A 57,671-nucleotide genomic window follows, 5' to 3' on the forward strand; every position below is an offset into this window, starting at 1 on the left:
GCAGCTCGCGGAAGCCCTGCTCCGGGCCGGCCGGGTCGCGGACTGTGCTGCTCTTGCGGAGGAGGCTATTCAGCGGCCGCACGTCACGAGATCCACCGCCGCACTGCGGCTCCTGCTCGTCGAGGCGCTGTCCCTGCAGAATCGGGGCCCCGAGCTGGTTGCGCAGGCTGAAGCGGCTCTCGCGACTCCCGATCTGTCGGATGCCGGGCGGGCGCTCGTGCTGGCCCAGGCCGCCTACGGCCGCGCGTTCTCGGGCGACCTGCCGGGAGGCGAGCACAGTGCCCGGGCGGCCGTGACATCCGCGGACCGCGCCGGGGACGACGGGATGCGGGTGTGGAGCCGGACCACGTTGTCGTTCGCGGTGAAGACGCAGGGCAGGTACGCCGAGGCGGTCGATCTCACACGGCAGGCGCTCGACATCGCCCGAGACTCGGCTGAGGGTCGGCTCCGGCACCCGTGTTTCTTCTTCGGCATGGCGCTGGCTGACGCCGACGACCTCGTCTCGGCCAGGGAGGCGTACAAGGACGCGGTCGCGGAGTGCACAGTTCTCGGATCGTCGTGGATTCTGCCCGACATCCAGCAGCTCACCGGCGAGCTGCTCTTCGACCTGGGTGAGTGGGACGACGCACTCGTGGAGCTCGAAGCCGGCCTCCACTCCGCGGCTGAACGAGGCAACCAGGTGCCGGTCACCCAGTCGACGGGCTACCAGGCGCTCATCCTCGCCGGCCGTGGAGACCTGCCTGCCGCTGAGGCCCTGCTCGGCGGTCTTCCCGAGGCAAGGACCTACGGAGTGGAGGTCGCGGCGCTCGCTCGGGCATGTGCAGCCGAGGGACGGGGTGACCCAGCGGCCGCGTTCCGGCACGTGATGACGGCTTGGCGCGACGACCTCGACGGCCAGGTTCTGCGCTTCCTGCGGCTGCTCGGTCCACCTCTGAGCCGACTGGCGCTGGCCGTACGTCGGCCCGACGTCGCGGCGGCTGTCGCCGACAGCGTCGAGCAAGCGGCCGCGCTGGCCGGCGACGTGGTGGGGGTCCAGGCTGCCGCCGTCCGGTGTCGCGGTCTTGCCGACCGGGACCAGGACGCACTCCTGCATGCCGTCGAGCTGGCGCGGTCCTCCCCGCGGATTCTGGACCGGGCGGGGACCCTGGAGGACGCCGCAGCGCTGGTCGGGCCCGCGGGAGCACAGTTGCTACTGGTCGAGGCTCTCGACATCTACGAGCAGGTGGGCGCCTCCGCCTGGGCGGGGCGCGTTCGGGCCTCCCTGCGGGCGATGGGCGTGCGCGTCGGCGTACGTGGTGAGCGGCAGCGACCGGCCTCCGGCTGGGCGAGCCTGACCGACACCGAGCTCGCCGTGGTCCGGCTCGTCGCCGAAGGGCTGACCAACCGCGAGGCGGCCGGTCGCCTGTTCGTCTCGCCGCACACCGTCAACACGCACCTGCGGCACGTCTTCGCCAAGCTCGGGGTCTCCTCGCGCAGTGCCCTCACCGCCGAAGTGGTGCGGCAGGATCACACGATCGAGTGATGTCTCCGCTCGGTCGCCGAGCCAGGCTCAGGTGTACCAACACTCTGAGGAGACCGACATGCCTGCTTTGGGTTTCGTACTTCCGATCCTGCCCGGTAAGACCGACGACGACCGGGAGGCCATGACGTCCTGCTGGCGCGGGCACCGCAAGGAGGCGTTCGAGGCATCCCGGGATCGGCTGGGGATCACCCGCGAGGCGGTGTGGATCCAGCCGACGCCGACCGGTGACGTGGCGGTCGTCTACGTCGAGGCCGAGGACCTGCCGTCGGTGTTCAAGGGACTCGCGACGTCCCAAGAGCCGTTCGACCGGTGGTTCCGCGCCTACGTCCGCGAAGTTCACGGGGTCGCGCTCGAGGACGAGACGCCTCCGCCCGAGCAGGTGCTGGACTTCGGTGCCTGACAGGACCACAGGTTCCCGCTCGAACGCGGCGTCGAAAGGTCAGCCGCTCACGGCGGCGTCGGCCAGGTTGATGCCCCACGCGTCGCGGACGAGCCGGCGTCCGGAATCTGTGACGTCCAGCCCGCGACCGGACCGGTGCCGGACCACCCACCCCGCGTCGAGGAACCGCGCGCCGACCGCAGCGCCGAGAGCTCCGGCCAGGTGCGGCCGGCGCTCCGTCCAGTCCAGGCAGGCCCGGGTCGTGGCCCGGCGGGAGGTGACGGCGCCGTCGACGTCCACCCCGATCGCGCCCAGGCCGACGGCGCCGGCGTCGCTGAGGCTGAGCTCGTCGCGGCCGGCGAGCCACCCGCACCGGACCCAGGCGTCCGTGAGGCCGGTGCCGAGCCGGCCCGCGAGGTGGTCGTAGCAGAACCGGGCCGCCGCCAGGTACTCGGCCTGCCGGCTGCGGCGGTAACCCGAGACGGGGGCGGCGTCGGCGAGCGTGCCGAGGGTCTCCAGCGCGGTGGCGACCTCCCTGTCCGCGAGGGCGTAGTAACGGTGGCGCCCCTGGCTCTGGTAGGTGACCAGCCCGGCGTCGACCAGGACGCTCAGGTGCTCCGACGCCGTCGACGCGCTCACCTCGGCCGCCCGCGCTAGCTCGCCCGCGGGGCGGCGGGTGCCATCCATGAGCAGGTTCAGGAACGTCGAGCGCGCCGGGGTGGACAGCGCCCTGCCTACGGCGGTGAAGTCCCGGTCGCGTCCCATGCGCCGACCGTACGGCCGGGACATTTCGGCGTCCACCGAAGCGTTCCCGACCTACGGTCCCCGCATGACCAGTCAGCACACGACCAGTCAGCACACGACCGGTCCTGACACGACCAGCCCGCAGGCGACCCGCCCCGACACGCCCGGACCCAGCATGCCTACGCACCCCTACGTCGCACGCGTCCACTGGGCCGGCTCGACGGGCGCCGGCATCCGCTCCTACTCGCGCGACCACGCCGCCGTCGCGGCGCCCGCAACCCCCGTGGTGGAGCTCAGCGCGGACTCCGCCTTCCGCGGCGACCCCGACCGGTTCAACCCGGAGCAGCTCGTGGTCATGGCAGCCTCCTCCTGTCAGCTGCTGTCGTTCCTCGGGGCCGCCGCGCGCGCCGGCATCGACGTGCTGTCCTACGACGACGAGGCCACCAGCTACCTGGACCTCGACGCGTCGCCGGCCCGCCTCGGGGCGATCCGCCTGGCCGCGACCGTCACGGTGGCCGCCGGGACCGACGAAGCCCTGGTCCGGGAGCTGGCCGAGCAGGCCCACCACGGCTGCTACGTCGCGAACTCGCTGGCGGTGCCGGTCGAGGTCGGCATGACCGTGCGGTTCGCATGAGCGCCGGCACGCAGGACCTCGAGGTCCACCTGCCCGACCGCCCCGGCGCCCTGGCCGACCTCGGCCAGGCGCTCGGCGAGGCGGGGGTGAGCCTGGAGGGTGGCGGCGTGTTCACCCACGACGGCCACACCGTGGCGCACTACCTCGTGCACGACGGTGCCCGAGCGCTCGCGGCGGTCACGGCGGCCGGGCTCGGCCCCGCGGCGGTGCGCGACGTCGTCCTGGCGCGCCTGGAGCAGGAGGTGCCGGGCCAGCTCGGCACGCTCGCGCGGCGCCTGGGCGACGCCGGGGTGAACGTGCTGGTCCAGTACAGCGACCACGTCGGCAATCTGGTGCTCTTGGTCGACGAGGCCGACGAGCCGGCCGCGCGGGAGGTCGTGGCGCGCTGGGCGCGCCGGGTCACCTCGCGCGACGGGCGCGCAGCCGTCCGATGACGGTCCACGCGACCATGCGCGCCATGCGCCGCGGCCCTCAGCGGCTGCTGCAGTTGCCACGTGCGTCGGGCGGCAGTTCCTGACGGATTCTCGGCGGCAGTCCGATCCCCTGACCTGCGTGTTTTATGCCGACTGAATGCATATGAATCAGGAATGCGCGACATTTTCGTAGCGTGACGCCTTCAGTGTGATCACACTCGTTGTCGAGCGACTGTTCAGGAAACACCAACGCGGGGGTTGGCGATGTCCGAGGCACGTGCGCACCACCTTGTGATCGCCCGGCTGGAGCGCCGTTGGCTCGGCTCAGCGGTCGCCGTCGGCTTCGCGGCGTCGCTGCTGATCGCCGTGGCACCGCAGGAGCCGGCCGTGGCAGTAGGCCCGGTGCCACAGGCCATGGCGGGCGAAGGTCCGGCCGACCGGCCCATGCCGGACGGGGTGCGGCGCTCCACCGCCCTGCCGGAGGACGAACGGCCGCCTGTGGTCCCGGAGGCCGTGCCGGCCGGCGGCGATCCCACCGAGGTCGACGCGAGCGAGTGGCGGACCCTCACCTCCCCGGTGCGGCAGCTCGCCGCCGGCGGCTTCTCCGGCATCGACCTGCGCCCGGGCTTCCTGCTCGGCGACACGTCCTTGGTGCTGTATTTCGACGATGACGACGTCGATCCGAACTGGACCGACGCCGTCGTGCGCCTGTACGAGGGGGACGACCAGACCGAGCAGGAGTCGGTGCGGCTCTCGCGAGCCGAGCTGGAGGGCCCGCGGTTCTGCGGCAGTGCGGACTTCTGCCGCTCGTTCGGGCGTGAGGACGGCTGGGAGCTCGACCCGGACAAGCGCTACTTCGTCACCGTCGCCGCCGTGCTGCCGGGCGGCGACGAGGTCGTCTCGGAGCCCTCTGGTTCGTCCCAGCCGCGCGCGACGATCCTGCCGCCGAGCATCCCGGACGACCAGGCCGCCGGCTGCGGGTGCGAGAACGCGCTGGCGCCGACCGCCGTCGGACAGGCGCAGCGGGGCGTTGGCGTCAACACGGGGACCGGCGCGTTCGTGCGCGTCGAGCGCGACATGCAGATGGCGTCGTTCGGGATCCCGTTCGCGAGCGCGCGCACCTACTCGTCGGCGAACAACCGCCAGGGCCCGCTCGGCGTCGGCTGGGCGTGGTCCTACGACATGCGCGTCACGCAGACGGACGACGGCGTCATCGTGCGCGCCGAGGACGGCGCCGAGGCGGTCTACACGCCGGACGGCGACGCGTACACGCGGCCGCCGGGCGTGCGCTCGAACCTGAGGCGGGACGGCGACGGCTGGGAGCTGGTCACCCCGCAGCAGGTGAGGTACCAGTTCGGGGCGACGGGCCGGCTCAGCGCCGTGCTCAGCCCGCGCGACGACGGCGTCCGCCTCGCCTATGTCGAGGTCGATGACAAGGGTAGGGACGAGGACCGCGACGAGGTCACGATCACGGACGCCTCTGGGCGCACGGCCGTGGCCCACCTCGAGGACGGCGTGATCACGCGGATGGTGCTCCCGGACCGCCGCCAGGTCCGCTTCGAGTACACCGACGGCCTGCTCACGAAGGTCAAGGACGCGCGCGGGAACGTCTGGGAGTACCGGTACGACGCCGAGGGCAGGCTTGCCCAGGTGATCGACCCGCACGATGTCGTCGCCGTGCACAACGAGTACGGCACCGGCGGCCGCGTGATCACGCAGCGGGACGGCGTCGGCGCGCAGATGTCGTTCGAGTGGGACGCCGAGAAGCAGGAGGCGCGCACCACCGACGCGGACGACATCTCGATCTATGACGGCTACCGCGGCAACGTGCTGCTCTACAGCCAGCGCAGCACGGGCGACGCCGACAACCACCGCTACAACCAGCGCCTCGACCGCAACCTCGTGGTCAACGGGAACCAGTACCAGCACGTGGTGCGGTTCGACGCGCAGGGCAACCCGACGCAGGCGGTGGCGCCGCAGGGCTTCGACGAGAAGACGAAGTACGACGACCGGAACAACCCCATCGAGTACACCGACGCCAACGGGAACGTCTGGAAGAACACGTACAACGAGTTCAACGAGCTGGTGCGGAGTGTCGACGCCGAGGGCAACGACATCACGCACGCCTACGACGACCGCGGCCTGCGCACCTCCACCACCGACCAGCGGGACAAGGTCACGCGGTACGAGTACCTGCCGGACGGCGAGGAGAACGCGGGGCTGCTGTCCGCCGTCGTCTCGCCAGAGGGGCGCCGGAGCGAGTACTTCTACGACCGGACGGGTCGCCAGGTCGCGCAGACCGACCCGCGCGGGACGGCGGACCCGCGCCAGCGGCGGCACTACACGACCAAGACGCACTACGACGAGCAAGACCGTGTGGTCAGTGTCGAGGAGCCCGGCAAGCACCGCGGCTGGCGCAGCGTGTACGACGACGTCGGGCGGCTCTCCCACGAGGTCACGCCCGAGGGCGTCGTCACCACGACGAGCTACCTCGACAACGGCCTGCAGTCGCGGGTCGAGGGTGGCGGCCGGGTGATGACCTTCGCCTACACGGATGCCGGGCGGCGCGAGTCCGAGAGCGTGCGGATGCGCGGCGACGACCTGACGACGTCGTACACGTACGACGCGAAGGGCCTGGTCAAGACGGTGACCTCGCCCGGCGGCAACGTGCCTGGCGCGAACAGGGCCGACTTCACCACCGAGTACTTCTACGACGCGAACGACAACCCGATCCGGATGCGGATGCCGTACCCGGGCGGCGGGCACACGGACCGGGACATCAAGGTCGACGCTCTGGACCGCACCACGGCGTCGATCAACGAGCTGAACAAGACCTCCAGCTTCGAGCGAAGCAACACCGGCCAGGTCGACTCGGTCACGGACGCCAACGGCCGCACAACCAGGATGGGGTACGACAAGAACGGGCGGCAGACCGAACGCACGGACGCGGGCAACAAGACCACGCGCACCGAGTACGACGCGGCGGGCAACAAGATCAAGGAGACGTCACCGACCGGCGCGATCACGACGTACTCGTACACCGACGACGGCCTGCTCGCCTCGGTGACGGAGCCCCGTGGCAATGTCGAGGGCGCCGACAAGGACCGGTTCACCACGCGGTACGAGTACGACCTCGCGGGCAACCGGGTCCGGGAGATCGACCCGCTCGGCAACACGATGTCGACCACGTACGACGCGAACAGCCGGCCCACCGAGCTCACCGACGCGCGCGGCGGCACCACCTTCTACGCGTACCGCGACGACGACCAGATCAGCCATGTGCGGCAGCCGGACGCACCGGAGCTGCCGCTGTTCAGCAAGGCCTTCGCGACGGTGCTCAGCTACGACGACGACGGCCGCGTGGTGGGCGTGCGCGACCCGCAGGGCGGGCGCACGCACGTCACCTACGACGACGCCGGTCGTCCGGTGACCACCACCGATCCGCTGGGCCGGACCTCGCACATCGGGTACGACGCCGAGTCGAACGCCGTCTCGAGCATCACCACCGACCGGCGCGAGGACCTGTCCGACCTCACGGACGAGGAGCGGGCGCAGCGCACCATCACCTCGGTGTACGACCTGCGCAGCCGCCTGACCAGCCAGCAGGTCGGGTCCACGGGTCCGAGGTACACGTACGGCTACGACGCCAAGGACCGGACGACGTCGTACGGGGACCCGCTGGGCGTGCGCACGATGACGTACGACGACGAGGACCAGATCACGAAGGTGGTCCGCGAGGAAGCGAACCAGGCCGCCGAGACCTTCACCTACGGGTACGACCAGCGCGGCAACATCAGCGCGCGGACGTACCCGGACGGCACGGAGATCACCTCGACCTACGACGACGACTCTCGGCTCACCTCCACGACGGCGTCGGGCGGCTCCATGGGCGCAGGCAGCGCCCGGTGGGAGTACGAGTACGACGTCGCCGGGCGCCGGACGGCAACCACGTTGCCGGCGGCCACGGGCCTGACCGAGGAGCGGGAGTACGACGACGCGGGCCGGCTCACCTCGATCGGCACCGAGCGCACCGGTGAGCCCGTCGAGGGCGTGCAGGACCCGGTCTCCGCATTCGACCTGACGCTCGACGAGGTGGGCAACCCCACCCAGGTGATGACCACACGCGGCGGCGTCACCGAGGGAGTCGCCTACGCGTACGACGAGGCGAACCGGGTGACAGAAGCCTGCTACGCGGCGCACGACTGCGACCGGTCGACCAAGGCCGCGGGCCGGATCTCCTACGAGTACGACCTGCTCGGCAACCGGACGCAGCAGAAGCGTTCGGGCTCGGCGGGTGAGGACCTGACGCGGTACTCCTACGACGACGCGAGCCAGCTGATCAAGGAGCTCACGGTCGGCAAGGACGGGGTGGAGCGCAAGGACTACGAGTACGACGTGCTCGGCAACCAGACGCGCGCGGGCGACGACCGGCTGAAGTACAACCTCGACAACACGCTGGCCGAGGCGAACGTCGACGGGATCACCACCCGCTACACCTACGACGCGACCCGCATGCGGCTCGACGCCATCTCGGGGATCGGGGCCGGCGCCAAGACCCGGCACTGGGCCTGGGACACGAACGGGTCGCTGGAGAACATCGCCGTCGACACGGTGACCGGAGCGAGCGGGGCGGTGGTCAGCCGGCAGGCGTTCGCCTACGGGCCGACCGACGAGCCGCTGGCGCTGCTGGAGACGCAGGGCGGCGCGCACGCGTACACCCACGACTGGCTGGGCGGCGTGGCGAACATGCTGTCGCCCGACGGCCAGGTCGAGGACGGCTACGACTACGACCCGTTCGGCAACCCGCGGCAGGGGACGACGCTCGCTGCGGCCTTTGAGGATGCGGATCCGGCCGCCGAGCTGAGCAACCCCATGCGGTTCGCCGGCGCGTACCTCGACCCGACCACGGGCGAGGGCAACTACGCCATGCGGGCCCGGAACTACGACCCGGGCACCGGGCGGTTCTCGTCGAGGGACCCGGCCGGAGCCATACCGGCGGGCTCGTCGCCGTACGCGTACGCGGGGAACAACCCGTTGGTCTACACGGACCCGACGGGCGAGATGGAGGAGGCCGGGCCGACCGGCGGTGGCACGTCCTCCAACCCGAACGACCCCGGCGTGGAGGTGGAGGGCCCGAGCGCCGAGGACGTGGCGAAGGCGCAGCAGCTCGAGTCGAAGTCGATGCTCGACGTCATCCTGGAGGCCGGCGGGCAGGTCCTCATGGAGTTCCTGGGGATCACCGACCTCATGGACTGCCTCGACGGCGACCTCGGTGCCTGCGTGATGCTCGTGGTCGGCGCGCTGCCCTGGGGCAAGATCTTCAAGGCGGCGAAGATCGGCGAGGCCATCTACAAGGCCGGCAAGGCCGTGATGACCTTCTCCAGCGAGCTGAAGTGGGCCAAGCAGATCCTGTCCGGCGCCAAGAAGGCGAAACAGGCGGCGGAGGCGGCGAAGGCCGCCGCGGCCAAGGCCGCTCGGGAGGCGGCCGCGAAGGCGGCCAAGGCAAAGGCAGCGGCGGACGCCAAGATCAAGAAGCTGGCGGCTGAGGCGAAGGAGCGGGCGAGAGCTGACGCCGCCAAGAAGAAGGCCGACACTTCAGGGGGAGGCGACTCGGCGAAGGCGGACGAGCCACTGACCTGCAAGACCGGTAACAGCTTCGTGTCAGGCACCCTGGTGCTGCTGGCGAACGGCACTCGAAAGCCGATCGAGGACCTCGAGCCCGGCGACGAGGTCCTTGCCGGTGATGAGGAGACCGGCGACCGCTCAGGCGGGCAGCTCGTCACCGCGCGCATCACGGGTAGCGGTCCCAAGACTCTGGTCACGGTGACCGTGCGGGACGACGACGGTGGTCAGCAGAAGATCGTCGCAACCGACGGGCACCCGTTCTGGAACCCCGAGAAGGACACCTGGGTCGATGCGATCGATCTCCGCTCGGGCGACTGGCTCAAGACGAGCGCCGGCACCTGGGTACAGGTCGCGGACGTCGATGTGGAGCACGAGCGCGCCGTGGTGCACAACCTCACCGTCGACCGTGATCACACGTTCTACGCCAGCGCCGGCGACGCCTCGGCCGACGCGGTACTGGTCCACAACTGCCCCACGGGCGAGAACGGCGCCCTGCGCAACCCGACGACCGGCCGGTTCGAGACGAACCCCGCGACGCCGCCGCGCCCCGCACCCTCGTCAACCCACGGCAACTCGCGAGCGAGCACCGCGACGAACTGGTTGTACCGGCGGGTGAGCGCTGACGGGACGTTCCAGAAGTGGGGAATCACCAACGACCTCAAGGGACGTTATGGTTCTTCGGAGCTGGGTACCGACCGCCTGATCCCGATGACCAGTGGCACGCGGGACCAGATGCTCAACCTCGAGCGGTGGATCGTCGAGCGCGATCCAGGTCCGCTAAACCACGAACCATGGGCAGGGAGTGTGCCGTGACGGACGACGCAGGGCCCCCGGCGCTCGCCGTGGGCGCGGTCATGGGGGACATCGACGGCGAGCGAGCGTGGGGCGCCGAGATCGGCGCACTCTCGATGCGTGTGGCGGAGCTGGGTGCCGGCGTGCGCAGCCCTGTCCGGCTGAGCGTGGTCTTTCACGTCGACGGGAGGGTGGCACCCAATACGTTCGTCGGTGTCCGCACGGGCCGGTTCCGCACCAAGGACAGCCACCTCACGGTCCAGGCGGCGGTCGGGCCGGGGCCGGTCGAGGACCAGCGAGCGGTCTTGGTCGCGCTGCTGTCCGATGCGGTGGCGGAGGCTGAGTCGTACGTCAGGAAGCGACGGATCGCGGACGACCTCCTGCCGATCCGCGCGCTTGTCGACCAGCTCTCGGCGAGCTGACGGCGCGTGGGGGAGCCGTCCCGATCCCGCTCTACGCCAGGTCGACGTGCTTCCTGGCCGACTCCATGAAGGCGAAAACACTCTGCCGGGACGTGTCGCGGAGGCGCGCGAACTCCTCTCGCTCGAGGTTCGGCTTGATCCGGTCCACATCGTCCAGCGCTTGCCTGCCGAGCTCGATCAGCTCCCCGGACTCCGTGATCAGCTGGACCCGGAACAATGCCTCCAGCGCAGTCGTGTACAGCCGGTAGGTCTCGTAGCGGAGCATCTCGGGGTCGGCGCCGTCGCGCTGGTCGTGGATGGCGTACCAGCGGTCCTTGGAGGTGCGGCGCAAGTTGCCGAGCGCGCCGCCGAACGCCGTGTACGCGCTCACGCGTTCCTGGCGCAAGCGCTCGTTGCGTTGGAAGCGCTCGGCGTCCGCCCGGTTCCGCCGTTGGAAGTAGTGGGTCGCCAGCGACCCGAGCAGTGTTCCGACGACGGCGACGACGCTGGTCACGATGATTTCCACGAGCCGAAGCCAACCATGCCGCGAGGCTCCGGGGGAACATGTACACGGCCGGTGAGGTAACGGACGAGTAGCACTGCTACGGCTCCGTTACCTACCTGGCTGAGACAGCCTTTCCCCGGGAGGCGCCACACCTCGACCGCAACCGCGTAACGACCGCCCGGGTCCTGAGGACCGGGAATGAGCACCCCGCGGCGCGAGTTCGGTCAGGCATGGAACTTCAAGTGGTGCTGCCCAACGAGTTTCCGACGATGCCGGCCCGGACGCTCACCGAGCTGACGCAGGCAGCCGAGGATCTCGGTTACACCACGGCGTGGTTGCCCGACCATGTCCTGCCGCCGGGTGAGTTCGGGGAGAGGTTCGGCGGCGTCTACGAGCCGCTGGTGACGATCGGGCACCTGACGGCGGTCACCGAGCACCTGCGGTTCGGCACGTCGGTGCTGGTCGCACCGCTGCGGGACCCGTTCGTGCTCGCCAAGCAGGTCGCCACTCTGCACGAGCTCTCCGGCGGTCGGGTGATCCTCGGCGTCGGCGTCGGCTGGAGCGTGCCGGAGTTCGACGCCGTCGGGGCGGACTACGCGCACCGCGGCGCCGTCACCGACGACATGCTCGCGCTGCTCGGGCACCTGTTCTCCGGTGGGGCCGCGCCGTACCAGGGCCGACGGTTCTCGTTCGAGCAGGGCGTGTTCGCGCCCGCGCCCGACGGGAGCGTGCCGATCATGGTCGGCGGGAACAGCGACGCCGCACTCCGCCGCGCCGCCCGCTACGGCGACGTGTGGCAGGGCATCCCCGCCGACCCCGGCACCTTCGCCGAGCGCGTGCAGGTCCTTGCTGAGCTGGCGAACGGTCGCGACGTCGTACCCGCGCTGCGGATCGGCTGGGACGGCAGCACGCCGGTCGAACGGGTGGCGGACGCCGCCGTCGCCTACCGCGAGGCCGGGGCCGCCCAGCTCGCCGTCCACTTCGGGGAGCACGAGGGCACCGCCGAGCGCATGACTGCCCTGGCGAACGCGGTGGCCGGCCGCTGAGCAGGGCCGCCCCGCTCGGCGTCGGGCGAGTCAACCGACAGTCGGCGCCGCCAGGCGGTCCAGGGCCGCGACGACGAGCGCCTCGACGCCCGTCTCCAGGGTCGGGTGGGGCACCGGCGCGAACCGCGGCGAGTGGTTGGACGGGATGTCCTGGTCCGTCGTGCCCGCGGCGAACGCCGCCTGATAGGCGCCCGGGTCCCAGCCGCCGAGCAGCCAGTAGACGATCGGGACGTTCGCCGCGGTGGCGAGCACGCCGACGTCCTCGCTGCCCGACACGGGGCCGGGATCGATGACCCGCCCCGTCCCGAAGTGGGCGGCGAAGACGCCGCGCGTGCGCTCGGTCTCGGCCGGGTCGTTGACGACCGGCGGGAACGAGTCGCGCGTCGTGACCGTTGGCGGCTGCGGTGCGCCCGCCGCGGCCGCCTCGCCCTCCACGATGCGGTGGATGGCACGCAGGACCCGCGCCCGCACGGCGTCGTCGAAGTAGCGGACGTTCACCCCGAGGTACGCGTCCTCGGGAATGATGTTCTCCTTGGTCCCTGCCTGCAGCGTGCCCACGGTGACGACGGCGGCGTCGCCCGCCGCTACCTCGCGCGAGACGATGGTCTGCAGGCGCATCACTGTCGAGGCGGCCATCACCACCGGGTCGACGGTGGCCTCCGGCCGGGAACCGTGGCCGCCCCGCCCGACGAGGCGGACGTTCACGACGTCGGTGCCCGCGAATGCCGGGCCGGCGTGCACACCGAGCAGACCCGCCGAGACCGGCGCGACGTGCTGCCCCAGCACGATGTCCGGGCGCGGCACGAGGTCGTACAGGCCGTCGTCGACCATGGCGCGGGCCCCGCGGCCCAGCTCCTCCGCCGGCTGGAAGACGACGACGAGGGTTCCCGACCACGCGGACCGGCCCTGCGCCAGCACGTCGGCGGCGCCGAGCAGTGCGGTCACGTGCACGTCGTGCCCGCACGCGTGCATGACGCCCGACTCGAGCCCGTCGGGCGTGGTGGCGCGCACCCTGCTGGCGTACGGCAGGCCGGTCTCCTCGGTGACGGGGAGCGCGTCCATGTCGGCGCGGAGCAGCACGCACGGGCCGTCGCCGTTGCTGAGCACGCCTGCCACCCCGGTCCCGCCGACGCCGGCATGGACCACGTACCCGAGGGCCGCGAGCCGTTCGGCGACGACGGCCGCCGTGCGGTTCTCCTGGAACGACAGCTCCGGATGCTCGTGCAGGTCGACGTAGGTCTCGCGAAGGCCGGGCAGCATCGAGGCCAGCGGCGCCAGCACGGCTTCGACGTCGGGCCCCACGGGAACCGTCATGCCTCCCACCATGCCACCGGAGCCCGAGCCGGGCCCGGCTCAGCGGCCACCGTGACCTTCACCGCGAACGGCTCCAGGGGGGCGCACCGAGGCCGGCGCCTCGATCCGCGTGGTCGTCGCTGCGGGCAGCAGGTCGGCCGGCACGAGCGCGGAGACCGCCGTGCGGTGCACACCGCCCTCGTCCGTCCCCGCGTAGACCCACCCGCCGTCCGGGCTCACGGCCAGGGACCGCACCGACATCGCCGTCAGGCCGCCCGACGCCGACACCCACGTGACGCCGCCGTCGGCCGAGACGAGGACCCCGGCACCGTTGGCCGCCAGCCCGTACGGCCGCCACCGCGCGGCGCCTGCGACCAGGAGGTCCATGCCGGCGGCCGGACCGTCCGGCACCTCGACGGACACGAACGAGCCGACGGCGGCCGACGTGTTCGGCACCTCGGCGGCCCGGAAAGTCGCGCCGCCGTCCATGCTGACCCGGACGCCCGGCGCCTCGCCGACCACCACGTGGTCGGTGTCCTCCGGATCGACCCACACGGACCGCACCTCGTCCCGCGTCAGGCGGGTGAGCGTCTTGCCGAGGTCGTCCGACCGGTACAGGCCCGACGACGTCGCCAGCCACAGCCGCCGCTCGTCGATCGGGTCCATCACGACCTGCCGGACATACATCCCGTGGGCGTAGCTGGTCCACGTGTCGAACCCGTCGCGCGACACCATGAGGCCGGTGTCGACCAGCGAGGTGTACCCGACGGCGACTGTGTCCTCCTCGTGCGGAGACACGGCGAGCGCGGTCGCGTCGAAGCCCCCGGCCGGTCCCACCTGCGCCAGGTCGGCGTCCATCTCCCCGGCGCTCGCGGTGAGGATCCGGCCGCTGCCCCAGGCGTTGGCGCCGACCGCCCAGACGTCCCGGTCGCCGAGCGGGGACTGGGTCACCTGGGAGACCTGGCGGCCGATGACGCCCTCGGCGCCGATGGAGCCCCAGTCCTGCGTGTCCGGGCCCAGGTCGGCCTGGGCCCGCTGGTGCAGGCCCTCGAAGTCGACGGCCCGCAGCACCGGGTCGCCCTCGGCATCGACCCCGGCGTGCACGCCGGAGACGTCGCTGCCGGAGACGCCGGTCCTGGTCCACTCCTCGCCGTCGTCGGTCGTGTAGTAGCCGGCCCCCTCCATCGCGATGACGACCTGTTCCGCGGGGGTCCCCGGCCAGTGGTCGACGTCGGTGGCGAGCGGACCCTGGACGGGCAGCGGATGGGTCTGCCACGTCGCGCCCTGGTCGGAGCTCGTGCTGTACGACGACAGGCCCGAGGCGTACACGGTGCCGTCGGTCAGCGTGGTGACCGTGACATAGGACTGCCCGGTGTCGGCGCCCTCCGTCCACGTGACGCCGCCGTCCGTCGAGGTCAGCGAGATACCGTCGCCGCGGACGGTGACCGCCGTCGGACCGTCGGCGACGACGCCCTGGGGGCGGTCGGTGTAGTCGGTGGTGACGTACGGCTGGGTGACCTCGCTGCCGCCGGTGAGCGCCCCGGCGATGCGGTAGACGCCGTCGTAGGTGGCGAACAGCAGGTCGTCGCCAGCGAAGGCGGCGCCGGACACGAGGCCGTCCCAGGTCGGGGCGACGCGGCGCCACCGCTGGCCGCCGTCCCGGCTGAGGTAGACACCGTCGTCGGTGATGGCCGCCAGGGCGTCCCCGTGGGCGACGAGGTCGCGGATCGCGACGTCCGGGAACGGCAGGACGGTCCACGTGGCCCCGGCGTCCGGGGTGTGCAGGATGCGGCCGGCGTAGCTGGGGTCGAGGACGACCCGGCCGGAGGCGCCGTTGAGCGCGACGTAGAACCCGCCGGGCGTCGCGGTGTCCGCCACGGGAATGCCCCAGCCGTCGGCGACGGGCATGCTCCGCACGCGCTCCCAGGTCTCGCCGTGGTCGGTGGTCACGAACGGGTGCACACCGCTCCCCGCCATGGCGAGGCCGGTCCCGGGGCTGGTGGGCGATGTCGCCAGCGCGCGGGCCGCACCCGACAGGCCGACCTGCTCCCACGCGCCCGGCTGTTCGGCGCCCTCGGACTGGACGCCGCCGGTTCCGGTCAGGGTGCGCCCGGTGATGGTCGCGCGGGCGTCGAGCCGGTAGGTGCCGGGCTCGTCGAGCGGCACGGTGCCGCGGTACCAGCCGGGGCTGGTGCCGACGGCGGCGAGGGCAGCGGTGTACACGTCGCCCGACGGCGCGGTGGCGCGCACGGTCGGCGCCGCCTCGGGTGGCATGGGCGTGTTGACGAAGACCTCGGTGCTGCCGGTGGCCAGCGATGGTGAGGCCTGGACCTGCAGCGGTCGCACGTAGGCCGCGTACGGGACCCGCACGGTGCTGCCGTCCGAGACCTTGCCGAGGACCACGCCGGAGGTCTCGCCGTCGACCGCGCCGGAGCTCGGGGTGACGGTGAGGTCGACCGACGCGTCCCGGCCGGCCTTGATCCTCAGCGTCCGGGCGGACAGCTCGGCCTTGCCGGTGCTGCCGACGGCCTCCTCGACGGACAGCCGGACGGTCACCGCCCGGTGGCCCGAGTTGTGCAGCACCACGGTGCGTGTGCGGGCCGGGTCCTCGCCCATGTCGGCCAGCCCCAGGGAGACGGCGTCGGGGGAGGCGGTGACCCGCTGGTCGACGGCGGCCGCGACATCCAGCTTGCCGGCACCCTGGGCCGACGGTGAGAGGCCGGCGTCGTCGGACTCCAGCGGCTGCGCTGCGCCGATGAGCGAGGCCCGGAGCTGGGCGGCCGTCTGCTCGGGCCGGGCCTGGGCCAGCAGCGCGGCGGCCCCGGCGGCGTGCGGCGCGGCCATGGACGTGCCGGACATCCGGTACTGGTCGCCGTCCACTCCGAACTCAGCCGGGATGTCGGACATGATCTCGAAGCCGGGCGCCACGATCTCGGGCTTGAGCGTCATGGCATCGCTCGGGCCGCGGGAGCTGAAGCCGGCGACGGTGTCGGTCCGGTCGACCAACCCGATCGTGCCGCTCACCGTGCCGGCCAGCACCTCGGACTTGAACGTCCGGTACTCGGCCGAGCTCAGGTTCATCATCACCAGGCTCTCGCGGCGCAGGTCGATGCCGCCGCCGGCCAGCACGTTCGCGGATCCCTGCGGGCCGGCGCCGTCGTCACCGGGCGGGTCGGTCGGGCTCGGCGAGTACAGCAGCGCGCCGATCGCGCCGTGCTCCTCGGCGAGCTCGGCCTGCAGCAGGTGCAGGCCCTGGACCTGGCCCAGCGAGGTCGTGGTCAGGCTCTCCATCACCACGATCGCGCCGCGCACGTCGCCGGCCCGCTCGTAGTCCGCCGCGTCGAAGCCGTCGCCGACGTCGACCAGGCGGCCGGTGAGGCCCTCCGCGGGCGGGTTGGCCGACAGCGGGAACCGGGTGACGTCCAGCGGACGGGGCTTGTCGCGCTCCTCGGCGCCGTCGAGCGTGATCGTCGGGTCGGCGACGCCGGTGACCTGCGCGCCGACGGCGATGACGCCCTCGGCGGCGGCCGGCGAGCCGATGCTCTGGTCGTAGGGCCCGGAGTTGCCCGCGGCGGCCACGACCACGACGCCCTGCCGCACGGCCGCGGTGGACGCGCGCCCCAGTGGATCGGTGCCGTCGCCGGGCGTGCCGATGCTCATGTTCACGACGTCGGCGGGGGCGTCGCCCAGCGGGTCGATCGCGGCGTCCAGGGCGAGCAGCAGGTCGGACGTCGTCCCGCCGCCGTTGGCGTCCATCGCCTTCCACGCGGTGAGCGTGACGTCGGGCGCCATGCCGGTGAGGTTGTCCCCGCCCGCGCCGACGATGCCGGCCACGTGGGTGCCGTGCGCGTGGTCGTCCATCGGGTCGGCGTCGTCGTTGACGAAGTCGTAGCCGTCCACCACGCGGTGGCCCGGGCCGAACCCGGCTCCCAGGTCGGGCAGTGTGTAGTCGATGCCGGTGTCGATGACCGCGACGGTGCGGCCCTCGCCCGTGACTGGCCTGCCGGCGGGGTCGGTGCGCTCCCAGACCCGCGGCGCGCCCGTGGCCGGGATGTTCGCCTCGCCGAGGATGCGCACCGGCGCGTCCTCGGTGACGCGCGCGACGCCGGGCGCGGAGCGCAGCTCGGACAGGTCCGCGGGGTCGATCGTCGCGACCAGCGCGTCGAGCACGCCGGTGACGGACTCGGTGTCGTCGAGGCCCACGTCGTGGCGGACGGCCCAGGAGGTGACGCCGCCCTGGGCGTCCTCGACGGTGTCGACGGCGGCCCGGTACTCGGCGGCGAAAGCGCTGCGCGCAGTCGCCTGGTCCGAGCGCGCGGCGGCGACCTCCTCGTTGCCGACGACGTCGGCGGCGGACGGGGCGTCGAGCTCGATGACGACCCGCACCGGGGCACGGTCGGCGGCAGGATCGGAGGCAGGTTCCGGGGCGGCGACGGCGGCGCCCGGAGGCAGGATCACGGAGGCTGCGACGAGAGTGCCCGTGATGAGGGCACCCCAGCGGCGGCCGGAGGGCTGAGGTTGCATGAGGGGTTGTCTAGCCGCCGTCGGCCCGGTTGGGCAACGGTTTCATTGGCCGGTCGAGGCCACTGGCCGGTACCGGCCGCAAGTGTTTACACGCCTGTCACGCGGGAGGCGCCTTTTCACCCGCCCGAAGGTTCGTCAGAGCCAGCCGCGGCGGACCGCCTGGACGCCCGCCTGGAAGCGGTTGGCCGCGCCCAGCCGGCGCAGCAGGTCCGCGCTGCGGCGCCGCAGCGTCCGCTCGGAGAGGCCTAGCTCGCGGGCGATGGTCTCGTCCTTCGCGCCGGAGCCGAGCAGGGCGAGCAGCGCCCGGTCATCCTTGCCGGGGCCGCGGTCCGGGGGAGCGGCGTCGTCCAGGCTGTCGGACGCCGGCACCTCGACCGAGCCGGCCCACACCGCCTCGAAGGCGGCGCACAACAGGTCGACGAGCGGCCCGCCCTCGACGACCACCGCCGTCGGCCGGTGGGGGTCGAGCGTCGCGCTGACCAGTGCCGTCCGCCGGTCGGCGATGGCGAGCTTCGTGGGCAGGGTCCGGGCGATCCGGGCCTGCTCGCCGACGGCGGCCGCGTGGCGGATCTCCGCCCAGGCACCCGGCCGCTCGAGCACCTCGGCGGCGTAGACGGCCCGCCACAGCACGCCGCGCTCGAGCACGAGCGGCTCGACCGGGTTCTCGCCGGCCAGGACGTAGGGCGGGCGGTCGAACGCCATGAACTCCGTGGTCACCTCGTGCTCGAGGCGGGTGTACCAGGCGCCGATGAGCGCGGGGTCGTCGAGCACGTGGACGCCCCCGCCGGACTCGCTCGTGTCGGCGGTCTGCTCGAACAGCTCGGCCAGGTCCGGGATCGCCGCGCGGATGCGGTCGAGGTGCGCCTCGGTCCGCTCGGTCAGCGCGCGTAACGCGATCCGGGGGTCCACCGCGGTGTACTCGCCCTCGCTGCCGCTCGTGCGGTTGATGAGCCCGGCGGCTCGCAGCCGCGCCAGCATCCCGCCGGCGTCGGTCCCTTCCAGCGGCACGTCCTGGGCGACGTCCTCCACCCGGACCGTGCCCTGGGCGAGCACGTACCGGTAGACCAGCCGGGTGTCGTCGTTGATGCCGACGGCGTCGAAGCTGCCGCTGGTGTCGACGCCGTTGGGTGCGATGTCGTCGGATGCTGGATCCCGGTCCGCTGCCATGCCGGTCAGCGTAGGCCGGGTGTCGCCGGGCGGAGCTGTCGGCGGCGTCTCGCGGAGGCCGCACGGGCTCCGGGGGAAAGCTATGTCGGTCAGGTAGGTAACGCAGACGTAGCAGCGCTACATCTCCGTTAGCTACCTGGCCGGCATGGTCCTTTCCCGGAACGGCGCCGCAGATGGACGGCGTCAATCAGGGAGCCGGATCCGCATGCCCAGGCTCGGGGCGACGTCCGTGAAGCCGAGGCTCTCGTAGAGCCGGCGCCCCGGAGGGTCCGCGATGAGGGTCACGTACGGGTCCGCGGGAGCCTTGGCGCGGATCTCGTCGAGCAGGCGGTTCATCACCGTCCGGCCGAGGCCCTGGCGCTGGAACTCCGGCCGCGTGGCGATGTCGGCGATGTGGAAGTACCAGCCGCCGTCGGAGATGATCCGGCCCATCGCGACGGCCCGGCCGGCGTCAGCACGCTCAGGGTCTGCGGCGGCGTCACCGCCGGTCCGCACGTGGCAGAAGTACCAGCTCCCGGTCAGGGCCGGCGCACCCTGCTCGGGCGTCTTGGGCGACAGCCCGGAGGACCGGCGCAGGTCGAGGTACTCATCCAGGCTGGGCGGCTCGTCCACGAGGCGATACATGCGGCGATCATGACACGCCCCGCTCGCTCACAACCGAGGTGTGGTCTGGTGGACGGGGTCAGCCCTTGACCGAGCCCGACATCAGGCCGCCGATGAAGTACTTGCCGAGGATGATGTACACCACCAGGGTCGGCAGGGAGGCGAACAGCGCGCCCGCCATGGAGACGCCGTAGTTCTGCAACAGCGCGCCGTTGGCGAGGTTGTTCAGCGCCACGGTGACTGGACCGTTCTGGGACGACGAGAAGAACACCGCGAACAGGAAGTCGTTCCAGGCCGAGGTGAACTGCCAGATCAGCACCACGACGAAGCTCGGGATCGAGAGCGGCAGCACGATCGACCAGTAGGTGCGCAGCATGCCGGCGCCGTCGACCCGCCCGGCCTCGATGAGCTCGTGCGGCACCGTCGTGTAGTAGTTCCGGAAGATCAGCGTGGTGATCGGGATGCCGTAGACGACGTGCAGCATGATCAGCGTCGGCACGCCGGTCGGTATGCCGACGTCCAGGACGAGCTGGTTGAGCGGGATCATCACGGCCTGGTACGGGATGAACATCCCGAACAGGATCACCGTGAAGACGATGTCCGCGCCGCGGAAGCTCCACCGGGCCAGCACGAACCCGTTCAGCGACCCGAGGAACGCCGAGATGATGGAGCTCGGCACCACGATCGCGAGGGTGCGCCCGATCGCGGGCGACAGGGTGGTCCAGGCCGTGGCCCAGTTCTCCAGCGTCCAGAGCTGGGGCAGGGCCCAGGCGCGGCTCGGGTCGGCGTCGCCGGTGCCCTTGAAGCTGGTCACCAGCAGCACGTAGACCGGGATGAGCACGACGATCAGGAAGAAGATCAGCGCCGCGTACTTGAGGGTGCGGGTCAGGGAGTAGCGCCCCGGCCGCACCCGCGGCGCGGTGGTCACCGGGCGGGCTGCGGTGAGCTGTTCGGCTTCGGCGGTCATCGCTTCTCCTCGCGGTTCGTGCGGATCAGGTACGGCACGATGACGAGCGCGACGATGATCAGCAGGATCGAGCCGACGGCGGCCGCGTTCGCGTAGTCGAAGCTCGACTTGAACACGAACATGTCGACGGCGGGGACCTTGGTCTGGTAGTTGGCCGGCTTGGAGATCGACATGATGAGGTCGAACGCCTTGAGCGACATGTGGCCGATGATGATCAGCGCGGAGAGCGCGACCGGCGAGAGCTGGGGGAACAAGACGTGCCGGTACAGCTTCCACTCGCTGGCGCCGTCCATCCGGGCGGCCTCGCGCAGCTCGTGGGGGATGCCGCGGAACCCGGCGAGGAACAACGCCATCACGTAGCCCGACAGCTGCCAGATCGCGGGGATGGCGATGGCGATGATGCCGAAGGTGACGTTGTTCCACCAGTTGTTCTGCAGGGCGTCGAGGCCGACGATCTGGAACAGGCGGTTCAGGCCGGAGGCCTGCTCGTCCTGGTTGGAGTTGAGGAGCCAGCGCCACACCACACCGGAGGCGATGAACGAGACCGCCATCGGGAAGAGGTAGACCGAGCGGAAGATCCCTTCGCCCTTGACGGGCTTGTCGAGCATCCACGCCCACAGGAAACCCATGACCATCGTCCCGGCCAGGAACACGACGGTGTACAGGACGAGGTTCATCAGCGAGTGCTGGAAGTCCTCGCTGGCCAGCAGGTCGAAGTAGTTGGTGAACCACACCATCGCCGAGGGTTCCTGCTCGGTCGCCTGTGCGGCCGTGTGGTTGTCCGTCAGCGACGTGGTGAAGTTGGCGACGATCAGCCCGTAGACGAAGACGCCGACGAGAATCAGGGACGGGGCGAGCAGGAGGAGGGGTGGTCCGACTCGCCGCAGTTTCTTGAGCATGTGGGTACCTCGGTGGTGGTCCTGGTGACTGGCGCTTGACTGGCACGGCCGCGCGCCGTCGGGATGAACCCGACGGCGCGCGACCTACGGCGGCGTGCGTCGCCCGGGAGCGGTCAGCCCCCGGACGGCGTCAGCCCTGCGCGGCGGCAGCGAGCTCGCCCTGGAACCCGGCGAGGTCGGACGCGCCGGTCGTGAACTTGCTCGTGGCGTCCGAGATCGCGTTGAGCGTCGCCACCGGGGTAGCCGCACCGTGCGCCAGCGAGGACACGATCGTGTCGTTCGCGAACGAGTCGATGGCGGTCTGCTGGTACTCGGAGAAGTCGGCCGGGTCGGCGTCGGTACGGGCGGGGATGGAGCCCTTCGCCTTGTTGAACGCGACCTGGCCCTCCAGCGAGCCCACGGTCTCGAGCCACGCCTTGGCACCCTCGGGGTCGGGAGCGCCGACCGGCAGCGTGAACGAGTCGGCGAGGAAGTCGAACGTCCCGTCGGTGCCGGCGACCGGAGCGGCGGTGAAGTCGGTGCCGAGCTCCTTGTCCTGCTCCTCGAACGCCGCGACGGCCCAGTCACCCATGACGTTGAACGCCGCGCTGCCGTCGATGACCAGCTGGGTCGCCTCCGGCCAGTCGAGTCCGTCACGGTCGTCGTTCGTGTAGCCCATGAGCGTCTCGAAGTCCTCGAGCGCCGCGGTCACCTCGGGGCCCTCCCAGTCGGTGGAACCGTCCCACAGGCCGGTGTACCCCTCGGGGCCGAGGTCCGCGAGCAGCACGGTCTCCAGCAGGTGCACCTGGGTCCAGGTGGTGCCGACCGACAGCGGCGTGACGCCGGCCTTGTCGAGCTTGTCCAGGTCGGCGATCCAGGCGTCGAGGTCCGCGTACTCGGCCTCGGGGTCGATGTCGTTCTCCTCGAGCACCGTCGGGTTGGCCCAGACGACGTTCGCGCGGTGGATGTTCGACGGGATCGAGTAGATCGCGCCGTCGTCCGACGAGAGCCGGTCGACCAGGTCAGCCGGGAACGCGTCCGTCAGGCCGAACTCGTCGTAGAGGTCGGAGACGTCCTCGATCTGCGCGGCGTCGATGTAGTCCTGCAGCTCCATGCCTGCGTGCGCCTGGAACGTGTCCGGCGGGTCCTGTGCCTGCAGACGGGTCTGCAGCAGGTCCTTCGCCGCGGAACCCGCGCCACCGGCGACCGCGCCGTTCACGAACTCGATGTCGGGGTGCTGCTTCTCGAACTCGCCGACGAGGGCGTCGAGGCCCGCCTTCTCGGAGCCCGCGGCCCACCAGGTGAACACCTCGACCTGCTCGCCACCGCCCTCGGCGCCGTTGTCGCCACCCGTGTCGCCGCCGCCGCACGCGGCCAGCGTGAGACCGAGCACAGCGGCTGTCGCCACCGTCGCGGTCATCCTCCGGTTCACTCGCATCTGGGGTCCCTCAACCTTCCTCGGTCGCTGGAGCACCGGCCCGGGACGTCGTCGTACGTGCCGGAGGTGTGACCCTCACCGCGCTCGGAGACGACGTCGTTCCTTGTGACCGGCCGGGCGCGCCTGTACGCCCGTGAACCCGGCTCCCATCGAACGTCCGCCGATCTTTGGTGTCAAGAAATGAACGCAAGCGTCGCTCGATCGTGACCTGAAGGTTCAGTTCGTGTATCCAAAACCGTCATTCCCGGCCGGAAGGCGGTTACCCTGGGCGCTGTGCGCGCGGATCGGGTAACACCGGGTTCGCAGACCTCACTGCGTGAGGCCAACCGAGCTCGGATCGTGAGCGCCGTCCAGCAGCGTGGCTCGCTCACGCAGATCGAGCTGGCCGGCGTCACAGGGCTGTCCCCAGCCACGATCTCGAACATCGTCAAGGAGCTCACCACCGCGGGCGTGCTGCACACCTCGCAGTCGGTGCGCAACGGCCGCCGCGCGCTGCAGGTCACCCTCGCGCGCAACCTCGGCCTGGTCGCCGGCATCCGGTTCGGCATGCGCTCGCTGAGCGTCGCGCTGGCCGACGCGTCCATGCGGATCCTGGCCGAGCAGCGCATGCCGCTCGCCCCCGACCACCGCGCCGACGCCGGCCTGCAGCGCGTGGCGATGCTGGTCAGGGAGATGATGGAGGCGGTCGACGCCGACCCGTCCGAGCTGCTCGCCGTCGGCGTCGGGGTGCCCGCGCCCGTCGACATCCGCACCGGCCAGGTCGTCACCGTCGGGATGATGCGCGGCTGGGACGGCGTGCACGTCGACGAGATCCTCGGCGCCGAGCTCGACGTCCCCGTGACGGCCGACAACGACTCGACCCTCGCCGCGATCGCGGAGGCCCGGTTCGGCGCCGGCGCGGGCCACGACTCGGTCGCCTACGTGCGGGTCTCGCACGGCGTGGGCGGCGGGCTCGTCCTCGGCGGCCGGGCGGTGCACGGCCGGTCCGGTGTCGCCGGCGAGATCGGGCACGTGTCCGTCGACGAGCACGGCCCCGTCTGCCGCTGCGGCAACCGCGGCTGCCTCGAGATGCTGGTCGGCGCCACCAGCCTGCTGTCGATGCTGCCGCGCGAGGCCGGGCACCTCACCCTCGCGGACCTCGTGGCCCGGGCGCTGGACGGCGACGCCGGCAGCCGCCGCGTCGTGTTCGACGCCGGGCGCCACCTCGGCGTGGCGCTCGCGAACCTGTGCAACCTCGTGGACCCCGACGTCGTGGTGATCGGCGGCAAGCTCGCCGAGGCCGGCGAGGTGCTGCTCGAACCGCTGCGCACCTCGCTGGGCCAGCGCGTCGTGGCCACGTCCCGCGGCCCGGTCGAGGTGGTCCCCTCCACTCTGGGCGCGGACGCCGGCGTCCGCGGCGCCCTGGCAGCAGCCCTGGACCAGGCGAGAATGTTCGGCTCCCTAGGAGTAACCACATGACTCAGCGGTGGCTCGGGTGGGTGGTCGGGGTCGGCCTTCTGGTCGGGATCGTCGGGTGCACCTCTGGCGGGGCCGACGTCGGCGGGGCCGGGGCCGAGGGCGCCGAGCCCGAGGGGACCATCGGGCTGCTGCTGCCCGAGGCGCAGACCGCGCGGTACGAGGCCTCCGACCGGCCCACCTTCCTGTCCGTCGTGGACCGCCGCTGTCCCGGCTGCACCGTGCTCTACGCGAACGCCGGGCAGGACGCCGCCGCCCAGCTCCAGCAGGCCGAGTCGATGCTCGCCCAGGGCGCCGACGTCCTGGTGCTCGACGCCGTGGACACGGTCGCCGCCGCGGGCATCGTCGTGCAGGCCGAGCGGCTGGGTGCCCAGGTGATCGCCTACGATCGTTTTGTGGACGGCGCGGACTACTACGTGTCGTACGACTACGAGTTCATCGGCTTCCTGCTGGGCTCGGCCCTCGTCGGCGCGGTCACCGACAGAGCCGCGGCACGAGCCGAGGACGGGCGGCCGGGGGTGTTGCTGGTGCACGGCTCGGCGACCGAGCCCAACGCGCTCGCCATAGCCGCAGGCACCCGCCGCGCCCTCGAAGGAGAGGACATCGACGTGCTCGCCGAGTACTACACCCCCGACTGGAGCCCGGACAAGGCCACCGAGTGGACCGAGGCCATGCTCACCCGGTTCCCGGGGCAGGTCGACGGGATCCTCGCCGCGAACGACGGCATCGCCGGCGGCGCCATCGCCGCGGCGAAGGCGGCGGGCCTGGACCCCGTGCCGGTGACCACCGGGCAGGACGGCGAGCTCGCCGCCGTGCAGCGCATCCTCGCCGGCGACCAGTTCATGACCGTCTACAAGGCGACCGACCAGCAGGCCGCCACGGCCGCCGAGCTCGCCGTGCGCGTGCTGCGCGGCGAGGAGCCGCGCACGACGGTCGTGATCAAGGGGGTCCCGACCCAGCTCCTGGCGCCCCGTGCGGTCGGCGCCGCCGACGTCGAGCACGTCATCGTCGACGGGCACGTGTACTCCACCGACGAGATCTGCGTGCCCGCGTACGTGGCGGCGTGCGAGCGGGCCGGCCTGATCGGGCCCGACGCCGACGCCGCGCCCCTGGCCGCGGGGGAGGCATCCCGATGAGCGTCCCCGTGCTCTCCCTGCGCGGCGTCTCCAAGCGGTTCGGCGGCGTCCGCGCCCTGGTCGACGTCGACGCCGACGTGCACGAGCACGAGGTGCTCGCCGTCGTCGGCGACAACGGGGCCGGCAAGTCCACGCTGGCCGGCGTGCTCGCCGGCGCGCACCGGCCCGACGCCGGGCAGGTGCTGCTCGACGGGCGGCCCGTGGTGCTCCACTCGCCCGCCGCCGCCCGCGCCCTCGGCATCGCCGCGGTGTTCCAGGAGCTCGCGCTCGTGGACGACCTGGACGTCGTCGAGAACCTGTTCCTCGGGCACGAGACCGTGCGCGGTCCCCTGCTCGACGAGGTCGCCATGGAACGCGAGGCGTGGCGCCTGCTCGACCAGCTCGCTGCCAGCGTGCCCACCGTGCGCGACCCGGTCCGCACCCTGTCCGGCGGCCAGCGCCAGGTCGTCGCGGTCGCCCGGGCGCTGCTCGGCTCGCCGCGCGTCGTCGTCCTCGACGAGCCGACGGCGTCCCTCGGCGTCCGCCAGACCGCGGAGGTGCTCAACCTGATCGTCCGGCTGCGCGAGCGCGGGCACGCCGTCGTCCTGGTCAGCCACCAGGCCGGCGACCTGCAGGCCGTCGCCGACCGCATCCTCGTGCTGCGCCTCGGCCGCGTGCACGACGTGTTCGACGGCGACGCCTCCTACGAGGACCTGCTCGCCGCCATGACCGGCGCCGTGCGGCCGGGAACCCCGAACCGGGCGGTGCGCCGATGAGCACCCAGCCCGCCGGCGCGGGGACTGGCGCGGCCGGAGCGGGCCCGTCCGGCGCCGGCCTGCCCGGCGCCGTCTGGCAGCGGGTACGCGGCGGCAACGGCCTGCTCCCGATCGTCGCAGCGCTCGTCGGCATCTGGCTGGTGCTCGGTGCCGTCAACCCCGCGTTCCTCGCCCCCGAGAACCTCGTCAACCTGACCCTGCAGAGCGCGCCCGTCGGCGTCATAGCGCTCGGCGTGGTGCTCGTGCTCCTGGTGGGCCAGATCGACCTGTCCGTCGGGTCGCTCAGCGGGCTCGCGGCGGCCGTGGTCGCCGTCGGCTCCGTGAGCCTGGGCTGGCCGGTTGCGCTCGCGATCCTCGTCGCGCTCGCCTGCGGGGTCGTGGTCGGGCTGGGCTACGGCGCCCTGTCGACGCGGCTCGGGCTGCCCAGCTTCGTGTTCACGCTGGCCGGGCTGCTGTTCCTCGCCGGGGTGCAGCTGCGGGTGCTCGGCCCGCTCGGCTCGATCAACCTGCCGTTCGAGTCGTGGTTCGTGCGGTCGGTACAGCAGGGCTTCCTGCCCGCGGTGGCCGCGTGGGCGCTGGTGGCGGTCATCGTGGTCACCTCCGCGGTCGTGCAGCTGGTGGCCCGTGCCCGACGGCGGCGCGCGGACCTCGCCTGCGCGAGCCTGCCCCAGATCGCCGTCCGGACCCTCGTGCTGGGCGGCGTGCTGGCGGCGATAGTCGCCTACCTGTACCTGGGCACCGCGCGCGGGATCGGCTGGTCGGTGGTGCTCTTCGCGCTGCTGGTGGTCGTCACGGACGTGCTGCTGCGCCGTACGCGCTGGGGGCGGTCGGTGCGAGCGGTGGGCGGCGACCGGCGCGCGGCGATGCTCGCGGGCGTGCCGGTGCGGCGCACCGTCGTGCTGTGCTTCGTGGCCTGCTCGACCCTCGCGGCGCTGGGCGGCGTGCTCGCCGCCGGCCGCCTGGGCGCCGCGAACCAGGGCACCGGGGGAGCCGACACCTACCTCGTGGCGATCGCCGCGGCCGTGATCGGCGGCACGAGCCTGTTCGGCGGGCGGGGCAGCGCGTGGTCCGCGGTGCTCGGGGTGCTGGTCATCCAGTCCATCGCCAACGGGCTCACGCTGATGAACGTGGACCAGGCGGCGCGATACATGGTGACCGGGGCAGTGCTGCTGCTGGCCATCATCATCGACATGCTGATCCGCAAGCGCCGGGAGGCCTGACATGATCCGTCGTCCGACGCTGGCGATAGTCGCCGAGGCGGCGGGGGTGAGCCTGAAGACCGCGTCGCGCGTGCTGAACGGCGAGCCGAACGTGGCCGCCGCGACCCGCGAGCGGGTGCAGGACGCGGCCGCCTCGCTGGGCTTCCGCCGCAACGCCGTCGCCGCCGACCTCGCGCGCGGCGGGTTCTCGCGGCTCGTCGGGTTCATCACCGGCGACCTGGCCAACGAGTTCTACTCCGCCCTGGCCAGCGGCATCGAGCGCGAGCTGCGGGAGCACGGGCTGCAGCTGCTCACGGCGTCGTCCGACGAGGATCCCGAGCGCGAGTCGTCGCTCACGGGCGAGCTGCTGGAGCGGCGGGTCGGTGCCCTCATCGTCACGCCCGCAGGCGCCGACCACTCGGCGCTGCGCGGCGAGATTGCCGCCGGGCTCACCGTGGTCGTGGTGGACCGGCCGGCAGCCGGGATGGACGTCGACACCGTGGTCATCGACAACCGGGGCGGCACACGGTCCGCGGTCGAGCACCTGCTGGCGCACGGCCACCGCCGCATCGCCTTCGTCGGCGACGAGCCGCACCTGTGGACCTACCAGGAGCGCAGCGCCGAGTTCCTGGCCGTCATGGCGGAGGCCGACGTGTCCGACGCCGGGCGGTGGCTGCGGTCCGGCGCCCACTCCGCCGCGGCCGCCCGCGACCTGGTGGCGGAGCTGCTCGCCGCGCCCGAGCCGCCCACCGCGGTGCTCGCCGCGAACAACCGGGCGACGGTCGGCACGCTCCAGGCACTGCACGACGCGCCGGGCGGCGACCAGGTGGCGGTCGTCGGCTTCGACGACTTCGAGCTGGCCGACCTGCTCGACATCACCGTCGTCGCGTACGACGCCGTGGAGATGGGCCGCCGTGCCGCCGAGCTGGCCGTCGCTCGGTCCGCGGACCCCGAGCGGCCGGTCGAGCTCGTCGTCCTGCCGACCCACGTGGTGGCCCGGGGGAGCGGGGAGCGGCGGCCGCGCTGAGGAACCTTGCTGGCGGGGCCGGCGGGGTTCCGCGGGATCTGCGCGGTGCTGCTGACGGTGGGCGCGGACGGCGGTTGCGGACGCGGGTGGGCCCGGCGTCGCGCATAAGGGATGGATAGGTACTTTCCACACGGCGTCGTCCCATCCGTTCTGGTGGCCGTCCGGCGTTAATACGCTCCGTGGCACACGAGGTTCCCCAGGCCTGACGAGGAGCACACCATGTCACGATCCCTGAGAGCGTCCCGTTCTTTGATAGCGCTGTCAGCTACCGCGCTGCTGGTCGGCACGGCGCTGACCGGCGCCAGCGCAGCGGGGGCCGCACCGCCTCCGGAGGCCGGCGCGGAGTCGCGCGCACAGACCAGCGCCGAGTCCCCCGCCGCCGGCGCGGCCGACCTGCCCGACGCCCAGGTCCGCGCGATGGAGCGCGACCTCGGCCTCACCCGCGAAGAGATCGCGGGCCGCCTGGCGCTCGACGCCGAGTCCGCGATCGTCGAGGCCCACCTCACCGCCAGGCTCGGCGACAGGTACGCGGGCACCTGGCTGCCCGACGGCGCGGACGCCCCGCGGGTCGCCGTCACCACCGCCGCGGCCGCGAGGGTGGCCGAGCGCGCCGGCGCGGACGCCGTCGTCGTCGAGCACAGCCTCGACGCCCTCACCATGTGGAAGGAGGCCCTGGACGAGGTGGGCGCCCCCGCCTCGGTGCACTCCTGGTACGCGGACCCGACCACCAACGAAGTGGTCGTCGAGGCGTCCGACATCGGCGCGGCCAGAGCGATGGTCGCCGAGGCGGGCACTCCGGCCGGCGTCGTGCGGGTGGAGAAGTCCGAGGTCGCGCCCGAGCTCGCGCGCGACATCCGCGGCGGCGACGAGTTCCGCAGGCCGACCGGCGACGGGTTCGTCACGCTGTGCTCGATCGGCTTCGCCGTACAGGGCGGGTTCGTCACGGCGGGGCACTGCGGCTCGGCGGGTAACGCAGTCACGGCGTCCGACGGCGCTGCGCTGGGCACCTACCGGGCGTCGACGTTCCCGGGCCACGACTGGGCGTGGGTGGCGACGAACAGCAACTGGACGCCCACCCCGCGGGTGAACAACTACGCGGGCGGGACGGCGGCGGTCGCCGGCTCCACGGAGCAGGGCATCGGCGCGTCGGTGTGCCGCTCGGGGCGTACGACGGGCTGGCGCTGCGGCGTCATCCAGGAGAAGAACGTCACCATCAACTACGGCAACGGCGACATCCCCGGCATGGCGACCGGTTCTGCGTGCGCCGAGGGCGGCGACTCCGGCGGCTCGGTGCTCTCCGGCAACCAGGCGCAGGGCGTGACCTCGGGCCGCATCGGCGACTGCTCCTCCAACGGGCGGTTCATCTACCAGCCGGTGAACCCGATCCTGAGCACGTACGGGCTGCGGCTCACCACGACGTCGGGCGGCGGGGGCAGCTCGCTCGTCGGGCTCGCCGGCAAGTGCATCGACGTGCCGAACGGCGAGTTCACCGACGGCAAGCGGCTGCAGCTGTGGACCTGCAACGGCTCCGCCGCGCAGCGCTGGACCTTCCATGGTGACGGCACCCTGCGCGCGGGCGGCCTGTGCATGGACGTCGCCTGGGGCAACACGGCGGACGGCACCGCGGTGCAGCTCGCCAACTGCAGCGGCAACCCGGCCCAGCAGTTCACGCTGAGCGGGGCGGGCGACCTGGTCTCGATCCTCGCGAACAAGTGCGTGGACGTCCCGAACAGCAACAGCGCGAACGGCACCCCGCTGCAGATCTGGACCTGCAACGGCACGTCGGCCCAGAAGTGGCGCGTCGGCTAGCCCTTTTTTGGCTGTGAGCGTGACCGTTGCGCCTAAAACGGTCGCATAAGCGCAACGGTCACGCTCACAACCAAGCTTGGTCAGAGGGTGGCTCGGACCTCGCGCGTGGCCGCCACCAGGTTGCGGAGGGACTCCTTGGTCTCCGCGTAGGCGCGGGTCTTCAGGCCGCAGTCCGGGTTGACCCAGACCAGCCGCGGGTCTATCGACTTGGCGGCCAGCGTGACGAGGTCGGTCACCTCCTCGACCGACGGGACCCGCGGGCTGTGGATGTCGTAGACGCCCGGCCCGATGCCGCGCCCGTACCCGGCGTCGGCCAGCTCGGGCACGATCTCCATGCGGGACCGCGCGGCCTCCACCGACGTCACGTCGGCGTCGAGCCCGTCGATCGCGCCGATGACCTGCCCGAACTCCGAGTAGCACAGGTGCGTGTGCACCTGCGTCGCGGTGTCGGCCCCGGCCGTTGCCAGCCGGAACGAGCGCACGGACCAGTCCAGGTAGTGGGCGTGGGCACTGCGCCGCAGGGGCAGCAGCTCCCGCAGGGCGGGCTCGTCCACCTGCACGACGCCGATCCCCGCCTGCTCCAGGTCCGTCACCTCGTCGCGCAGCGCCAGGGCGACCTGGTCGGCCGTGTCGCCCAGCGGCAGGTCGTCGCGCACGAACGACCACGCCAGGATCGTGACCGGACCCGTCAGCATGCCCTTGACCGGCTTGCTCGTGAGCGACGCCGCGTACGCGGTCCACTCCACGGTCAGGGGTGCGGGCCGGGACACGTCGCCCCACAGGATCGGCGGACGTACGCAGCGCGAACCGTACGACTGCACCCAGCCGTGGACGGTGGTCGCGAAGCCGTCGAGCTGCTCCGCGAAGTACTGCACCATGTCGTTGCGCTCGGGCTCGCCGTGCACCAGCACGTCGAGACCCAGCTCCTCCTGCAGCGCGACGGTGCTCGCGATCTCGGCGCGCATGGCCGCCGTGTACTCGGCGTCGGACAGCTCGCCACGGACCCAGGACGCCCGCGTGCGGCGGATCTCCGCCGTCTGCGGGAACGAGCCGATGGTCGTGGTCGGCAGCGGCGGCAGGTCGAGCCTCGCCTGCTGGGCGGCGGCACGCTCGGCGTACGGCGCGCGCTCGACGTCGGCGGCGGTCAGGGCCGAGGTGCGGTCGCGCACCTCCGGCACGACGACGCCGGGCGCCTCGGCCCGTGACCGCACCGCGGCCGTCGACTCGGCGAGGGCGTCGGCGACCGCCGTCCGGCCATCGGTCAGGCCCGTCGCGAGGGTGACGACCTCCGTGACCTTCTGGTCCGCGAACGCGAGCCACGACTTCAGGCCGGCGTCCAGGCGGGGCTCGTCGGCGACGTCGTGCGGCACGTGCAGCAGCGACGTCGAGGTGCCGACGGCGACCGCACCCGCGCCGAGTCCCGTGCCCGGAGCCGCCAGGCCCTCCAGGGTGGTCAGGCGGGTGTCGAGGTCAGCGCGCCAGATGTTGTGCCCGTCGACGACGCCGGCGACCAGGGTCTTGGTCTCCAGCCCGGGGACCGGGCCCTCGGGCACGGCGCCGCGGACGAGGTCGATGGCTATGGCCTCGACGTCGGTGCCGGCGAGCAGCGCGAGGCCGTCGCCGGCCTCGCTGCGCAGGTCGCCGTACGGGGCGGTGACCAGGATGGCGGGCCGCTCCGCGGCGCCGTCCGGGCCGGGCGCGGGGGAGAGGTCCGTGGCCAGCCGCGCGTAGGCCCGGCGGACGGCGTCGGCCACCTCGTCGGAGCCGGCCTCCAGGAGGTCGGTGACCAGGGCGGGCTCGTCGAGCTGCACCCAGGGTGCGCCCGCGGCGGCCAGGGCGCGCAGCACATCGGCGTACGCGGCGACGACGTCGTCGAGCCGGTCGAGCGGGCGGAAGCCCTCGGGGGCGTTGTCGGCCGCCTTGCTGAGCAGCAGGAACGTCACCGGTCCCACGAGCACGGGGCGGGTCACGACGGCCTGGCCGCCGTCCACCGGCCGGGCGAGCTCCGTGAACTGGCGCACCACCCGGTCGTCGACGAACCCGATGGGGGTGTCCGGCCCGATCTCCGGGACCAGGTAGTGGTAGTTCGTGTCGAACCACTTGGTCATCTCGAGCGGCGGCTTGTCGCCCTCGCCACGGGCCAGCGTGAAGTAGCTCTCCAGGGAGAGCGCCGGATCGCCGGCCGGCACCAGATCCCAGAACCGCTCGGGTACCGCGCCCAGCAGGGCGACGGCGTCGAGCACCTGGTCGTAGAAGGAGAACGAGCCGGGGACGGCGGCGGCGCCGGCGTCCAGGCCCAGCCCGGCGAGATGTCGTGCGGTGGCCCGCCGCAGGTCGCCGGCCGTGGCCTCCAGCTCGTCGGCGGTGGTGCGTCCGGCCCAGAAGGCTTCGACGGCGCGCTTGAGCTCGCGGCGTCGGCCGATGCGCGGGTAGCCCAGGATCGTGGCGTGGGGAAGGTGCGGGTGCGTGAACTCGACTGCCATGCGTATCAGCTCCATCGGACCTGGCGTTAGCACCTTGCCCTCGGAATTGGCGCTCCGGAGGCAGGTTGCTGCGGTGTCGTTGAGCCAGGACTCTCGACCGCTCTGGATGATGAGACTGGATCGTAGGCATGCCCGGGATGTGGTCGGAAAACCGTCCACGCCTCGGGATGGTCGTTCGATCCGATAGCGAGCCGTGGATAAAAAGTGTGCCAAGCGCCATGGTCAAATCGGCGCCATCAGCATCGTGATGTCTCCGCCCTGATAGTTCGGCATTCGGTGATGGATCCTGGCGTTCCTGCTCGTACCGCGACACACCAGCCGCGGACGGCGGGGCACATCCCGCCGGGAATCCTCACAGAGAAGGTCGAACCACCGATGCCGAAGATCCTGATGGTCATCTCCGCCGCGAACAGCCTGCGCCTGGCTGATGGGACCCCGCACCCCACCGGCTACTGGGCCGAGGAGGTCGCCGCGTCGCACCGCGTGCTGGCGGCGGCGGGCGTCAGCGTGGACATCGCGACGCCGGGCGGTGCGCCGCCCACCGTCGACGCGATCAGCCTCGACGAACGGGGCGGGGTGGCCGCCGCCGACGCCGCCGAGTTCCGTGCCTACCTCGACGCCCTCGCGGAGCAGCTCGCGAGCCCACTCGCGCTCGCCGACGTGCGTGCCGACGACTACGACGCGATCTACATCCCCGGCGGCCACGCCCCCATGGCCGACCTCGTGCGCGACGCCGACCTCGGCCGGCTGCTGATCGCCGCGAACACGCGGGGGACGACGGTCGCCGCGCTCTGCCACGGCGTGGCCGCGCTGCTGAGCGCCGAGGCGCCGGACGGGACGTTCGCGTTCGCCGGGCGTGCGCTCACCTCGTTCACCGACGAGGAGGAGCGTCAGGGCGGCCTCGGGGACGGCTCGCCGTTCCTCGTCGAGTCCGAGCTGCGCGAGCGGGGTGCCGTCGTCCAGATCGGGGAGGCGTGGAGCAGCACCGTCGTCCAGGACGGCAACCTGATCACCGGGCAGAACCCTCAGTCCAGCACGGCTACCGCCGAGGCGGTGCTCAAGGCGCTCGCCGAGCGCTGACGGTCCTCAGGCGCCCGGCCCGCGGCCACGGCTAGCCTGTGCACCAGGCAGGGGTGGGCCACAGCTGCTGGGACGGGAGAGTGATGCGGGTGCCGGGTCTCGACCTCCTCGCTACCTTCCTGGAGGTCTACCGCACCGGCTCGCTGTCCGCGGCGGCGGAGCGGCTGGGTCTGAGCCAGCCCGCCGTCACGGGGCAGCTCTCCCGGCTGGAGGAACAGCTCGGGGCGCAGCTCTTCGTCCGGTCGCGCAAGGGTGCCGAGCCCACCGAGCGCGCGGTGGCGCTGGCTGCCCAGGCCGGCCTGCACGTCGACGGGCTCCGGGCGGCGCTGGGTTCCGGATCGGCGGAACCGGCAGTCCGCGGCCTCGTCCGGCTGGGCGGTGCCACCGAGGTCATGACGGTTCGAGTGCTGCCCGCCCTCGCCCCGCTCGTCGCCCAGGGGCTGCAGGTCCGCGCCACGTTCGGGCTGGCGGAGGAGCTGCTGGCAGGGCTGTCGGCGGGAAGCCTCGACCTGGTCGTGTCCGCGGTGCGGCCGCGGCAAGACGCCGTCGTCGCCACGCCCCTGGTCGACGAGGAGTTCCTGCTCGTAGGGCCCACGGCGCTGGCCCACACGGTCGACCCGGTGCGGCTCGCCGCGGACCCGGTCGCCGCGCTGTCGCACCTGCCGCTCGTCGCGTACGCGGAGGACCTCCCGATCGTGCGGCGCTACTGGCGCAGCGAGTTCGGACGGCGCCCGCCCAACGTCACGTCGCTCGTGGTCCCGGACCTTCGCGCGGTGCTCGCCGCCGTGACCGCGGGCGCAGGCGTCTCCGTGCTGCCGCGGTACCTCGTCGCGCCGGCGCTGGAGAACGGGCAGGTCGTCCAGCTCCATCATCCCGAGGCGCCGCCGCTGAACACGCTGTACCTCGCGGTGGGCAGGGGCGCGCCCCACGGCCCGGCCCTCGCCGCCGTCCGCGACCGGGTCATCGAGGCCGCCGAGGAGTGGGGGACGCTCTGACGGCCCAGCCCGGCCCGTCCCGGCGTCGCCCGGAGTCGCCGGCCGGGCCGGCCGGATAGCCATGCACCTGCTGCCAGACCCCGCTCGATCTTGGCAGCAGGTGCATGGTCATAAAAGTGTGCCAAGCATCGAGAGTCGACCACAGCAGTTGCTGCCGGACGCGGCCCGGCCTGGCAGGAACTGCTGTGGTCAGCTTGCGCTGCGGCGCGTGGGGCCTGACGTCACGGACCAGAGCATGACGGCGACGGCGGCCAGCGCCGCGCTGACCACCAGCGGGCCGACGGGCCCGAGCGGCCCGATCGACAGGCCGCCCAGCACCGGACCGACCAGCGCACCGAGGTTCAGAGCGACCGTCGAGAACGCGCCGCCCATCGTCGGAGCGCCGTGGGCCGACGCCATGCTGCGGGCGATCAGCGTGCCGCCGACCACGAACGACAGCGCGCCCAGGACCGGGGCGAGCACCCACACCGCAGACGGGCTCGCCGCGAGAGCGGCCCACAGGACCCAGCCCGCGACGAGAACCGGGATGCCGATCCCGAGGACCAGGTGCCCGCGCCTGTCGGCCAGGCGGCCCGCGGCCGAGACGCCGCCGAACGCGCCGAGCCCGAACAGCGCGAGCACCACGGGCACGAGCGCGGGGTCGATCCTGGCGCCGTCCGTCACGATCGGCGCCAGGAAGGTGAACGCACAGAACGTCGCGCCGTTCACCAGCACGCCGAGCGCGAGATACCGCAGCAGGGCCGGCGACCGGAGCGTGCCGAGCTCCGCTCGGAGGTCCACCCGGGCACGTGGCATGTAAGCCCCCGGGTCCGCCCGACCGTGCGATCCACGCGCCACAGGGGCCGCCTGGCCGTGCGGTGCACGCCGGCCCAGCCCGCCCGGCGTCAGGACGGCGACCGCGACCAGGGCGAGCGCCGACAGCCCGGCGATCGCCCAGAGCGCCGAGCGCCAGCCCCAGATCTCGCCGAGGAAGGCCCCGGCGGGGACGCCGGCGATCAAGGCGAGCGTCGTACCGCCGAGGATCGCGGCGAGCGCTCGGGTCTGGCGGCCCGCCGGGACGATCATCGTGACGGTCGACAGCGCCACCGCGAGGAACCCGGCGTTGGCCACTGCGGCGACGAACCGGGTGGCGAGCAGGACGGCGAACTGGTCGGTGAGCGCGCCGGCCACGTGCGCGGCGACGAAGATCGCGAGGCTCGCGGACAGGGTCCGGCGCGGCGGCAGGCGGCGTCCGAGGGCGGCCATCAGCGGTGCGCCGACGACCATGCCGATCGCGAAGCCCGAGGTCAGGTAGCCGGCCTGGGCGATCGAGATGCCGAGGCCGGTGGAGATGCCGGGCACGAGCCCGGCGAGGACGAATTCCGACGTGCCTTGCGTGAAGACCGCGACCGCGAGCACGTAGAGCAGGACAGGCATGTACGCCTCCGAAGGGAGAAAGGGGAACGGGTAGGCCGGCGCGGCACTACGGGGCCCTTCGGATGCGTGGACTGCGCCCGCTCGCGCGGGAAGGCGCGGCGGGGGAGGTGGTCGTTACCTCGGGTGTCTCTACAGGGGCATCTCGGGCTACCGGAGTACCGGCAGCCCGAACCTGGATGCTTCTGGAGACCTCACGCCGCGAAACTACCACGCATGGGTCACGGCTCCGTGTCGATGGTCGACGGGCTCGCGCCGTCGCAGGTGGTCCACTGGAACTCGCTGAGCACAAGATATTCCCTGCCGTCGGCCGACTCGGCCCAGGTCTGCTCGCTGTGCGGCAGCCACGTGGTCGTGTCGATCAGCAGCTCCATCCGTGTGACGTCCCCGTCCTGCACCAGCCCGGCCGGGGGCGTGAGCCGGATCCGGGCCAGGGTTGTGCTGTCCTTCTCCGGCGTGGGGCTGTCGCGACCCTCAAGCGTGAGGCTGTCGTGCAGGCGGTAGTCGGTGCCCTCGAGGTCGGCCAGGTGCAGTGCTGCGCCGGCGGCCACCGTGTGCAGCAGCTGCAGGGGCTGCTGGTCCAGCGGGGCGGGTTTGGGCGTCTCGGTGTCCGTCGCCCCGGGTTCGTAGAAGCGGCTCGTCGACTCGTCGCCCAGGCTCGAGCGGGTCTTGACGCCGCAGCTCGCAATGGCCACGGCATGCGCCGCGCGGTCGACGACGGCGGCGGACGTCAGCCCGGCGCTCGGCAGCGGGGCCGGCGTCGAGCCGGTGTCCGCCGTCGGCGAATCGCTGGGCGCCGGACCGCTGGGCGCCGAGACGCTGCTGGTCGGCGGTGCGCCACCGGGGGCGGCGCCCTGCGGCGGCAGGCCGGCCACGCTCACCACCACCACGACGACGGCGGCGGCCGCCGCGGCCGCGACACCCCAGGCCAGGACCGGCGCACGGCGCGGGATGCGCCGGGTGCGGCGGCCGTCCGGGCCGGTGCCGTGCAGCACGATCTCGACCCGCTCGTCCGAGGCCCAGTCGTCGTGCGCCTCGGCGTCCTGCGCGCGGGCCCAGGACTCGGCGTACACCTGCCTCAGGTCGAGCTCGGGATCGACGCCGCGCAGCGCGCGCCGCGCCCGGGTCAGCTCATCGTCTTCCACGTCAGGACCCTTCCTCGGTCAGGCGTTCGTAGGCGGCGCGCAGGCGGCGCCGTGCCCGGTACACCCGGGTGGCCGCCGTGGCCGTCGTGCAGCCCAGGACCTGGGCGACCTCCGACGTCGACAGCTCGGCGGCCGCGAGCAGCTCGATCACCTCGCGGTCCGCGGGGCGAAGCAGGTCCAGCGCGCGGCGGAGCTCGTCGAGCTCGGCGACGAGACGGACGTCGTCCTGGCCTGGCGGGGCCGGATGCGTGCGGACGCGCTCGGCCAGTGCGTTCCGGCGGTGCTGCGCACGGACCTGGTTCGCCATCACGCGGCGGGCCACACCAAGGAGCCAGGCGCGCGGGTTGTCCGGCAGCTCCCCCTTGCGCCACGCGATGGCGAAGACCTCGGCCACGACGTCTCCCGCCTCGGCGTCCGGGAGCCGCGAGCGGGCATAGCGGTAGACGCCCCGCGCGTGCGTCGCGAAGAGCTCCTCGGTGTCGGCAGGCGTGAGCGGACCCGGGTCGCGGCGCTGCGCCGCGAGGTCCGGCTCGGTGTTCATGGCCAGGGTGGGCTCCGATGATGAAAAGACGTGCTTCCGACCCAGTGTGTCCGGCACAGGACCTGCGATGACACCTCATGGATGTCGGCCACGTCACAGCGGCCCGGCTGCCATCGGGGTCCGGACGGCGCACACCAACGCTGATGTGACCCTCTTCTCCGGCAGTCGACGCCCCTTCCGTACCCGTGGCCTCGGCGCGCGTCCCCTCAGCGCCCGTCCTTTCAGCGCGCGTCCGGTCGGCCCTGCCGCCGTCCTCGTCGCGACCCTGCTCCTGGCCGGCTGTGCGGTGGGTGTCGCCGGCGCGGGCGACACCGGCGACATTGCCGCAGGCCAGGAACAGGGCTCGACGGGGGAGGACCCGGCCGGCCCGGCTGCCGGTCCGGTCGACGAGCCCGCGGACGAACCCGCGGACGAACCAGCGGACGAACCAGCCGCCGCGCCCGCCGACGAACCCGACCCGAGCATCAACCTGACGGAATACTCGGTGTCCGACCCCACGAGCCGGTGGGTCGTAGTCAACAAGCACTCGCCGCTCGAACCGGCCGACTACGAGCCCGACCTGACTACGGTGCGCGGCTACCTCGTGCGGCCCGACGCCGCCCCCGACCTCACTGCACTGCTGGAAGCCGCCGAATCCGACGGCGTGCACCTGACGCTGCGCAGTGCCTACCGCGGGTACCCCAAGCAGGCGGCGGTCTACGACGGATGGGTGGCGCAGCTCGGCCAGGCGGAGGCGGACGACGTCTCGGCCCGCCCGGGGCACAGCGAGCACCAGACGGGCATCGCCGTCGACTTCGGCAGCTCCACCCGGTCCGGTTGCGACTTCGAGCAGTGCTTCGGCGAGACGGTCGAGGGCCGCTGGGTCGCCGAGCACTCCGCCGAGTTCGGCTTCATCATCCGATACACGTCCGAGAACAGGGCGGTCACCGGTTACGCCCCCGAGCCCTGGCACGTGCGCTGGGTGGGCCGCGAGCTGGCGTCGCACATGCGGGCCACCGGCGTCACGACGCTGGAAGAGGTGTTCGACGTGCCCGGCGGGGGATACGCCCGCTGACGGGCTTGACCTTGTCGTAGCGACAACCTTGCACGCTGCGGTCATGACCACACCAGGTCGCACGCGGGGGATGGTCCGGCCGGAGGCCCCTGACCGCGCCCCGGACCGCGGGTAGGCCGCGCGCTGGTCGCCGTCGGTCGCCACGGTCATCTCATGGGCTCAAGGTGCAGCGACCATCCTGTGATCGGAATTCCCAAAATGTCCCAGTATCGGCAAAGATGGGGCATACCACCTATCACCAGGGGAATATCGTGAGCGCGACCGCCTCCGGGGCCACCGCAGCACTGTCGGACGTGCCGATCTCCACGCCCGCGCTCGTCGCCTGCGACGTCGAGGGCACGCTCGTCCGCGCCGGTCGCCGGGCCACCCCCGCCGTCCTCGACGCGATAGCCGCGGTGCACGAGGCCGGGCACCACCTGGCGGTGGCCACGGGTGCCTCGCTGTCGAGCGCGGTGCAGGTCGTCCGGCGGCTCGGGATCCGCGAGGGCTGGGTGGTCGCGGCGAACGGGGCGGTGACGGCGCGGCTGCGCGCCGACGGCTACTCGGTCGTCGACGTGCGGCTGCTGGCCGCCGAGCCCGTGTGCCGGCTCGTCGCCAGGACGCGGCCCGACCTGAGCATCGCGGCCGAGGTGGTCGGCACCGGCTACCGCGTGACCAAGCGGTTCCCCGAGCGCCAGCTCAGCGGGCACCAGGACGTGCTCCGCGAGCTCGAGGAAATATGGGCGCGACCGACCCCGCGCCTGGTCGTGTACGGGCAGTGGGCCCGGCGGCTCGCGCCGGCGCTGCGCGCGTCCGGCGTCACGGCGATCCCGGCTCGCGTGGACTGGGTGGACGTCACGGCGCCCGGCGTCAGCAAGGCGACGGCGCTCGAGAACATCCGCGTCGAGCTGGGGGTCGCGTTGTCCCGGACGGTCGCCATCGGCGACGGCGAAAACGATCTCGAAATGCTTCGGTGGGCGGCCACGTCGATAGCGATGGGCCACGCGCCCGAGTCGGTCCGCGCCGTCGCCGACCGCGTCACGGGCACCATCGATGAGGACGGCGCGGCCGGCGCGCTCCGGGACGCGCTCCTGTTGTCGGCCCGCTGAGGTCCTGGCCTTCCCGGTCCGCGCTGCCGGCTTGACGTTCGACCAATTTCAGTTGATAGTGAAACAACTGACATTGGAGCTGACATGGACACCCAGGACCCCGTCCTCGAATGGGTCGAACGCGTCTCGATGTACCTGGCCCGCGACGGCGTCCCGCCGATCGCGGGCCGGGTGCTGGGCTGGCTGATGGTGTGCGACCCCCCGGAGCAGTCCGCCGGGCAGATCAGCGACGCGACAGGCGCCAGCCGCGCCTCGCTCACCTCGAACCTGCGCCTGCTGACCGCGATGGGCTTCCTCAGCTCCCGGACCCGGCCGGGCAACCGGACCACCTACTACCGCATGGCCGACGACGCCTGGTCCGTGGTGGTTCGCCGCCAGGTCGAGTCCATGACGTCGTTCCTCGACCTCAGCCGCGACGGGATCGCCCTGGCCGGCCCGGGGAACGACGGCCGGGTGCGGCAGGCGCACCGGACCTTCGAGTGGATGGCCGCCGCGTTCGCCGCCGCCCCGCCGCTGAGCGCGGGCCCAGGAGAGGCCGGGCACCGGAACGACGAAACGGCCGAGCACACGGCCGAGCACCCGGAGCAGGCCGAGCGCACGGAGCAGAAGCGATGACCGGACACGCGATAGTCGTTGGCGGCGGTATCGGCGGACTGGCTACCGCCCTGGCGCTCCACCGGATCGGCTGGCGTGCCACGGTGCTCGAACGGGCGCCGGAGCTCGGCGAGGTCGGCGCCGGCATGTCGCAGGCGCCCAACGCCCTGCGGGCGCTGGCCGAGCTGGGCGTCGAGGCCGAGGCCCGCGCCGTCGGCGTCCCGACGTACTCGACGAGCAACCTGCGCCGGCCCGACGGCCGCTACCTGAAGCGTGCCGAGCCAGGGGAGGGGACGGCGCTGCTCGGGTTCCATCGTGCCGACCTGCACGGCGTGCTGCTCGACGCGGTCCCCGCCGGCTGGGTGCACACCGAGGCCGAGGTCACGGACCTGCGGCCGGACGGCGCCGGCGTGACGGTCACGGCCGGCGGCACCGACTACCGCGCCGACCTCGTGATCGGCGCCGACGGCATCCACAGCGCCGTCCGGACCCGCCTGTGGCCCGAGGCGCGGCCGCCGCGCTATCTCGGGCGCACGGCATGGCTCGGCGTCACGGACGTCGCGGGCCTGCCCGGCGACCTGACCGGCAGCGTCACCCTGGGCCGCGGCGCGCTGTTCCTGATCCATCCGGTGGCACGCGACCGGGCGTACTGGGCGCTGCTCACCGCCGAGCCGACGGCGGGCGTCCGGTACGACGACGAGAAGGCAACGGCGCTGGAGCGCGTCGCCGGCTGGCACGAGCCGGTGCCGCAGCTGATCCGCGCGACGCCGGACGCGGCGGTGATCCGTACCGACATCCGCGAGCTGCCGCCGCTGAGCACCTACGCGCGGGGGAGGGTCGCGCTGCTCGGCGACGCCGCGCACGCCATGAGCCCCGACCGGGGGCAGGGCGCCGGCCACACCCTGGAGGACGCCGTGGTCCTCGCGCACGCGCTGAGCGCCGAGCCCACCGTCGAGGCCGCGCTGGCGCGGTACGACGCGGAGCGCCGTCCGCGGGACCAGGCCACCGCCCGTGGTGCCCGGATCGACGGCGCCATGACGAGCTCGCGCGTCGGTCAGCCGGCCATGGTGGCACTGGTCCGGCTGATGCCCGCGACGCTGTGGCGCAAGGGCGTGGCGCCCGACGGCAACCCCACCTGGCGGTGGGAACCGCCGCGGCTCCCGGCGGTGCCGCCGGTGTACTGAGACCACCTGCCCGCTCGCCGCGCCGCGTGCGCGCGCGTGAGCCAGGATGTCCGCATGGCGCACCCTCACTCGCACGGCGCGGCCGGCCCGGCCGCGCCACGCACGACGTTCCTGCTGGTAGTGACCCTGGCGTCCGCCCTGCTGGTGACCCTCGCCGGGCTGTGGCTGCTGTGGCCGAACAGCGGCGACGTGCCCGACCGGGTGCCGGCCAAGGCCGAGGGCACGTCGTTCGTCGACGCGACGGTGACCGGCCCGGCCGACTCGGTCACCGGCAGCGTCCCGGTGGAGCTCGCCAACGGTGAGCAGTCCCGGCTGCAGTCACCCGGACCGTCGGTCCCGCTCGCCGAGGGTGACCGCATCACCGCCGTCGACATCTCCCAGGTCTCGCAGCCCGGCGTCGACCCGCTCGTGTTCATGGACTTCCAGCGCGAGCTGCCGATCGCCCTGCTGGCCGTCGCCTACGCCCTCGTCGTGCTGCTGGTCGCACGATGGCGCGGGCTCGCCGCCATGGCCGGGCTCGGGCTCGCGTTCGTCGTCCTCCTGGGCTTCACGATGCCCGCCCTGCTGGCGGGGGAGTCCGCGATCGGCGTGGCGCTGGTGACGTCGTCCCTGGTCATGTTCGCGACCCTGTACCTGGCGCACGGCCTGTCCGCGCGGACGTCCACCGCCCTGCTGGGCACGCTCGTCGGCCTCGCGCTGACGGCGGGGCTCGCGGCGTGGGCGTCGGGGGCCGCGCAGATCACCGGCACCACCTCGGAGGCGTCGTCGTTCCTGCCGTCCAGCGCGCCGGGCGCGGACCTGCGCGGGATCGCGCTGTGCGGCATCGTGCTGGCCGGGATGGGCGTGCTGAACGACGTGACCATCACCCAGGCCTCCGCGGTGTGGGAGCTGCGGGCGGTCGCGCCGGCGGCGTCGCGGGCCGAGCTCTTCACCAGTGCCATGCGGATCGGCCGCGACCACATCGCCTCGACCGTCTACACGATCGCGTTCGCCTACGTCGGCGCCGCACTGCCGCTGCTGATGATGGTCTGGCTCATCGACCAGTCGCCGGCCACGGCCCTGAGCTCGGGCGAGATCGCGGAAGAGGTGGTGCGCACCCTGGTCGGCTCGATCGGACTCGTGCTCGCCATCCCGGTCACCACTGCCATCGCGACGCTCACGGTTCCCGGTCCGGCGTCGGAGCAGGCGGGCTCGACGGGTTCGGAGCCCGCTTCCGACCCGGAGCTGATGGCGCCCGTGTCGGAGGCGTGGGGGTCGCCGCCAGCCTCCGGGGCGTCGGCGACGTAGGCGGCACGACGGCGTTGCCCACGTTCTCCTCCAGCCCCCGCAGGAGCGCCGTCGCTTCCTCGTGCTCGGCGGAGGTCAGGGCGCCGGCCGTCGCCTGCTCGAGCTGGGCCCAGATCTCGGCGACGCGCGGACGGAGCGCCTGGCTCGCGGGCGTGGGTTCCACGAGCGTGACGCGCCGGTCGTCGGGGCTGGGCCTGCGGCGCACGAACCCGGACCGCTCGAGCCGCTGGACGGTCCGCGTCATCGACGCCGAGTCCGTGGCGACGTACCGGGCGAGGTCCGTCTGGCGCTGCGGCCCGTGCTCCCACAGGAACATGAGCAGCAGCTCCTGGCCGGGATGCAGGCCGAGGGGGCGCAGCAGGTCAGCGGCGAGCGCCCGGTGCGCCCGTGCGAGCGAGAAGACCGCGAGGCTGAGCGACCCGGTGACGAACGGGTTCGACTCACTGTCCGGGGCAGATGTCATACGCTCCATGGTGGACGAGAGGGAGCATCATGCGCGCGGTAGTTTTCGACCGGTTCGGCGGCCCGGAGGTCCTGCACCTGGGCGAGGTTCCGGAGCCGGAGGCCGGCACGGGGCAGGTCCGTGTGCGGGTCGAGGCCGTGGGGCTCAACGCGTTCGACGGGAAGATCCGTTCGGGTGCGATGGAGGCCGCGTTCCGGACGCCGCTCCCGGCGGTCCCGGGCACGGAGGTGGCCGGAGTCGTCGATCAGGTGGGGGCCAACGCCGCCGGGGTGGCCATCGGCGACCGGGTGACCGGCTGGACCAGCCGGGGCGCCGCGGAGCTCGCAGTCCTGAAGCTGTGGGCGCCGGTGCCGGACGATCTGGACGCGGCCCAGGCGGCCGCGCTGCCCGTGGTCGGCGAGGCGGCGCGGCGGGCGCTGCGCATCCTCGACCTGAAGCCGGGGGAGACCCTGCTGGTGCACGGCGCGAGCGGAGGTGTTGGCGGGCTCGCGACCCAGCTCGCCGTCGCGGCGGGCGTGCGCGTGATCGGTACGGCGGCGCCGGTCAACCAGGAGCGGGTCGCCTCGTACGGGGCGACGCCGACCACCTACGGCGAAGGGCTCGTCGGCCGGGTCCGCGCCCTGGCGCCCGCCGTCGACGCGGTGCTCGACGCCGCGGGCGGCGGCGTCCTCCCGGACAGCATCGAGCTGCGGGGTGGTACCGACCGCGTGCTGACCCTCACCGATCCGGCCGCCCACGGGCTGGGCGTGGTGTTCGACGAGCGGCCCGCGCCCTCGGCGGAGGATCTCGCCGACCTCGTCGGGCTTGTCGTCCGTGGCGAGGTAGCGGTCCCGGTCGCGAAGGTGCTGCCGCTGGCGGAGGCGGCACGGGGGCAGGCCCTGGTGGACGGCGGGCACGCGGGCGGCAAGGTCGTGCTCGTGCCGTGAGTGTGTCGGCGCAGGTCGAGGTTCCGCAGTCCCTGGTGTCGTCGTATTCGAGAAGCTTCGGTGAAGTGGGGACGGCCTGGATCGCCGGGTTGCCGGCGCTGGTCGCGGCGATGCTGGACCGGTGGGAGCTGAACTGGGACGGCGAGGCCGCCGCGGGTGAGGCCTCGCTCGTGCTGCCAGTACTGGGGCAGGACGGCGCTCGCGCGGTCCTCAAGCTCCAGTTGACACGCGAGGAGACCAGCGCGGCCCTGATCGGCCTGCGCGCATGGAACGGCCAGGGGATGGTGCGGCTGCTCGACCACGATCCCGAGAGCAGCACCATGCTGCTGGAGCGGCTCGACGGTGCCCGTACGCTCGCCTCGGTCGAGGACGACGACGTCGCGATCCGGATCCTCGCCGAGCTGCACGCGCGGCTGGTCTCCGTGCCGGCGCCGCAGGGGTTGCGGAGCCTCGGCGACATCTCCACCGCGATGCTGGCGGAGGCCCCGCGAGCCGTCACCGCTCTGGCTGATCCCGTTGACCAGCAGGTCCTGCGCGGCTGGGCATCGGTGGTGACCGAGCTGATCGACGAGCCCGGCGACCGGTTGCTGCACTGGGACCTGCACTACGACAACATCCTCGCGGGGGAGCGTGAGTCGTGGCTCGCGATCGACCCCGAGCCGCCCGTCGGTGATCCTGGCTTCGACCTGTGGCCCGCGCTGGACAGCCGCTGGGACGACGTCGTCGCGGTTCGTGAGGCCCGACGCGTGGTGCTGCGCCGCTTCGATCTGCTCACCGAGGTGCTCGGGCTCGACCGTGCACGGGCCACGGGCTGGACGCTGGGCCGGCTGCTGCAGAACTCGTTGTGGGACATCGAGGACGGCGCGACCGCCCTTGCGCCGTCCTCGATCGCCGTAGCGGAAGCGCTGCTCATCCGTGACTGACGTCGTTGTCGTCCAGCATGCACCTGCCGACCGGGTCTACCGTGCCGCCCGGATCGGGCCAGGATCAGGCGCGTGCGGCCTCGCGGACGAGGCCGTCGACCTCGGCCGCCAGCAGGCGCTCGCCGTCGAGGCCCATGGTGTCGAAAGCGCCGACGATCTCCAGCGACACGAGGCCGTGCACCCGGTACCAGGTCGACAGGGCGAGCTGGAGCGTGGCGGGCGGCGCCGTCGGCACGCCGAGGGACTCGCCCCACCGTGCCAGCTCCTCGTCGACGCCGGTGCGCGCATCGGACCCGTCGCCGGTGGCGCGGCTCCCGGCGTCGGGCGCTATCGCCTGGAGTGTCGTGACCAGGGCGAGCATGCTCTGGCTGATGGTGCTGATGCTCTCGAGCGGGTCCACGGACGCGCGCCGGCTGCCGGTGAAGAGCATCGAGTACCGGCGGGGGTGGTCCAGCGCCCAGCGTCGCCAGGCGTGCGCGACGGCGCCCAGCCGGTCCGGCGCGGGCCGGTCCGCGGCGTCGCGGGCGGCGGTCTCGACGGCGGTGCCGAGGTCGGTGTACCCGGCCGTGACCAGGGCGTCGAGCAGCGCCTCGCGGGACGCGAAGTAGTGGTACAGCGCGGGCGGCGTCATGCCCACGGCCTTGCCGACCGACGCGAGCGACAGGCCGTGCGCACCTTCGGCGTCGACCAGCTCCAGCGCTCGCTGGACGATCTCGTCGACCGTCTGCCGTCTGAGCCGTTCGCGCCGGGTCAGGGGCCGGGTGTCGTCGTCGTCCACGGGCATGCCGTGAGCCTAACGTCCGGGGCGACGTCCGGCGTGGGCCTATCCGAACCGGTGGCCGGGCCGCGTCCGTATCAGTATCAGTGCGGTACGGCCGTCCGGCCTGGGACGATGATGCCCGTGGCGACCGATTCCGTGAGCGTGACCCCGGCTCCCACCGGACTGACCGAGCGCGCGCTCGGGCCCGACCTGGCCCGCGGCATGATGCTGCTGTTCATCGCCCTGGCGAACTCGCACTACTTCCTGGTCGGGCAGCGGTACGTCGGCGGGTTCCCCGTGGACGGCTCCTCCGTGGACGACGCCGTCGCGTGGCTCATCTCCACCTTCGTGGACGGCCGGGCGTTCCCGATGTTCGGGCTGCTGTTCGGCTACGGCGTGGCGCACATCGTGCGGCGCAACGCCGGGCTCGGGCCGCGCGTGGTGAACCGGATCCTGCGCCGCCGCTCCCTGGTCCTGATCGTGATCGGGCTCCTCGACGCCCTCCTGTTCTACGCGGGCGACATCCTGGCGATGTACGGGGTGCTGCTGTTCGTCGGCATCCTCCTGGTGCGCCGGTCGGACGCGTGGGTCATGGCGGTGGCCGTGGTGTTCTTCGTGCTGAACGCCCTGCCGGGCGTCGACTCGATGTCGATCGGCACCGCCGGGCCCGACGCGGCGTCCCTGCCGCCCGACCTCGCGACCATGTTCGCCGAGCGGGCGCCGGTTGCCGCGCTCGTCGCGCTCGGCGGACCGATCGGGTTCGCCTGCCCGTTCGCGATCGGCCTGTGGGCCGGACGGCGCCGGATCCTCGAGCGGCCGACCGAGCACCGCACCCTGCTGCGGGTCGTCGCCGCCGTCGGGATCTCCGTGGCGGTGCTCGGCGCCCAGCCCGCGGCACTCCTGGTCGCCGGCGTGTACGACCGGCCGGGTGACCAGGTGCTGCAGTGGGTCGGCCCGCTGCACGACGCGACGGGCGTGCTCGGCGGGTTCGGCTACGCGGCCCTGATCTGCCTGGTCTCCACCCGCCTGCGGAACCGCGAGCTGGTAGCCGCGGTCGCCGCCGTCGGGCAGCGTTCGATGACGTGCTACCTGCTGCAGTCGGCCGTGTGGTTCGTGGCGTTCACGCCGTTCCTGCTGGGCCTCGCGGACGAGCTCACGGCCGCGAGCACCGCGCTGCTCGCGGCCGGGGTGTGGGTGGCGTCGGTCGCGCTGGCCGAGTGGATGCGCCGCACCGGACGGCGGGGCCCGTTCGAGACGCTCACCCGCAGGGTGACGTACTCGGCGCGGCCCTCGTAGCCGGCCGGATCGAGGCAGGGTCAGGTGACGTCGAGCACCGCCTTGCCGTGCAGGCGGCGGTCGAGGAGGGGGGCGCGGGGAGTCGGCGGTGCGCGCCGCGCCGCTGCCGGCGTACGACGCGCTGCGGGCGGCGTCCTGGCACCCGCCCGGATCGTCGTCCGCGGCGGACGTCGCCCGCGTGGTGCTCGCGGTGGTCGACGCCGACGAGCCGCCGCTGCGGATCCTGGTCGGCGAGCTGGCGGCGGACGCCGTCCTCCCGATCACCGAGGAGCGGCTGGCGGGCTGGCTGCGCTGGGAGGACCTGGGCCGCACGGCGGGCTGACGGCACTCCGGGCCGGACGACCCGGCGTCCTACAGCACCACCCAGCCCAGCAGCCCCGCCGCGATCACCACCGCCCACGGGGGAGCCGACCACTTGGCCAGCGCCACGAAAGCGGCGATCGCGAGGGACAGGGCGACCAGAGGGTTGCCCGCGGCCAGGATGCCCTGGGTGAACACCGGGTCGTACAGCGCGGCGGCCAGCAGGCCCACCACGCCCGCGTTGACGCCGGCGAGCGCCCGCCGGGCGCGTGGCGCACGGCGCAGCCGCTCCCAGAACGGCAGCGCGCCCACGATCAGCAGGGCCGACGGCGCGAAGATCGCCAGGAGCGCGATGGTCGCGCCGGCCAGGCCGGTGGGTCCGGAGGTGGTGACCGCACCGAGGTACGCCGCGAAGGTGAACAGGGGCCCTGGCACGGCCTGCGCCGCGCCGTACCCGGCGAGGAACTGGTCGTGCCCCACCAGGCCGGACGGCACCGTCTCGGCCTGCAGCAGCGGCAGCACCACGTGCCCGCCGCCGAAGACGAGCGACCCGGCGCGGTAGAACACGTCGACGAGCCGCGCGACGCCGTCGCCGGTGGCGGCGGCCAGCAACGGCAGGGTGACGAGCAGCAGCCCGAACACGACCAGGCACGCGACCGCCGCCCCGCGCCGGACGGGCACGGTGAACGGTTCGTCGCCGCCGTCGTCCGACGTGGCGGAGAGCCAGAAGAGCCCGGCGATGCCCGCCAGCACGATCACCCCGACCTGGCTCACGGCGCCTGGCAGGCCCAGGACCGACGGCGCGAGCAGCGTGCCGATCGCCGCGGCTCCCGCGATGGTCGCGCGCCGCGCGTCCGGGGCCAGCGTGCGCGTCATCCCGAGCACCGCCTGCGCCACGACGGCGACGGCCGCCGCCTTGAGACCCCCGATCCACCCCGCCCCGGCGTCGCCGCCCAGCGCCGTGACCCCGTACGCGAACGCGACCAGCAGCACCGCGGAGGGCAGCGTGAACCCGGCCCAGGCCGCCAGCAACCCCCGGATCCCCGCGCGCCGCAGGCCGATCGCCATGCCCACCTGGCTGGACGCCGGTCCGGGCAGGAACTGGCACAGGGCCACCAGGTCGGCGTACGCGCGGTCGCCGAGCCACCGCCGTCGGACCACGAACGCGTCGCGGAAGTACCCGAGGTGCGCCACCGGGCCACCGAACGACGTCAGCCCGAGGCGCAGGAAGGTGACGAACACCTCGCGCGTGGTGCCGGCGCTCTCGGGGACCGAGCCTGGGTCGGGGGCGTCGGACGCCATCATGCGCTCGCTCCAGAGATCACACCGGGACGGTACCGGTCCGGTGCGCGGCGCGTCCCCGCGCGGTCACGTTCGTGTCCTCCCGGCCCGCCGCGGCCTACGCTGACCGACATGGCACAGGACGCGCGGGACATGACGGCGCAGCAGCTCCAGGCGGAGCTGGAAGCGGCCCAGGAGGCGGCCTCGAGCACGCCCGGCTCACCGGCCGGCTCGACGCCGCGCGGTCCGCGCTCGCCGGCGAGCTCACCCGGCTGGCGAACGAGGTAGGTACCACGCGCGGGGAGCTGACCGAGCTGCACGAGGTCATCAGCGCGGCGGAGCGTGCCAGCGCCGCGCTCGCCGGCGCCTCGCGCCACCTCGACAGCGCGGGCAACTGGGCCACGTACGACACGTTCGGCGGCGGAGGTTTCTTCGCCGACATGATGAAGCGCCAGAAGATGGACCAGGCCGTCGAGCTGATGCGGAACGCCGACGAGTCGCTGCGGGCGCCGTCGCGGGAGCTCGGCGACCTCGGCCGCGACGGCGTCGGAGGAATCGAGGCGGACGGGCTGATCGGGACGTTCGACGTCTGGTTCGACGACATCTTCAACGACTGGACGGTCATGAACCGCATCAACGAGGCCCGCGACCGGGTGCGCGAGGCTCTGGACACGGTCGGGCGGGTGCACCAGGGCGCGGTCGAGCGCGCGGCGGCGCTGGAGGTGCGGCTCGCGCAGCTCGCGGAACGGCGGGAGCAGCTGCTGACGGGTGCCTGACGGGCGCGGTCAGGTGCGCGCGGTCAGCGGGTGTGCCAGCCCGGCAGCAGGCGCTCCAGGGCCTCGGCCAGCGGCAGGGACTCGCCGTCCTTCCCGCCGGCGCCGAGCGTCAGGGGCGGACGGCGTGGCTCCGGCCGCGTGCCGCGCACCCGGTCGAGCAGGCCGATCGGTGCGGTGAGCACGTAGAAGTCGCCGTCCGTGCTGACGCCGAGGGTGCGGTCCACGCGCAGGTACCAGCCCCGCAGGGGCGTGCGCGCGGTGCCGCGACCGCCGTAGCCCTGCACCTGGAGCGGCACGGGTGCGAGCCCGGCGGTCCGCGCGGCCGCCGCGAACTCGCGCAGCATCGTCTCGGCCCGGGTGTGCTCGGCATCCTGGCGCGCCTGGAGGCGTTCGGCCTGGACGCGGACCGCCTCGGCCCGCTCTGCGGCCCACTTGTCGTCGCGCATGCGGGAAGTGTCGCACCTCGGAGTGCCGCGGCGGCACGAGTCTCCGTGGGCTGGCGTCAGGGTTCGGTGCGGGCTCCGAGTTCGGTCCCTTGTACGGCCGTCTTCGTGACTTCGGTCGGTTGCCTTGAGATCGGTCAATCAACCGACCGATCTCAAGGCAACCGACCGAAGTCGTGCGGAGGGCCCGTGCAACCGACCGATCTCGCAGCACACAGAGCTGAGTCGACCAGCTCAGTCCGGCAGCACCGACCGCTCCAGCCCTCGCGAACGGTAGTACTCCAGCAGCCGGTCCCACTCGATCACCCCGGCCGACCGCGCCCACGCGTCCCAGCAGCCCGCCAGCCGCGTGACGACGTCGGCGTGCCCGGCCGCGAGGTCGCGCGTCTCGCCGCGGTCCGCGACGACGTCGTACAGCTCCCAGGGCCGGTCCGCCTCGCGGACCAGCTTCCACCGGCCGTGGCGCACCGCGGCGTTCCCGAGGTGCTCCCAGAAGAGCGGGCGGTCGACGACGGCCTCACCCCGCCACTGGTCGAGCATGCTCGTGCCCGCCATGCCCTCGGCGTCGCCGCCCACGGCGCGCAGCACGGTCGGGGCGATGTCGACCACGTGGCCCGGCCCGTCCACGAGGTCCCCGGCCGGGACGCCGCCCGCGGGCCACGACGCGATGAGCGGGGAGGCGATGCCGCCCTCGTGCACCCATCGCTTGTACAGCCGGAACGGCGTGTTCGACAGGTGCGCCCACGACCGGCCGTAGCTCGCGTACGACTCCTCCGGCCCGGGCACGACGTCGGGGGAGTTGCCCACCCGGACCGGATGCCCTGCGCGCGTCGTCGGCGGGGAGACCTCCGCCGACAGGCGGCCCGACGGAGTGGGCAGCGACTCCGCGCACGCCCCGTTGTCGGAGCAGAACACGACCAGCGTGTCGTCCAGCGTGCCCTGTGCCTCCAGCTGGTCCAGCAGCGTCCCCACGCCCCGGTCCATGGCCTCGACCTGCGCCGCGTAGACCGCCATGCGCTCGGCCTCCCACGCCGGCTCGGGCACCTCGGCCCACGCCCGCACCCGGGGATCACGATCCGGCAGGGCGGACGCCGTCGCCAGGCCGAGCCGGTGCTGCTGGGCGAGCCGGCGCTCGCGGAGCCGGTCCCAGCCGGCGCGGTAGCGGTCGCGGTACTTCGCGACGTCGGCCTCGCGCGCGTGCAGCGGCCAGTGCGGCGCGGTGTAGGCGAGGTAGAGGAACCACGGCCGGCGGCTCGCGTGGGCGCGCCCGACGAAGTCGCGCGCGTACCGGGTCAGGTCGTCCGTGAGGTAGTAGTCGCCGGCTGTGGCCGACGGCGGCAGCCGCTCCTCGCCGTCCACCAGCGGCGGGTCGTAGTAGCTGACGGCGCCGTGCAGCACACCGTAGAACTCGTCGAAGCCGCGGCGGGTGGGCCAGGTCTCGTCCGGGGCCGACATCCGCGAGGACAGGTGCCACTTGCCCGCGAGCGCCGTCGTGTAGCCGACGGCGCGCAGCCGCTCGGCGAGGGTCGGCGCCGCGGGGTCGAGCGAGCCGCGGTACCCGTGCGGGCGGTCGTCGCTGGTCAGGACGCCGACGCCGACGTCGTGCGAGTGGCGCCCGGTGAGGAGGGCGGCGCGGGACGGGCTGCACCGCGGGGTCGCGTAGAACGAGCTCATCCGTACGCCGCGCCGCGCCAGCCGGTCCAGGGCCGGGGTGTCGATCTCGCCGCCGAACGCGGCGAGGTCGGAGAAGCCGAGGTCGTCGGCGAGGATGACCAGCACATCGGGGCTGCGCGTCATCGCAGCTCCCGGCCGGCCGGCGTGTCGGGCGCCGGGGTCACCCGGATGACCTGTGGTCGGGACAGGTCGTAGTCGGGCGCGACGTGGGTCCGGATCGTGGCCAGCCCCTCGATGCCGGCGGTGATGTCGAGCCCGGCCGCGTACTCCTCGCGGGTGACGCGCAGCCGGGCCGCCGTCGAGCCGAGGGTCACGACGTCGCCGGGGAACAGGGTGATCATCCGGGAGATCGTGGTCAGCAGCTCGCCGGGCCCGGCCGCGTACTCCGCCGTCGAGCCGCGCACCTCGATGCCTTCCGCGCCGGACCCAGCCGCGTCAGCCCCGCGCGGCCCCGCGATCCGCAGCCACATCTCGCGCCCGGACCAGCCGCCCGGGTCGGGCAGCCCGCGGACGGGCGCCAGGGGCTGCGGCGCGGGCAGCACCACGTTGAAGCCGTCGGCCCACCGCCCGTACATGGCGCCGATGCCGCGCTCGCCCGCGCGGGCGGGCTCGGCGACGGCGTCGTGGAAGGACTGGTCGCACACCGACACCAGGGGTGTGTACCCGAGCACCAGCTCGTCGCTCTCGGACCTGTCGGACCCGTGGGTCACGCGGCTGACCCACAGATCTGACACGTCCGGGGCGTCGGCGACCAGGCGGCGGACCACGAGCGCCAGCTCGATGGCGATCACCAGGTCGGTCGCCCGGGGCGGGACCAGCACGTGGTCGCTCGCGGACAGCGCCGAGGCCGGGCCGTTCAGGAAGCGCGGCACGGCGAGCCGCGGCAGGCCGTCGGGGTCGGGCGCGTTCGCCGGGGCGCCGTTGCCGAAGGCGGTCCAGAAGTGCCGCGCCCCGGCGACCGACCAGTCCTCGGGCTCCGCGACCGCCGTCCCGCCGGGTCGCTCCCGCCCGTGCAGCGCGACCTCCCGCACGGCCCACGAGGAGTGCTGGGTGAGGTCGGGCCCCGCACCGGACCCGGCCGAGGCGTCGACCACCACGGGGTTGGCCAGCGCCCCCACCGACTCGATCTCGACCTCCAGGCTCGTGCCGGCGGCGATCTGCTCGGACGTGACGGGCAGGCCGTCGACGCCCATGGTGCCGAAGTGGATCACGTCGCCCACGTGCAGCGACGCGAACGACGAGTACCACGCCACCACCCGCTCGATGCCCATCAGGGCGGCGCCGCTGTGCGCGCGGTCGCGCGTGCGGCCCGACTGCCGGGTCCACATCAGCAGGTTGTACGGGTCGCCCACCTCGTCCTTGGTGACCAGGTACGGGCCCATGGGGCACAGGGTGTCGGCCTTCTTGCCGCCCCACGAGGCGGTGGCCTGGTACAGCCAGTCCTGGTAGCCGCGCGGCAGGGAGTACCCGGTGCCGGCGTTGCCGGGCACCCGGCCGTAGTAGTGGGTGCCCGACACGTCGTCCACCACGGTGTAGCCCGCCACGTGCTCCATCGCCCGCTCGACGGGGACGTACCGCCCGGCCCGGCCGATCACCACGGCGAGCTCGACGTTGTAGGCCATGCTCGGCACGTGGTTGTCGTGCCGCATGACGACGGGCGCCCCTTGGCCGATGACGGCGCCCTGCGGCCGCTGGTGCCCCAGCGGGAACAGGTTGACCAGCGGCACGCCCGGCTTGTTGCGCACGAACGACGGCGAGTTGGTCACGAGCCCCCAGCACAGCCGCGGGCGGGGGACCGGGGCGAGCAGCTCGACGTCGTCCACGGGGTGTCCCGCGCGGGGCAGGATCGTCGCGTCCGTCTGCGCCGCGAACCGCTCGACGGCGGCCACCAGCCGGGACAGGGCGACCAGGCCGGTGTCGTCCAGGGCGAGGAAGCCGACGAGCGTGTCCGGCCACTGCCCCGCGAGGAACCGCGGGGCAGTGGCCGGGCCGGACGACGGGATGGCCGCGTGGGCCGCCAGCGCCGCCTCGGCCCGCGCGGGCTCGAGGAGCCACTCGCGGACGGCGGAGTCGGCGCCGGACCCGCCGTCCGGCCCGGACCCTGGCCCGCCGGCGGGTTCCCGCACGACGACGCCCCAGGTCTCGGCACCTGCGACCAGGAAGCTGGCCAGCCTCACGTGTGTCCTCTCGTCGTTCCTCTGCTCATGACAGCTCGTCGCTCATGCCAGGTCCTCGCTCACGACAGCTCCTTGGCTCCCGGCACCTCGACCGTGCTGCCGTCGCTCGCGAGGTACCCGGCGACGATGACCCGGTACCAGTGCTCGCCGTCGGAGACCGCGAGGGTCGGGAACGGCCCGAGCGCGTCCGGCACCATCACGATGCCACCGGCCACGGGTTCCGGCAGTTCGGCCACGGAGTTGGGGACGAGCTGGAGGCGGTGGGTGTGCACGGTCCGCATCCGGAGCTCGGCCGAGCCGAGGTCGCGCTCGTTGTCGGTCGTGGGCACCACGCCGTCGGCCCCGACGCGGACGGCGGCCACCCCGTTGGCCTCCGCGGTGGCCGCGACGAGCTCGACGACGGCGGCCCCCGTGCCGCCGCTCGGCACCACCCGCACGCCGCCCTTCACGCCGGGCCCGGCTCCCGCCACCTGCGCGGACGTGGCGAGGAAGCTGCCGTAGGCGTCGCTGTCGGCGTACCCGTCGGCGGCGGTGGCCCGGATGACGGACGCCCCGTTCTTGACCGAGGTGAGCTCGTGCTCGTTGGCGTCGGCACTGCGGCGCTGGACGTAGCAGTCCTCACCGACGGTGCCCGCCATGAGCACGGGCGCGCCCGGGTCCAGGACGTTGCCGCTGATGGTGGAGCCGGTCAGGGTGCCGGCGACCCGTACCGGGGCGTTCCCAGCCACGGTGTTGGCGCCGAACGCGTTGCCCATCACGGAGACGCCGGTGGCGTCGCCGGCGATCCGCACCGCCGCCCGGATGACGCTCCGCTCCAGGTTCCAGTGGTCGAACGAGTTGGCCGAGATGGTGATCTCGTAGGCGGACTGCTCGAACGCCACCGGGTCGAGGTTGATCCAGTTGAACGTGTTCCCGGTGATGGTGATGTTGTGCGCGTCCACGCCGCGGAACAGGATCGCGTTCGGGGGCCGTCGCGTGTCGGGCTCCTCCCCGCCGCCCCCGATGACGTTGCCCGTGATGGTGAGGTTGGTGCCGCCCGCGGTGACGTCGACGACGGGCCCGGAGGCGTGCTCGATGACGTTGCCGACGATCGTGGAGTTGATGATGCCGCCGGTGAAGAACCGCCGTCCGATGTCGACCAGGTTGTTCGAGATGATCGCGCCGCGGAAGTTCTCGTTCTCGGCGCCGGTGACCGCTATGCACTGGCCCATGCTGTGGAAGTGGTTGCCCTCGATGAGCCACTTGCGCATGCCGTAGGGCAGCAGGTGGACGTCGCCGCCCTCGGTGCCGCCCGTGGGCCACTGGACCGTCAGGGCGGTCCCGGAGATCGCCACCAGGTTGTTGGTGAAGACCAGGCCGCGCCCGATGTGCAGCACCGCCTGGTTGAACGACACGAACGTGCACTCGGTGATCGTCGCGTCCATGTCGTCGGTGTTGTTGGTCCGGGAGGTGTGCACGGCAATCGTGTTCGGCGTCCGGGACCGGGTGATGAACGACAGCCCGCGCAGGCCGCACAGCGGAGCGTGCATCTCGATGCCGGTGCCGTCGAAGTCCACCAGGATCAGCGAGGTGCGCACGCCCATGGTGCCCTGGCCCGCCAGGGTGATGCGGTTGAGGTTCATCGGCTCGGTGAACTCGGTGTCCGGGACCACCAGCGGCGAGGTGATGCGGTAGGTGCCCGGCGGGAACCAGACGATCTTGCTGAGCCGCCCGAACTGTGCGTCGATGGCGGCCTGGATCGCGGCGGTGTCGTCGTTGACGCCGTCGGCCACGGCGCCGAACTCCTGCGGCGTCGTGGCGCCGGAGATGTCGAGAGTGGCGAGGGTGGGGTCGGCGAGGTCGGGCGGTTCGGGGTCGGGCTCGTCAGGTGCGGCGGAAGCGGCCGGCAGGGGCATGGCGACCGCCCCCGTGGCGGTCGCCAGGCCGGCGAGGCCGGCGGTCCAGAGCATGTTCCGTCGGGTCACGGGCTGGTGCATCGTTGCGTCCTTCCGTTGCCTTACGGGTGTGCGCCCTTGGTGGCGGGCAGGTCGAACCCCGGGGGCTCGGACAGGGGCGGCTCAGAGGAGGTACCCCTCGAACGGTGCGAGGAAGACGTGCAGCGCGTTCCGCTCGGCCGGGTCGCACGCCAGCAGCGGCGGCGCGACGTGCGGCGGGCACAGGCCGCGGCGCGCGAGCACGGCCTTGATCGCGGGAGTCCCCGGGCGCACCTTGTGCAGCCCGGTCAGGTCCGTGAGCACCTGCTGCAGCCGGGCCACCTCCGGGGCGTCGCCGGCGTCGTGCGCCGCCAGGAGCGCGAGCGCGAGCCCGGGGGCGATGTTGGCGACGCCCGGCACTATGCCGTGCGCGCCGAGGCCCAGCCCGGCGGCGAGCAGGGTCTCGGCTCCCTGCCCGACGGCGAAGCCCGGCCGCCGGTCGGCGATCCCCACGAGGTGCTCCAGCAGGGTCAGGTCGCCGGAGCTGTCCTTGATGCCGACCACGTGGTCCAGGTCGGCCAGCGCGTCGGCGATCCCTGGCGTGATCGGGTTGCTGTACCGGGGCGCGTTGTACGCCACGACGGGCAGCCCGACGTCGGCCACCGCCGCGTAGTGCGCCACTATCTCGTCGCTGCGGTGGTGGAAGTAGATCGGCGGGCTCAGGACCAGCGCGTCCGCGCCCGCCGCAGCGGCGGCCTCGGCCCGTTCCAGGACGTCCTGGGTGCCTGCCGCGGTGACGTTCACGGTGACTATGCCGTCGTAGTGCCCGATGGCGGCCTTGCCCAGCTCCCGCCAGCGCCTGATGACGCCGGCCGTGAACGGGCCGACGCCGGACGCCGGCACCAGCGGGCCCTCGCCGTTGCTGCCGAGCAGCATGAGCGTGCGCACGCCGCCGGCGTACAGGGCGTCCAGCAGCCGGGCCGAACGCTCGGCGGACGGGCGCCCGCCCAGCTCCATCGGGGTCACCAGCGGCACGGTCAGGCCGGTCAGCAGCGGGGTTCCGGTCAGCATCAGTACCCCTTGATTTCGGGCCAGGCGAGCTCGAACCCGTCGGCGGACAGCTCGGCCTGGAACGCCGCGAGCAGCTTCGGGTCGCCGTGCACCTGCGCGGGCTCCACCCCGTGCTCCAGGCAGTGCGCGGCCAGCGCCCCGGCCGCCTCCCCGGCGTTCCACTCGACCGGGTGCAGCCGGTAGCAGCCGTTGGTGATGTGCGTGGTGCCGATGTTCTTCCCGGCCGCCAGCAGGTTGCGCACCCGCACGGGCAGGAGCGCGCCGAGCGGGATCTGGAACGGGCTGGACGGGACGTCCAGGTAGTTGTCCCCGCCGGTGCTGGGGTGCAGGTCGATGCGGTACATGCCCACGCCCACCGAGTCGGGGTAGGCCACGGCCCCGGCGTCGCCCCGGACGGTCAGCGACAGGTCCTGCTCCACCACCGTCGTGCGCGCCCGGATGCGCCGCGACTCACGCACGTACGGCGCCTTCGCGAACCCGTCCTGGGTGCCC

General features: G+C 73.0%; 46 protein-coding genes, 1 pseudogene and 1 riboswitch (2 of these 48 running past the window's edge). Of the genes and pseudogenes, 25 read left to right on the forward strand and 22 right to left on the reverse strand.

What is annotated here, in order from left to right; genetic code table 11:
- Together EW117_RS21000 and EW117_RS21005 are read left to right on the forward strand one after the other, a co-directional pair.
- On the forward strand, window positions 1–1,522 hold the 3' portion of the coding sequence (locus EW117_RS21000; RefSeq protein ID WP_129788642.1) for an ATP-binding protein. Its footprint begins 1,211 nt before the window's first position; 1,522 of the gene's 2,733 nt are visible here — the last part of the coding sequence; the start codon falls outside the window, past its left edge; the stop codon is at window positions 1,520–1,522.
- 58 nt (window positions 1,523–1,580) lie between these two features.
- Window positions 1,581–1,922: a hypothetical protein gene (locus tag EW117_RS21005; RefSeq protein ID WP_129788643.1), complete on the forward strand. Its 342-nt coding sequence runs from the start codon at window positions 1,581–1,583 to the stop codon at window positions 1,920–1,922.
- Window positions 1,923–1,961: 39 nt separating this feature from the next.
- Here EW117_RS21005 and EW117_RS21010 read toward each other — a convergent pair whose 3' ends face one another.
- Window positions 1,962–2,666: an ArsR/SmtB family transcription factor gene (locus tag EW117_RS21010; protein ID WP_242504420.1), complete on the reverse strand. Its 705-nt coding sequence runs from the start codon at window positions 2,664–2,666 to the stop codon at window positions 1,962–1,964.
- A 64-nt stretch (window positions 2,667–2,730) separates the two neighbouring features.
- Between EW117_RS21010 and EW117_RS21015 the strand changes: the two genes are divergently transcribed.
- The 4 genes from EW117_RS21015 to EW117_RS21030 all read left to right on the forward strand — a co-directional run bounded on the left by EW117_RS21015 (window position 2,731) and on the right by EW117_RS21030 (window position 10,531).
- On the forward strand, window positions 2,731–3,279 hold the full coding sequence (locus EW117_RS21015) for an OsmC family protein (RefSeq protein WP_129788645.1): 549 nt from the start codon (window positions 2,731–2,733) through the stop codon (window positions 3,277–3,279).
- Window positions 3,276–3,713, forward strand: coding sequence for an ACT domain-containing protein (locus tag EW117_RS21020; protein ID WP_129788646.1), 438 nt, complete (start codon window positions 3,276–3,278; stop codon window positions 3,711–3,713). The genes EW117_RS21015 and EW117_RS21020 overlap by 4 nt, the downstream gene beginning before the upstream one ends.
- A 243-nt stretch (window positions 3,714–3,956) precedes the next feature.
- Window positions 3,957–10,130: a polymorphic toxin-type HINT domain-containing protein gene (locus EW117_RS21025; protein WP_242504425.1), complete on the forward strand. Its 6,174-nt coding sequence runs from the start codon at window positions 3,957–3,959 to the stop codon at window positions 10,128–10,130.
- Window positions 10,127–10,531, forward strand: coding sequence for a hypothetical protein (locus EW117_RS21030; protein WP_129788647.1), 405 nt, complete (start codon window positions 10,127–10,129; stop codon window positions 10,529–10,531). The genes EW117_RS21025 and EW117_RS21030 overlap by 4 nt, the downstream gene beginning before the upstream one ends.
- A 31-nt stretch (window positions 10,532–10,562) precedes the next feature.
- Here EW117_RS21030 and EW117_RS21035 read toward each other — a convergent pair whose 3' ends face one another.
- A complete protein-coding gene (locus EW117_RS21035; RefSeq protein WP_129788648.1) occupies window positions 10,563–11,036 on the reverse strand; it encodes a hypothetical protein in 474 nt (157 codons plus the stop codon).
- Between the two features lie 209 nt (window positions 11,037–11,245).
- Between EW117_RS21035 and EW117_RS21040 the strand changes: the two genes are divergently transcribed.
- Window positions 11,246–12,061, forward strand: coding sequence for a TIGR03619 family F420-dependent LLM class oxidoreductase (locus EW117_RS21040; protein WP_129788649.1), 816 nt, complete (start codon window positions 11,246–11,248; stop codon window positions 12,059–12,061).
- Between the two features lie 30 nt (window positions 12,062–12,091).
- Here the strand turns inward: EW117_RS21040 and EW117_RS21045 are convergent, their stop codons facing one another.
- The 7 genes from EW117_RS21045 to EW117_RS21080 all read right to left on the reverse strand — a co-directional run bounded on the left by EW117_RS21045 (window position 12,092) and on the right by EW117_RS21080 (window position 22,931).
- On the reverse strand, window positions 12,092–13,321 hold the full coding sequence (locus tag EW117_RS21045) for an amidohydrolase (protein ID WP_129788693.1): 1,230 nt from the start codon (window positions 13,319–13,321) through the stop codon (window positions 12,092–12,094).
- 93 nt (window positions 13,322–13,414) lie between these two features.
- A complete protein-coding gene (locus EW117_RS29510) occupies window positions 13,415–17,878 on the reverse strand; it encodes a S8 family serine peptidase (protein WP_165362801.1) in 4,464 nt (1,487 codons plus the stop codon).
- A 135-nt stretch (window positions 17,879–18,013) separates the two neighbouring features.
- The gene (locus tag EW117_RS21060) at window positions 18,014–19,045 is read right to left on the reverse strand and encodes a helix-turn-helix domain-containing protein (RefSeq protein ID WP_129788650.1); all 1,032 of its coding nucleotides are present in this window, start codon (window positions 19,043–19,045) and stop codon (window positions 18,014–18,016) included.
- Window positions 19,046–19,228: 183 nt separating this feature from the next.
- Complete coding sequence (locus EW117_RS21065) at window positions 19,229–19,669, reverse strand: GNAT family N-acetyltransferase (RefSeq protein ID WP_129788651.1); 441 nt, start codon at window positions 19,667–19,669, stop codon at window positions 19,229–19,231.
- A gap of 58 nt (window positions 19,670–19,727) precedes the next feature.
- Complete coding sequence (locus EW117_RS21070; RefSeq protein WP_129788652.1) at window positions 19,728–20,615, reverse strand: carbohydrate ABC transporter permease; 888 nt, start codon at window positions 20,613–20,615, stop codon at window positions 19,728–19,730.
- On the reverse strand, window positions 20,612–21,514 hold the full coding sequence (locus EW117_RS21075; RefSeq protein WP_129788653.1) for a carbohydrate ABC transporter permease: 903 nt from the start codon (window positions 21,512–21,514) through the stop codon (window positions 20,612–20,614). Before EW117_RS21075 ends, EW117_RS21070 begins: the two co-directional genes overlap by 4 nt.
- Window positions 21,515–21,644: 130 nt before the next feature.
- The gene (locus tag EW117_RS21080) at window positions 21,645–22,931 is read right to left on the reverse strand and encodes an ABC transporter substrate-binding protein (RefSeq protein ID WP_422891358.1); all 1,287 of its coding nucleotides are present in this window, start codon (window positions 22,929–22,931) and stop codon (window positions 21,645–21,647) included.
- Between the two features lie 339 nt (window positions 22,932–23,270).
- Between EW117_RS21080 and EW117_RS21085 the strand changes: the two genes are divergently transcribed.
- From EW117_RS21085 to EW117_RS21110, 6 genes are all read left to right on the forward strand, one after another.
- A complete protein-coding gene (locus EW117_RS21085; protein ID WP_207211969.1) occupies window positions 23,271–24,389 on the forward strand; it encodes an ROK family transcriptional regulator in 1,119 nt (372 codons plus the stop codon).
- The gene (locus EW117_RS21090; protein WP_129788655.1) at window positions 24,386–25,522 is read left to right on the forward strand and encodes a substrate-binding domain-containing protein; all 1,137 of its coding nucleotides are present in this window, start codon (window positions 24,386–24,388) and stop codon (window positions 25,520–25,522) included. Before EW117_RS21085 ends, EW117_RS21090 begins: the two co-directional genes overlap by 4 nt.
- Window positions 25,519–26,277 (forward strand): ATP-binding cassette domain-containing protein, encoded by a 759-nt coding sequence (locus EW117_RS21095; protein ID WP_165362803.1) that lies wholly within the window; start codon window positions 25,519–25,521, stop codon window positions 26,275–26,277. The genes EW117_RS21090 and EW117_RS21095 overlap by 4 nt, the downstream gene beginning before the upstream one ends.
- The gene (locus EW117_RS21100) at window positions 26,274–27,497 is read left to right on the forward strand and encodes a sugar ABC transporter permease (protein ID WP_129788656.1); all 1,224 of its coding nucleotides are present in this window, start codon (window positions 26,274–26,276) and stop codon (window positions 27,495–27,497) included. The genes EW117_RS21095 and EW117_RS21100 overlap by 4 nt, the downstream gene beginning before the upstream one ends.
- A gap of 1 nt (window position 27,498) precedes the next feature.
- Window positions 27,499–28,503 carry a LacI family DNA-binding transcriptional regulator gene (locus EW117_RS21105; protein WP_129788657.1) on the forward strand — a complete coding sequence of 335 codons (1,005 nt, stop codon included), beginning with the start codon at window positions 27,499–27,501 and terminating at the stop codon, window positions 28,501–28,503.
- A gap of 219 nt (window positions 28,504–28,722) precedes the next feature.
- Entirely contained in the window at window positions 28,723–30,312 is a 1,590-nt protein-coding gene (locus EW117_RS21110; protein ID WP_129788658.1) for a ricin-type beta-trefoil lectin domain protein, read from the forward strand.
- 80 nt (window positions 30,313–30,392) lie between these two features.
- On the opposite strand, the gene metE is transcribed toward EW117_RS21110, so the two are convergent.
- Window positions 30,393–32,795, reverse strand: a complete 2,403-nt coding sequence (gene metE, locus EW117_RS21115; protein WP_242504426.1) for a 5-methyltetrahydropteroyltriglutamate--homocysteine S-methyltransferase — start codon at window positions 32,793–32,795, stop codon at window positions 30,393–30,395.
- Between the two features lie 8 nt (window positions 32,796–32,803).
- Window positions 32,804–32,908: riboswitch (SAM riboswitch) on the reverse strand.
- A 262-nt stretch (window positions 32,909–33,170) separates the two neighbouring features.
- Here metE and EW117_RS21120 point away from each other — a divergent pair.
- Both EW117_RS21120 and EW117_RS21125 read left to right on the forward strand, forming a co-directional pair.
- Window positions 33,171–33,875: a type 1 glutamine amidotransferase domain-containing protein gene (locus tag EW117_RS21120; RefSeq protein WP_129788660.1), complete on the forward strand. Its 705-nt coding sequence runs from the start codon at window positions 33,171–33,173 to the stop codon at window positions 33,873–33,875.
- Between the two features lie 83 nt (window positions 33,876–33,958).
- On the forward strand, window positions 33,959–34,870 hold the full coding sequence (locus tag EW117_RS21125) for a LysR family transcriptional regulator (protein ID WP_422891364.1): 912 nt from the start codon (window positions 33,959–33,961) through the stop codon (window positions 34,868–34,870).
- A 189-nt stretch (window positions 34,871–35,059) separates the two neighbouring features.
- Here the strand turns inward: EW117_RS21125 and EW117_RS21130 are convergent, their stop codons facing one another.
- The 3 genes from EW117_RS21130 to EW117_RS21140 all read right to left on the reverse strand — a co-directional run bounded on the left by EW117_RS21130 (window position 35,060) and on the right by EW117_RS21140 (window position 37,969).
- Entirely contained in the window at window positions 35,060–36,286 is a 1,227-nt protein-coding gene (locus EW117_RS21130) for a Cmx/CmrA family chloramphenicol efflux MFS transporter (protein WP_129788662.1), read from the reverse strand.
- 218 nt (window positions 36,287–36,504) lie between these two features.
- Entirely contained in the window at window positions 36,505–37,428 is a 924-nt protein-coding gene (locus EW117_RS21135) for a hypothetical protein (RefSeq protein WP_129788663.1), read from the reverse strand.
- Window position 37,429: 1 nt separating this feature from the next.
- The gene (locus EW117_RS21140) at window positions 37,430–37,969 is read right to left on the reverse strand and encodes an RNA polymerase sigma factor (RefSeq protein WP_129788664.1); all 540 of its coding nucleotides are present in this window, start codon (window positions 37,967–37,969) and stop codon (window positions 37,430–37,432) included.
- 145 nt (window positions 37,970–38,114) lie between these two features.
- Between EW117_RS21140 and EW117_RS21145 the strand changes: the two genes are divergently transcribed.
- The 5 genes from EW117_RS21145 to EW117_RS21165 all read left to right on the forward strand — a co-directional run bounded on the left by EW117_RS21145 (window position 38,115) and on the right by EW117_RS21165 (window position 43,176).
- Window positions 38,115–39,023: a M15 family metallopeptidase gene (locus tag EW117_RS21145; protein WP_129788665.1), complete on the forward strand. Its 909-nt coding sequence runs from the start codon at window positions 38,115–38,117 to the stop codon at window positions 39,021–39,023.
- A gap of 251 nt (window positions 39,024–39,274) precedes the next feature.
- The gene (locus tag EW117_RS21150) at window positions 39,275–40,111 is read left to right on the forward strand and encodes an HAD family hydrolase (protein WP_242504427.1); all 837 of its coding nucleotides are present in this window, start codon (window positions 39,275–39,277) and stop codon (window positions 40,109–40,111) included.
- An 84-nt stretch (window positions 40,112–40,195) separates the two neighbouring features.
- Window positions 40,196–40,726 (forward strand): GbsR/MarR family transcriptional regulator, encoded by a 531-nt coding sequence (locus tag EW117_RS21155; protein WP_207211970.1) that lies wholly within the window; start codon window positions 40,196–40,198, stop codon window positions 40,724–40,726.
- A complete protein-coding gene (locus EW117_RS21160) occupies window positions 40,723–41,889 on the forward strand; it encodes an FAD-dependent monooxygenase (RefSeq protein WP_129788667.1) in 1,167 nt (388 codons plus the stop codon). The genes EW117_RS21155 and EW117_RS21160 overlap by 4 nt, the downstream gene beginning before the upstream one ends.
- A 54-nt stretch (window positions 41,890–41,943) precedes the next feature.
- Window positions 41,944–43,176, forward strand: a complete 1,233-nt coding sequence (locus tag EW117_RS21165) for a YibE/F family protein (RefSeq protein ID WP_207211971.1) — start codon at window positions 41,944–41,946, stop codon at window positions 43,174–43,176.
- Window positions 43,177–43,333: 157 nt separating this feature from the next.
- Here EW117_RS21165 and EW117_RS30540 read toward each other — a convergent pair.
- A pseudogene (locus EW117_RS30540) lies at window positions 43,334–43,648 on the reverse strand (MarR family winged helix-turn-helix transcriptional regulator); the annotation flags it as partial.
- Window positions 43,649–43,668: 20 nt separating this feature from the next.
- On the opposite strand from EW117_RS30540, the gene EW117_RS21175 reads away from it, so the two are divergent.
- Window positions 43,669–44,565: an NADP-dependent oxidoreductase gene (locus EW117_RS21175; RefSeq protein WP_129788669.1), complete on the forward strand. Its 897-nt coding sequence runs from the start codon at window positions 43,669–43,671 to the stop codon at window positions 44,563–44,565.
- On the forward strand, window positions 44,562–45,488 hold the full coding sequence (locus EW117_RS21180) for an aminoglycoside phosphotransferase family protein (RefSeq protein ID WP_129788670.1): 927 nt from the start codon (window positions 44,562–44,564) through the stop codon (window positions 45,486–45,488). Before EW117_RS21175 ends, EW117_RS21180 begins: the two co-directional genes overlap by 4 nt.
- A 64-nt stretch (window positions 45,489–45,552) precedes the next feature.
- Here the strand turns inward: EW117_RS21180 and EW117_RS21185 are convergent, their stop codons facing one another.
- On the reverse strand, window positions 45,553–46,272 hold the full coding sequence (locus EW117_RS21185) for a TetR/AcrR family transcriptional regulator (protein ID WP_129788671.1): 720 nt from the start codon (window positions 46,270–46,272) through the stop codon (window positions 45,553–45,555).
- A gap of 117 nt (window positions 46,273–46,389) precedes the next feature.
- Between EW117_RS21185 and EW117_RS21190 the strand changes: the two genes are divergently transcribed.
- Together EW117_RS21190 and EW117_RS21195 are read left to right on the forward strand one after the other, a co-directional pair.
- Window positions 46,390–47,544, forward strand: a complete 1,155-nt coding sequence (locus EW117_RS21190) for a DUF418 domain-containing protein (RefSeq protein ID WP_207211972.1) — start codon at window positions 46,390–46,392, stop codon at window positions 47,542–47,544.
- Window positions 47,545–47,632: 88 nt separating this feature from the next.
- Complete coding sequence (locus tag EW117_RS21195) at window positions 47,633–47,866, forward strand: SDR family oxidoreductase (RefSeq protein ID WP_207211973.1); 234 nt, start codon at window positions 47,633–47,635, stop codon at window positions 47,864–47,866.
- Window positions 47,867–47,895: 29 nt separating this feature from the next.
- On the opposite strand, the gene chrA is transcribed toward EW117_RS21195, so the two are convergent.
- Window positions 47,896–49,146, reverse strand: a complete 1,251-nt coding sequence (chrA, locus tag EW117_RS21200) for a chromate efflux transporter (RefSeq protein ID WP_129788697.1) — start codon at window positions 49,144–49,146, stop codon at window positions 47,896–47,898.
- 74 nt (window positions 49,147–49,220) lie between these two features.
- Here chrA and EW117_RS21205 point away from each other — a divergent pair, with 74 nt between their 5' ends.
- On the forward strand, window positions 49,221–49,901 hold the full coding sequence (locus EW117_RS21205) for a hypothetical protein (RefSeq protein ID WP_129788672.1): 681 nt from the start codon (window positions 49,221–49,223) through the stop codon (window positions 49,899–49,901).
- 23 nt (window positions 49,902–49,924) lie between these two features.
- Here the strand turns inward: EW117_RS21205 and EW117_RS21210 are convergent, their stop codons facing one another.
- The 6 genes from EW117_RS21210 to EW117_RS21235 form a co-directional block, all read right to left on the reverse strand.
- Window positions 49,925–50,347, reverse strand: coding sequence for a hypothetical protein (locus tag EW117_RS21210; RefSeq protein ID WP_129788673.1), 423 nt, complete (start codon window positions 50,345–50,347; stop codon window positions 49,925–49,927).
- Between the two features lie 231 nt (window positions 50,348–50,578).
- Window positions 50,579–52,141: an arylsulfatase gene (locus EW117_RS21215; protein WP_129788674.1), complete on the reverse strand. Its 1,563-nt coding sequence runs from the start codon at window positions 52,139–52,141 to the stop codon at window positions 50,579–50,581.
- Entirely contained in the window at window positions 52,138–54,195 is a 2,058-nt protein-coding gene (locus EW117_RS21220; RefSeq protein WP_129788675.1) for a fumarylacetoacetate hydrolase family protein, read from the reverse strand. Before EW117_RS21220 ends, EW117_RS21215 begins: the two co-directional genes overlap by 4 nt.
- Before the next feature lie 59 nt (window positions 54,196–54,254).
- A complete protein-coding gene (locus EW117_RS21225; RefSeq protein WP_129788676.1) occupies window positions 54,255–56,171 on the reverse strand; it encodes a right-handed parallel beta-helix repeat-containing protein in 1,917 nt (638 codons plus the stop codon).
- Window positions 56,172–56,252: 81 nt separating this feature from the next.
- On the reverse strand, window positions 56,253–57,179 hold the full coding sequence (locus tag EW117_RS21230; RefSeq protein ID WP_129788677.1) for a dihydrodipicolinate synthase family protein: 927 nt from the start codon (window positions 57,177–57,179) through the stop codon (window positions 56,253–56,255).
- On the reverse strand, window positions 57,179–57,671 hold part of the coding region annotated (locus EW117_RS21235) for an FAD-dependent oxidoreductase (protein WP_165362804.1) (this coding region is incomplete at its 5' end). 1,031 nt of the annotated region lie beyond the right edge of the window; 493 of 1,524 annotated nt are visible. The genes EW117_RS21235 and EW117_RS21230, both read right to left, overlap by 1 nt.

Origin of the sequence: Promicromonospora panici, from assembly GCF_900608595.1 — a bacterium.
GTDB classification, from domain to species: Bacteria; Actinomycetota; Actinomycetes; order Actinomycetales; family Cellulomonadaceae; genus Promicromonospora; species Promicromonospora panici.

Excerpts from the sequence above, each read along its gene's own strand:
- EW117_RS21070 (WP_129788652.1), bottom strand. The coding sequence starts at position 20,615 with ATGACCGCCGAAGCCGAACAGCTCACCGCAGCCCGCCCGGTGACCACC.
- EW117_RS21165 (WP_207211971.1), top strand. The coding sequence starts at position 41,944 with ATGGCGCACCCTCACTCGCACGGCGCGGCCGGCCCGGCCGCGCCACGC.
- EW117_RS21100 (WP_129788656.1), top strand. The coding sequence starts at position 26,274 with ATGAGCACCCAGCCCGCCGGCGCGGGGACTGGCGCGGCCGGAGCGGGC.
- EW117_RS21185 (WP_129788671.1), bottom strand. The coding sequence starts at position 46,272 with ATGCCCGTGGACGACGACGACACCCGGCCCCTGACCCGGCGCGAACGG.
- EW117_RS21005 (WP_129788643.1), top strand. The coding sequence starts at position 1,581 with ATGCCTGCTTTGGGTTTCGTACTTCCGATCCTGCCCGGTAAGACCGAC.
- chrA (WP_129788697.1), bottom strand. The coding sequence starts at position 49,146 with ATGGCGTCCGACGCCCCCGACCCAGGCTCGGTCCCCGAGAGCGCCGGC.
- EW117_RS21105 (WP_129788657.1), top strand. The coding sequence starts at position 27,499 with ATGATCCGTCGTCCGACGCTGGCGATAGTCGCCGAGGCGGCGGGGGTG.
- EW117_RS21060 (WP_129788650.1), bottom strand. The coding sequence starts at position 19,045 with ATGGCAGCGGACCGGGATCCAGCATCCGACGACATCGCACCCAACGGC.
- EW117_RS21015 (WP_129788645.1), top strand. The coding sequence starts at position 2,731 with ATGACCAGTCAGCACACGACCAGTCAGCACACGACCGGTCCTGACACG.
- EW117_RS21110 (WP_129788658.1), top strand. The coding sequence starts at position 28,723 with ATGTCACGATCCCTGAGAGCGTCCCGTTCTTTGATAGCGCTGTCAGCT.
- EW117_RS21065 (WP_129788651.1), bottom strand. The coding sequence starts at position 19,669 with ATGTATCGCCTCGTGGACGAGCCGCCCAGCCTGGATGAGTACCTCGAC.
- EW117_RS21020 (WP_129788646.1), top strand. The coding sequence starts at position 3,276 with ATGAGCGCCGGCACGCAGGACCTCGAGGTCCACCTGCCCGACCGCCCC.
- EW117_RS21080 (WP_422891358.1), bottom strand. The coding sequence starts at position 22,931 with ATGCGAGTGAACCGGAGGATGACCGCGACGGTGGCGACAGCCGCTGTG.
- EW117_RS21025 (WP_242504425.1), top strand. The coding sequence starts at position 3,957 with ATGTCCGAGGCACGTGCGCACCACCTTGTGATCGCCCGGCTGGAGCGC.
- EW117_RS21210 (WP_129788673.1), bottom strand. The coding sequence starts at position 50,347 with ATGCGCGACGACAAGTGGGCCGCAGAGCGGGCCGAGGCGGTCCGCGTC.
- EW117_RS21140 (WP_129788664.1), bottom strand. The coding sequence starts at position 37,969 with ATGAACACCGAGCCGGACCTCGCGGCGCAGCGCCGCGACCCGGGTCCG.
- EW117_RS29510 (WP_165362801.1), bottom strand. The coding sequence starts at position 17,878 with ATGCAACCTCAGCCCTCCGGCCGCCGCTGGGGTGCCCTCATCACGGGC.
- EW117_RS21125 (WP_422891364.1), top strand. The coding sequence starts at position 33,959 with ATGCGGGTGCCGGGTCTCGACCTCCTCGCTACCTTCCTGGAGGTCTAC.
- EW117_RS21045 (WP_129788693.1), bottom strand. The coding sequence starts at position 13,321 with ATGCTGCCCGGCCTTCGCGAGACCTACGTCGACCTGCACGAGCATCCG.
- EW117_RS21075 (WP_129788653.1), bottom strand. The coding sequence starts at position 21,514 with ATGCTCAAGAAACTGCGGCGAGTCGGACCACCCCTCCTCCTGCTCGCC.
- EW117_RS21120 (WP_129788660.1), top strand. The coding sequence starts at position 33,171 with ATGCCGAAGATCCTGATGGTCATCTCCGCCGCGAACAGCCTGCGCCTG.
- EW117_RS21095 (WP_165362803.1), top strand. The coding sequence starts at position 25,519 with ATGAGCGTCCCCGTGCTCTCCCTGCGCGGCGTCTCCAAGCGGTTCGGC.
- EW117_RS21040 (WP_129788649.1), top strand. The coding sequence starts at position 11,246 with ATGGAACTTCAAGTGGTGCTGCCCAACGAGTTTCCGACGATGCCGGCC.
- EW117_RS21155 (WP_207211970.1), top strand. The coding sequence starts at position 40,196 with ATGGACACCCAGGACCCCGTCCTCGAATGGGTCGAACGCGTCTCGATG.
- metE (WP_242504426.1), bottom strand. The coding sequence starts at position 32,795 with ATGGCAGTCGAGTTCACGCACCCGCACCTTCCCCACGCCACGATCCTG.
- EW117_RS21090 (WP_129788655.1), top strand. The coding sequence starts at position 24,386 with ATGACTCAGCGGTGGCTCGGGTGGGTGGTCGGGGTCGGCCTTCTGGTC.
- EW117_RS21130 (WP_129788662.1), bottom strand. The coding sequence starts at position 36,286 with ATGCCTGTCCTGCTCTACGTGCTCGCGGTCGCGGTCTTCACGCAAGGC.
- EW117_RS21160 (WP_129788667.1), top strand. The coding sequence starts at position 40,723 with ATGACCGGACACGCGATAGTCGTTGGCGGCGGTATCGGCGGACTGGCT.
- EW117_RS21230 (WP_129788677.1), bottom strand. The coding sequence starts at position 57,179 with ATGCTGACCGGAACCCCGCTGCTGACCGGCCTGACCGTGCCGCTGGTG.
- EW117_RS21175 (WP_129788669.1), top strand. The coding sequence starts at position 43,669 with ATGCGCGCGGTAGTTTTCGACCGGTTCGGCGGCCCGGAGGTCCTGCAC.
- EW117_RS21010 (WP_242504420.1), bottom strand. The coding sequence starts at position 2,666 with ATGGGACGCGACCGGGACTTCACCGCCGTAGGCAGGGCGCTGTCCACC.
- EW117_RS21215 (WP_129788674.1), bottom strand. The coding sequence starts at position 52,141 with ATGACGCGCAGCCCCGATGTGCTGGTCATCCTCGCCGACGACCTCGGC.
- EW117_RS21225 (WP_129788676.1), bottom strand. The coding sequence starts at position 56,171 with ATGCACCAGCCCGTGACCCGACGGAACATGCTCTGGACCGCCGGCCTC.